Annotated in this window: 56 protein-coding genes (1 of these 56 running past the window's edge); 26 read left to right on the forward strand and 30 right to left on the reverse strand. The window is 38.8% G+C overall.

The genetic code is table 11. The features are described from left to right. Nucleotides 1–182: 182 nt before the first annotated feature. The 6 genes from IMO47_RS16705 to tauA all read right to left on the reverse strand — a co-directional run bounded on the left by IMO47_RS16705 (nt 183) and on the right by tauA (nt 8,778). Complete coding sequence (locus IMO47_RS16705; protein WP_196077567.1) at nt 183–2,306, reverse strand: AAA family ATPase; 2,124 nt, start codon at nt 2,304–2,306, stop codon at nt 183–185. Nucleotides 2,307–2,901: 595 nt separating this feature from the next. Beyond that, the gene (locus tag IMO47_RS16710) at nt 2,902–4,803 is read right to left on the reverse strand and encodes a 5'-nucleotidase C-terminal domain-containing protein (protein ID WP_196077568.1); all 1,902 of its coding nucleotides are present in this window, start codon (nt 4,801–4,803) and stop codon (nt 2,902–2,904) included. Nucleotides 4,804–5,112: 309 nt separating this feature from the next. Then, entirely contained in the window at nt 5,113–5,976 is an 864-nt protein-coding gene (tauD, locus tag IMO47_RS16715) for a taurine dioxygenase (protein ID WP_196077569.1), read from the reverse strand. 130 nt (nt 5,977–6,106) lie between these two features. Further along, nucleotides 6,107–6,946: a taurine ABC transporter permease TauC gene (gene tauC, locus IMO47_RS16720; protein WP_196077570.1), complete on the reverse strand. Its 840-nt coding sequence runs from the start codon at nt 6,944–6,946 to the stop codon at nt 6,107–6,109. Nucleotides 6,947–6,948: 2 nt separating this feature from the next. Continuing rightward, a complete protein-coding gene (gene tauB, locus IMO47_RS16725) occupies nt 6,949–7,770 on the reverse strand; it encodes a taurine ABC transporter ATP-binding subunit (RefSeq protein ID WP_196077571.1) in 822 nt (273 codons plus the stop codon). 18 nt (nt 7,771–7,788) lie between these two features. Further along, entirely contained in the window at nt 7,789–8,778 is a 990-nt protein-coding gene (tauA, locus tag IMO47_RS16730) for a taurine ABC transporter substrate-binding protein (RefSeq protein ID WP_196077572.1), read from the reverse strand. A 357-nt stretch (nt 8,779–9,135) separates the two neighbouring features. On the opposite strand from tauA, the gene IMO47_RS16735 reads away from it, so the two are divergent. Beyond that, entirely contained in the window at nt 9,136–10,143 is a 1,008-nt protein-coding gene (locus IMO47_RS16735) for a putative solute-binding protein (RefSeq protein WP_196077573.1), read from the forward strand. Between the two features lie 80 nt (nt 10,144–10,223). On the opposite strand, the gene IMO47_RS16740 is transcribed toward IMO47_RS16735, so the two are convergent. Beyond that, the gene (locus IMO47_RS16740; protein ID WP_196077574.1) at nt 10,224–10,490 is read right to left on the reverse strand and encodes a hypothetical protein; all 267 of its coding nucleotides are present in this window, start codon (nt 10,488–10,490) and stop codon (nt 10,224–10,226) included. An 830-nt stretch (nt 10,491–11,320) separates the two neighbouring features. Here IMO47_RS16740 and grpE point away from each other — a divergent pair. From grpE to IMO47_RS16770, 6 genes are all read left to right on the forward strand, one after another. Further along, nucleotides 11,321–11,860 (forward strand): nucleotide exchange factor GrpE, encoded by a 540-nt coding sequence (gene grpE / locus IMO47_RS16745; protein WP_196077710.1) that lies wholly within the window; start codon nt 11,321–11,323, stop codon nt 11,858–11,860. A gap of 165 nt (nt 11,861–12,025) precedes the next feature. Beyond that, complete coding sequence (dnaK, locus tag IMO47_RS16750) at nt 12,026–13,969, forward strand: molecular chaperone DnaK (RefSeq protein WP_196077703.1); 1,944 nt, start codon at nt 12,026–12,028, stop codon at nt 13,967–13,969. Between the two features lie 47 nt (nt 13,970–14,016). Beyond that, the gene (locus IMO47_RS16755) at nt 14,017–14,418 is read left to right on the forward strand and encodes a MerR family transcriptional regulator (RefSeq protein WP_242052693.1); all 402 of its coding nucleotides are present in this window, start codon (nt 14,017–14,019) and stop codon (nt 14,416–14,418) included. Nucleotides 14,419–14,468: 50 nt separating this feature from the next. After that, nucleotides 14,469–14,765 carry an antibiotic biosynthesis monooxygenase gene (locus IMO47_RS16760; protein WP_196077704.1) on the forward strand — a complete coding sequence of 99 codons (297 nt, stop codon included), beginning with the start codon at nt 14,469–14,471 and terminating at the stop codon, nt 14,763–14,765. Nucleotides 14,766–14,868: 103 nt separating this feature from the next. After that, a complete protein-coding gene (locus IMO47_RS16765) occupies nt 14,869–15,285 on the forward strand; it encodes a hypothetical protein (RefSeq protein ID WP_196077705.1) in 417 nt (138 codons plus the stop codon). Between the two features lie 2 nt (nt 15,286–15,287). Further along, nucleotides 15,288–15,800: a hypothetical protein gene (locus IMO47_RS16770; protein ID WP_196077706.1), complete on the forward strand. Its 513-nt coding sequence runs from the start codon at nt 15,288–15,290 to the stop codon at nt 15,798–15,800. A 10-nt stretch (nt 15,801–15,810) separates the two neighbouring features. Here the strand turns inward: IMO47_RS16770 and IMO47_RS16775 are convergent, their stop codons facing one another. Then, on the reverse strand, nt 15,811–16,293 hold the full coding sequence (locus IMO47_RS16775; protein ID WP_227552311.1) for a hypothetical protein: 483 nt from the start codon (nt 16,291–16,293) through the stop codon (nt 15,811–15,813). Nucleotides 16,294–16,476: 183 nt separating this feature from the next. Here IMO47_RS16775 and IMO47_RS16780 point away from each other — a divergent pair, with 183 nt between their 5' ends. Then, a complete protein-coding gene (locus tag IMO47_RS16780; RefSeq protein WP_196077708.1) occupies nt 16,477–17,397 on the forward strand; it encodes a matrixin family metalloprotease in 921 nt (306 codons plus the stop codon). Between the two features lie 112 nt (nt 17,398–17,509). After that, nucleotides 17,510–17,893, forward strand: coding sequence for a hypothetical protein (locus tag IMO47_RS16785; RefSeq protein WP_196077709.1), 384 nt, complete (start codon nt 17,510–17,512; stop codon nt 17,891–17,893). A 71-nt stretch (nt 17,894–17,964) separates the two neighbouring features. Here IMO47_RS16785 and IMO47_RS16790 read toward each other — a convergent pair whose 3' ends face one another. The 5 genes from IMO47_RS16790 to IMO47_RS16810 form a co-directional block, all read right to left on the reverse strand. Next, nucleotides 17,965–19,254 carry a lytic murein transglycosylase gene (locus tag IMO47_RS16790; protein WP_198426929.1) on the reverse strand — a complete coding sequence of 430 codons (1,290 nt, stop codon included), beginning with the start codon at nt 19,252–19,254 and terminating at the stop codon, nt 17,965–17,967. A 593-nt stretch (nt 19,255–19,847) separates the two neighbouring features. Beyond that, nucleotides 19,848–20,969: a 5-(carboxyamino)imidazole ribonucleotide synthase gene (locus tag IMO47_RS16795; protein ID WP_196075927.1), complete on the reverse strand. Its 1,122-nt coding sequence runs from the start codon at nt 20,967–20,969 to the stop codon at nt 19,848–19,850. Between the two features lie 15 nt (nt 20,970–20,984). Next, the gene (purE, locus tag IMO47_RS16800; RefSeq protein ID WP_004718991.1) at nt 20,985–21,497 is read right to left on the reverse strand and encodes a 5-(carboxyamino)imidazole ribonucleotide mutase; all 513 of its coding nucleotides are present in this window, start codon (nt 21,495–21,497) and stop codon (nt 20,985–20,987) included. Nucleotides 21,498–21,792: 295 nt separating this feature from the next. After that, nucleotides 21,793–22,137 carry a DMT family protein gene (locus IMO47_RS16805; RefSeq protein ID WP_196075926.1) on the reverse strand — a complete coding sequence of 115 codons (345 nt, stop codon included), beginning with the start codon at nt 22,135–22,137 and terminating at the stop codon, nt 21,793–21,795. A gap of 54 nt (nt 22,138–22,191) precedes the next feature. Further along, nucleotides 22,192–22,578 carry a hypothetical protein gene (locus tag IMO47_RS16810; protein WP_196075925.1) on the reverse strand — a complete coding sequence of 129 codons (387 nt, stop codon included), beginning with the start codon at nt 22,576–22,578 and terminating at the stop codon, nt 22,192–22,194. A gap of 224 nt (nt 22,579–22,802) precedes the next feature. Between IMO47_RS16810 and mpl the strand changes: the two genes are divergently transcribed. Next, on the forward strand, nt 22,803–24,170 hold the full coding sequence (gene mpl / locus IMO47_RS16815) for a UDP-N-acetylmuramate:L-alanyl-gamma-D-glutamyl-meso-diaminopimelate ligase (RefSeq protein WP_196075924.1): 1,368 nt from the start codon (nt 22,803–22,805) through the stop codon (nt 24,168–24,170). A gap of 42 nt (nt 24,171–24,212) precedes the next feature. Here mpl and IMO47_RS16820 read toward each other — a convergent pair whose 3' ends face one another. The 3 genes from IMO47_RS16820 to IMO47_RS16830 are packed head-to-tail and all read right to left on the reverse strand — an operon-like array spanning nt 24,213 to nt 25,273. Beyond that, nucleotides 24,213–24,587 (reverse strand): hypothetical protein, encoded by a 375-nt coding sequence (locus IMO47_RS16820; RefSeq protein ID WP_196075923.1) that lies wholly within the window; start codon nt 24,585–24,587, stop codon nt 24,213–24,215. Nucleotides 24,588–24,647: 60 nt separating this feature from the next. Continuing rightward, nucleotides 24,648–24,932 (reverse strand): GNAT family N-acetyltransferase, encoded by a 285-nt coding sequence (locus IMO47_RS16825; protein WP_196075922.1) that lies wholly within the window; start codon nt 24,930–24,932, stop codon nt 24,648–24,650. A gap of 53 nt (nt 24,933–24,985) precedes the next feature. Continuing rightward, nucleotides 24,986–25,273 (reverse strand): GNAT family N-acetyltransferase, encoded by a 288-nt coding sequence (locus IMO47_RS16830; RefSeq protein ID WP_196075921.1) that lies wholly within the window; start codon nt 25,271–25,273, stop codon nt 24,986–24,988. A gap of 174 nt (nt 25,274–25,447) precedes the next feature. On the opposite strand from IMO47_RS16830, the gene IMO47_RS16835 reads away from it, so the two are divergent. Next, complete coding sequence (locus IMO47_RS16835) at nt 25,448–26,656, forward strand: sugar transporter (protein WP_196075920.1); 1,209 nt, start codon at nt 25,448–25,450, stop codon at nt 26,654–26,656. Nucleotides 26,657–26,762: 106 nt separating this feature from the next. Here IMO47_RS16835 and IMO47_RS19915 read toward each other — a convergent pair whose 3' ends face one another. Further along, nucleotides 26,763–26,888: a hypothetical protein gene (locus IMO47_RS19915; protein WP_265092643.1), complete on the reverse strand. Its 126-nt coding sequence runs from the start codon at nt 26,886–26,888 to the stop codon at nt 26,763–26,765. Here IMO47_RS19915 and IMO47_RS16840 point away from each other — a divergent pair. Both IMO47_RS16840 and IMO47_RS16845 read left to right on the forward strand, forming a co-directional pair. Continuing rightward, the gene (locus tag IMO47_RS16840) at nt 26,887–27,255 is read left to right on the forward strand and encodes an isochorismatase family protein (protein ID WP_196075919.1); all 369 of its coding nucleotides are present in this window, start codon (nt 26,887–26,889) and stop codon (nt 27,253–27,255) included. The two genes, IMO47_RS19915 and IMO47_RS16840, sit on opposite strands and share 2 nt — an antisense overlap. Nucleotides 27,256–27,543: 288 nt before the next feature. Beyond that, nucleotides 27,544–28,509, forward strand: a complete 966-nt coding sequence (locus IMO47_RS16845) for a TerC family protein (protein WP_196075918.1) — start codon at nt 27,544–27,546, stop codon at nt 28,507–28,509. A gap of 89 nt (nt 28,510–28,598) precedes the next feature. Here the strand turns inward: IMO47_RS16845 and IMO47_RS16850 are convergent, their stop codons facing one another. Then, nucleotides 28,599–29,222 (reverse strand): nucleotidyltransferase family protein, encoded by a 624-nt coding sequence (locus IMO47_RS16850; RefSeq protein ID WP_196075917.1) that lies wholly within the window; start codon nt 29,220–29,222, stop codon nt 28,599–28,601. Nucleotides 29,223–29,439: 217 nt separating this feature from the next. Between IMO47_RS16850 and IMO47_RS16855 the strand changes: the two genes are divergently transcribed. Then, nucleotides 29,440–29,820, forward strand: coding sequence for a hypothetical protein (locus IMO47_RS16855; protein ID WP_196075916.1), 381 nt, complete (start codon nt 29,440–29,442; stop codon nt 29,818–29,820). Nucleotides 29,821–29,856: 36 nt separating this feature from the next. Next, nucleotides 29,857–31,017, forward strand: a complete 1,161-nt coding sequence (locus IMO47_RS16860; RefSeq protein ID WP_196075915.1) for a glutathionylspermidine synthase family protein — start codon at nt 29,857–29,859, stop codon at nt 31,015–31,017. Nucleotides 31,018–31,157: 140 nt separating this feature from the next. On the opposite strand, the gene IMO47_RS16865 is transcribed toward IMO47_RS16860, so the two are convergent. Further along, the gene (locus IMO47_RS16865) at nt 31,158–31,631 is read right to left on the reverse strand and encodes a hypothetical protein (protein ID WP_196075914.1); all 474 of its coding nucleotides are present in this window, start codon (nt 31,629–31,631) and stop codon (nt 31,158–31,160) included. A 220-nt stretch (nt 31,632–31,851) separates the two neighbouring features. Between IMO47_RS16865 and guaD the strand changes: the two genes are divergently transcribed. From guaD to IMO47_RS16880, 3 genes are all read left to right on the forward strand, one after another. Next, entirely contained in the window at nt 31,852–33,168 is a 1,317-nt protein-coding gene (guaD, locus tag IMO47_RS16870) for a guanine deaminase (protein WP_196075913.1), read from the forward strand. Nucleotides 33,169–33,746: 578 nt separating this feature from the next. Further along, nucleotides 33,747–34,274, forward strand: coding sequence for a hypoxanthine phosphoribosyltransferase (gene hpt, locus IMO47_RS16875; RefSeq protein WP_196075912.1), 528 nt, complete (start codon nt 33,747–33,749; stop codon nt 34,272–34,274). 199 nt (nt 34,275–34,473) lie between these two features. After that, nucleotides 34,474–34,725 (forward strand): GlsB/YeaQ/YmgE family stress response membrane protein, encoded by a 252-nt coding sequence (locus tag IMO47_RS16880; protein WP_196075911.1) that lies wholly within the window; start codon nt 34,474–34,476, stop codon nt 34,723–34,725. A 64-nt stretch (nt 34,726–34,789) separates the two neighbouring features. Here the strand turns inward: IMO47_RS16880 and IMO47_RS16885 are convergent, their stop codons facing one another. After that, nucleotides 34,790–35,491: a DsbC family protein gene (locus IMO47_RS16885; protein ID WP_196075910.1), complete on the reverse strand. Its 702-nt coding sequence runs from the start codon at nt 35,489–35,491 to the stop codon at nt 34,790–34,792. Nucleotides 35,492–35,607: 116 nt separating this feature from the next. Next, entirely contained in the window at nt 35,608–36,603 is a 996-nt protein-coding gene (dmeF, locus tag IMO47_RS16890; RefSeq protein WP_196075909.1) for a CDF family Co(II)/Ni(II) efflux transporter DmeF, read from the reverse strand. A gap of 87 nt (nt 36,604–36,690) precedes the next feature. On the opposite strand from dmeF, the gene IMO47_RS16895 reads away from it, so the two are divergent. Continuing rightward, entirely contained in the window at nt 36,691–36,957 is a 267-nt protein-coding gene (locus tag IMO47_RS16895; RefSeq protein WP_196075908.1) for a metal/formaldehyde-sensitive transcriptional repressor, read from the forward strand. A 161-nt stretch (nt 36,958–37,118) separates the two neighbouring features. Continuing rightward, nucleotides 37,119–38,297, forward strand: coding sequence for an MFS transporter (locus IMO47_RS16900; protein WP_196075907.1), 1,179 nt, complete (start codon nt 37,119–37,121; stop codon nt 38,295–38,297). Between the two features lie 27 nt (nt 38,298–38,324). Here IMO47_RS16900 and IMO47_RS16905 read toward each other — a convergent pair whose 3' ends face one another. From IMO47_RS16905 to rpmH, 6 genes are all read right to left on the reverse strand, one after another. After that, nucleotides 38,325–38,687, reverse strand: coding sequence for a NirD/YgiW/YdeI family stress tolerance protein (locus IMO47_RS16905; RefSeq protein WP_196075906.1), 363 nt, complete (start codon nt 38,685–38,687; stop codon nt 38,325–38,327). A 134-nt stretch (nt 38,688–38,821) separates the two neighbouring features. Next, nucleotides 38,822–40,186: a tRNA uridine-5-carboxymethylaminomethyl(34) synthesis GTPase MnmE gene (gene mnmE / locus IMO47_RS16910; RefSeq protein ID WP_196075905.1), complete on the reverse strand. Its 1,365-nt coding sequence runs from the start codon at nt 40,184–40,186 to the stop codon at nt 38,822–38,824. A gap of 91 nt (nt 40,187–40,277) precedes the next feature. Continuing rightward, entirely contained in the window at nt 40,278–42,014 is a 1,737-nt protein-coding gene (gene yidC / locus IMO47_RS16915; protein ID WP_196075904.1) for a membrane protein insertase YidC, read from the reverse strand. A gap of 5 nt (nt 42,015–42,019) precedes the next feature. Beyond that, the gene (gene yidD / locus IMO47_RS16920) at nt 42,020–42,340 is read right to left on the reverse strand and encodes a membrane protein insertion efficiency factor YidD (RefSeq protein WP_005034824.1); all 321 of its coding nucleotides are present in this window, start codon (nt 42,338–42,340) and stop codon (nt 42,020–42,022) included. A gap of 9 nt (nt 42,341–42,349) precedes the next feature. Next, nucleotides 42,350–42,742, reverse strand: coding sequence for a ribonuclease P protein component (gene rnpA, locus IMO47_RS16925; protein ID WP_004823984.1), 393 nt, complete (start codon nt 42,740–42,742; stop codon nt 42,350–42,352). 33 nt (nt 42,743–42,775) lie between these two features. After that, on the reverse strand, nt 42,776–42,910 hold the full coding sequence (gene rpmH, locus IMO47_RS16930; protein WP_000831329.1) for a 50S ribosomal protein L34: 135 nt from the start codon (nt 42,908–42,910) through the stop codon (nt 42,776–42,778). A gap of 699 nt (nt 42,911–43,609) precedes the next feature. On the opposite strand from rpmH, the gene dnaA reads away from it, so the two are divergent. The 4 genes from dnaA to gyrB all read left to right on the forward strand — a co-directional run bounded on the left by dnaA (nt 43,610) and on the right by gyrB (nt 49,892). Beyond that, nucleotides 43,610–45,004: a chromosomal replication initiator protein DnaA gene (gene dnaA / locus IMO47_RS16935; RefSeq protein WP_196075962.1), complete on the forward strand. Its 1,395-nt coding sequence runs from the start codon at nt 43,610–43,612 to the stop codon at nt 45,002–45,004. A 110-nt stretch (nt 45,005–45,114) separates the two neighbouring features. After that, the gene (gene dnaN, locus IMO47_RS16940; RefSeq protein ID WP_196075963.1) at nt 45,115–46,263 is read left to right on the forward strand and encodes a DNA polymerase III subunit beta; all 1,149 of its coding nucleotides are present in this window, start codon (nt 45,115–45,117) and stop codon (nt 46,261–46,263) included. A 25-nt stretch (nt 46,264–46,288) separates the two neighbouring features. Beyond that, the gene (gene recF / locus IMO47_RS16945) at nt 46,289–47,371 is read left to right on the forward strand and encodes a DNA replication/repair protein RecF (protein WP_196075964.1); all 1,083 of its coding nucleotides are present in this window, start codon (nt 46,289–46,291) and stop codon (nt 47,369–47,371) included. Nucleotides 47,372–47,423: 52 nt separating this feature from the next. Beyond that, the gene (gyrB, locus tag IMO47_RS16950) at nt 47,424–49,892 is read left to right on the forward strand and encodes a DNA topoisomerase (ATP-hydrolyzing) subunit B (RefSeq protein ID WP_196075965.1); all 2,469 of its coding nucleotides are present in this window, start codon (nt 47,424–47,426) and stop codon (nt 49,890–49,892) included. Nucleotides 49,893–50,062: 170 nt separating this feature from the next. Here the strand turns inward: gyrB and IMO47_RS16955 are convergent, their stop codons facing one another. Continuing rightward, nucleotides 50,063–51,070, reverse strand: coding sequence for a putative solute-binding protein (locus IMO47_RS16955; RefSeq protein WP_196075966.1), 1,008 nt, complete (start codon nt 51,068–51,070; stop codon nt 50,063–50,065). Between the two features lie 959 nt (nt 51,071–52,029). Further along, on the reverse strand, nt 52,030–53,964 hold the full coding sequence (locus tag IMO47_RS16960) for an ATP-binding cassette domain-containing protein (RefSeq protein ID WP_196075967.1): 1,935 nt from the start codon (nt 53,962–53,964) through the stop codon (nt 52,030–52,032). A gap of 425 nt (nt 53,965–54,389) precedes the next feature. Here IMO47_RS16960 and IMO47_RS16965 point away from each other — a divergent pair, with 425 nt between their 5' ends. Continuing rightward, a complete protein-coding gene (locus IMO47_RS16965) occupies nt 54,390–55,397 on the forward strand; it encodes a putative solute-binding protein (RefSeq protein WP_196075968.1) in 1,008 nt (335 codons plus the stop codon). Nucleotides 55,398–55,466: 69 nt separating this feature from the next. On the opposite strand, the gene tyrS is transcribed toward IMO47_RS16965, so the two are convergent. Continuing rightward, entirely contained in the window at nt 55,467–56,681 is a 1,215-nt protein-coding gene (tyrS, locus tag IMO47_RS16970; protein WP_196075969.1) for a tyrosine--tRNA ligase, read from the reverse strand. Between the two features lie 82 nt (nt 56,682–56,763). Between tyrS and IMO47_RS16975 the strand changes: the two genes are divergently transcribed. Further along, on the forward strand, nt 56,764–57,671 hold the 5' portion of the coding sequence (locus IMO47_RS16975) for an anhydro-N-acetylmuramic acid kinase (RefSeq protein ID WP_196075970.1). Its footprint extends 220 nt past the window's final position; 908 of the gene's 1,128 nt are visible here — the first part of the coding sequence; it begins with the start codon at nt 56,764–56,766; its stop codon lies off the right edge, out of view.

A 57,671-nucleotide genomic window follows, 5' to 3' on the forward strand; every position in this document is an offset into this window, starting at 1 on the left:
TCTTTGTGCTCGGATGGGTGTTTTTTCCTCAAATCTACCCTTTTTTTGGCTTTTTTATCTATTTTTTAAGCATTCTTCTCTATTTTTTGCAAATTTAATCTATTTGGTTGCTGTGTTTTCCATACGCAAATCAGAAAATCTCGGCTTATCCTTGCAATCGTATTTTAAAAAGAAAAACCGCATCAGTTTGATGCGGTAAATCCTATACTTTGTGTGTTTTTATATTTGACCGCCATTTCATCGGCAAGATGTTGCACAATTGCGTCCACATTTTCAAAAGGATGAAAACAAGACTGTCGTACAATCACCGCAAAGTCACCGGCACTTAAACGGTCTAGCGCATTTAACTTCGCCTTGATCACGGATTCATCAACAACGAGCTTCAGTTGCGCACAGACACTTTCCAGTAAAGCCAAGCGTTGAGCATAATTTAAGAAATCAAAATGCATCTTAAAGTCAAAACGGCGCATGGCTGCTTGATCCAATTCATCAAAGCGATTGGTTGTTGCAACCATAATGCCATTGAAGCTTTCCATCTGAACCAAAAACTCGTTGACTTGCGATACTTCCCAAGAACGTGTTGCTTGACGACGGTCTTGTAGCAAGGCATCTACTTCATCCAACAGCAAAACAGCCTGCATCTCTTCCGCTTCCTGAAAAGCTTTCGCAAGATTCTGCTCTGTTTCACCCACCCACGCTGAAATTAAATCCGAGCCACGCTTAATCAGCAATGGTCGATTGATGCTTTCGGAAAGCCATCTTGCAAATGCCGTCTTGCCTGTTCCTGATGCACCATACAAGCATAACCGTCCAAAACCGTGTTGCTGTATCCCTGTTGCGATTTCAGCAAGATTTGACTTACAGTTGATATAGGTCAAATCATAGAATTTTGGTAATGCATTGCAATCCTGCAACTTGATACGTTGATGTCCTTGTGCGCCCAGTGTATTGGAAATCAGTTTAGCCATACTTTCCTGCACCACTAAATTTTCATTTTCCACCTGTGCAGCTTTTGCAACACGATAACTTCGACGCAAAATTGCAGGCGATAGCTGTTCCAAATTGGCGAAAGCTTGTTGATACATCATGTTGAGATCATTACCGCAATGCTGTTGTATAAAACTACTCCGTTGCTGTTTAGGGGGCACTTTAATTTCTAGTACCATATCAAAACGACGTATAAACGCAGGATCAAGTTGTTCAGAGTTTGAAATCCAAATCGTGGGTGTGCGATTTTGTTCTAATATCCGATTTACCCAAGCCTTACGACTTTGTGCTGTGCTTTTCATGCCTACGCCATTTTCAGTGTCATTAAAAACATCTTCCACTTCATCAAACATCAATAAAGCAGATTGGCTGTCAAAAATGCATTGTGCTGCACGATAAGCACATAAACGCCCTGTCGCTGAAATCGCATCGCCATCTTCATCTTCACAAGAGATTTCAAAAAGCTGCACGCCCATTTCTTGTGCCAAAGTTTTACATAGCTGTGTTTTTCCTGTACCAGAACTCCCGTACAGAAAAATATTCACACCCTGTTGTTTACTCAATTTCACTTGCTTTAGATATGCCATCAGCAAGGTCAATTCAGAGGCTAAATGCGGATAGTCCTGAAGTGTTAATTCAGCAGCTTGGCTTTTATTAATGGTACCAACAAAAAGATCCATCACATCATTGGTTTTAACCAATAATTTATCGGCCAATTGGTTAGAGACCAGATTCAATTTTCCACGTAAGTAATTGCGATAGTGCTGCTGCACACTGATCAAGCCACTACGATGTAAACGCCCTTGTACTGACAGCGCCTGACGGATCTCATCATAAGGCAAATCCAAAACGACGGCTAAAGCACGAATCGTTTTAGATGCAGTGAGTTCACCAATCGTATCGGCAATATCATCTAAAAGCTGCTCACTGTTGAGCATTACCACAAAACCTAAAATCGTACTTTCAACATCATTTAAATCCAGTAATTGCTGGATTAATTTCAGGTTATATTGCAGTTCATCACTAAATTGAAAAGCCTTCGATAAGTTTTGCTGCTGAATGCTTTTATGCAATTGATTGAGTTCTTGATATGCTGCTTGCTCATTAAATTGATCTGCCAGTAATGTCTCTGAAAAACCCAGTTTTTTGGCAATCCATTGATGACTGAAACAATGATCAGAAATAAATTCTTTTGCACCGCCCAACTCCAGCAAAAATCGAAAAGCCCAAAGTTTTACAATCGGGGAAATTTCAGCAAAATCTGCGACCTCAACCTGTTGCTTGGTTTGCGCAAAAGGTTGATTGATATATTCGTTCATATATTCACTTTTTTCTTTTCATGTCCGGGTTTGGCTTTGTGCAATCTGCATTTTTACAAGCAAAGCGAACCCGAAGAACATGTATATTCTTTAAATAAGGTATTCTTTTCGTTTAATTTAAACGATTAAAATGTATGGGGTCTATTGAAAGCCCAAAATGAGAAATACGTTAAACAGCATGATTGTTCTCCCGGATATTGAATTTAAATGTAGATTCAAATTACATTTCAAACGCATGTTTAAAATGTACTGGGTTTAATCAAGATATTATGGTTATCCTGCAACCAGTCAGTGGTCGGCTACAATCTTGTCAAATGGCAACGATACAAGATCAAATAAAGTCAGTGAAAGAAAAATTAATGTCATCATTGTGGTTATTTAAGCCATCATGGCTAAATTTTGGCTCATTTTAATGTTAGGCAGATATTTTTGCAATTATTTATTCACGCTTTTCTTCATCATTTGATTTTGGAGTAATCCATTTTTTACATGAGATGATTTAAAAAATTTTCAATTTTCATGTTCTCTCACTGCTTTATCAAAACACAACATATAAAAAATCCCGCCTAAGCAGGATTTTTTATTTTCTTTGAACTTACTTGGCTTTATCGACAAATAGCTGAGTACTGTATTCAGTGGTTGCTAATTTATTAATTTTCTTTTGACCCTCTTGACCAGCCAAAGCTTGGGCATATTTGAGGAAAGCTTCTGCATAATCCAAGCCGACATCTAAACGACGTTCCCCCGTAATGGTTTTTAAAGTCGTATAGTAATCCCCGCCATTCGCAAGAAAATCTATGGTGATTACTTTATAAGTTTTGGTCAGATCAAGATTTTCATATTGTCCAGATGCATTCCGCACCTGTATTTGGCTAAGACGTTGGCCTTTGTCTTTTGTAAAATCAACATTCCAGCGTAAACCACCTGTATACGGATAACTTCCCGTATTATTCTGGGCAATCACACCATCTATTGCATCTTCCAATGTTGCTTTAACTTCAGCACCCGACAAATCTAAACGCAACAATGTATTTTTAAACGGCAAGACGTTGTAAATTTTACCCACCGTTACATCGCCTAAAGCCACATCTTCACGAACACCGCCGCCATTTTGGAATGAAATATCTGCACCAAAAAACGTTTTGCCTTGCTGTAAAAATGCTTCGGCAATAATTTGTTGAATATCCCCGCCATGTTGATCCACATGGGTATTTTTATTACACACGTCTCCTAATGTTGAGCGATTTACATCCCGTTGTGTACCTGGTACACGGCGCGAGCACAAGTTATCTGTTGCCTGTCCTACAATTTTCTGAGCAAAGCTTTTCTTTTGCTCCTGATAAGGTTTTAAAACATCTAGCGTTTTTTGTAATGGTGTAACTACAGTAAACGGTGCATTGTCTGTTTTAAATTGGGCGAGTATTGCTTGTTTTTCAGTTTCGGTGACTGCTTTTGCATCTTTCGCTGTACGGGTAAAATTATTGCCAATTAAAACATGGGGTGTACCACTACAGCTTTCAACATTGCCATTCTTGTCGAACTTAACATTGAGATCCCCAACTATATAACTGTATTGCCAAGCTTGAGCAACACAGACCAGTTGACCATCTTTATTGCGTAGCTGAGTCGGATAAGCGCCTTCAGGCGTCATTCCGTATTTTTTAAGACCGTCTGGACCCAGTAAAGTATGTGAGTCTCCACCAATAATCACATCAACATCTGTCAGTGATTTTGCCAATTGTTGATCAAGGTCATATCCCACATGGGTCTGTAGGATAATATTTTTGATCCCTTGTGCCTTATATTGATTAATTTCTTTCTGTGCTGTTTCAATTTCATCTGCAAACAGTGTATCCGCATTCGGTTGAGAAGAGTTTTTGGTTTTCTTGGCTACGGTTAAACCAATGACCGCAAATTTAACGCCATCTTTTTCAAAGACCTGTGATTTCAAAATACGATTGGTCTTATACAAAGGAGACGATGCACCAAAACTCACATTGGCAGTCAGGACTTGGGTCTTTTCTTTACACGTACCTTGATCCAAGAAACCGATAAATTTTTTCAAGCCATCATCTTTAGAGTCAAACTCATGATTCCCTGGGGTAAAGGTATCAAAACAAACGGTATTCATTGCATCCGCATCTGCTTTACCGTCAGTGAGGTTATAGTACAAATCTCCTGTGATCGCATCACCGGCATGGATTTTAAAAGCGTTTTTCTTTTCTGCTGCAAGTTGATTTATTAAACTGGCGACACGTGCAAAACCACCGCTTGTGACACTAAATTCTTGTTCTCCAGTCCCCACATTGGTTTTAAATTTAATACTTTCTTCATCTAAATGTGAATGGTGGTCATTAATATGTAGGATATTTAACTCTAATGGTTTTGCTTCTACAGGCTGATCAACATTTGAATGATCATTGTCATCATTACAGGCTACCAGCAAGCTTGAAAGCATACTCAGCAAAAATATTTGCTTTTTCTTATTAATCAACATGATATTTCCAACAAGCAATAAATTATTCTTGCTTAGTATGTTGATTATTTGTTTAATTTTGATGAATAATTAAACATTTTTCTCATAAAAAACCGACATTGAAATCTTGAATTTTAAAATGACTTAATGTCTTTAATCAGAAAATTCTGCACAAATCTCAATGTATCTTCTCAAGTTTTAAACAACTGTCTTATATTTATCGGAAAAACACTTATGTAAGCTTTTGAGTTCTATTGATTTTAAATTTACCAGGTTCATACGCAAAAAAACCAATCAAATTTGATTGGTTTTTTAGAAAAATTGAAAAGATTAATCTGCTCGATAAAAAGGTCGATCACCCATCAATGTTGCCCGATTCATGACACGATGCTGTGGACGGTAATCATCCACTGCATAGTGGAATGTACAGCGGTTATCCCAAAATGCAACATCATTGGCTTGCCAAGACCAACGCACCACAAACTCAGGTTTTTGAATATGTTCAAATAACATTTTCAAAACTGCATCACTTTCTTTAGCTTCTAACTCATTGATTCGTGTTGTAAACCCTTCACTCACGAATAAGGCTTGACGACCTGTAACGGGATGGGTACGAATCACAGGATGACTGATGGGCGGATGCTTTTTCTTGGCAGCTTCTAACTTTTCCAACTCTGCTGGATCTCCCCCGAAGCGATCAACCGGAAATGAACGTGCAATATCATGTGTTGCGGTCAAACCCGAGAGCATGTTTTGCATCGGTCGAGACAAGGCTTCAAAAGCTGCTGTACCACTTGACCAGAGTGTATCGCCACCCCACGCGGGAACTTTCTTTGCACTCAAAATTGCGCCCATTGCTGGCTCTTCAAGAAAGGTGACATCGGTATGCCACAATGCATTGTCCCGCAAATCATTTAATTCAGTATCCAAAACCATAATTTCTGGTTGTTCTGGGATATTTGGATAAATTGGATGAATATGCAACTGGCCAAACTGTCGGGCAAAAGCAGCATGTTGCTGAGCCGTCATCGGCTGATTTCTAAAGAAAATAACCTGATGTTTTAACAATGCTGTTTCGATCAATATCTTTTCTTCAGGTGTCAAAGGTTGATTAAAATTAATCCCTTCAATCAAAGCACCAATGGTCGGATTCAATGGTGTAATTTTAAAAGTATTTGATACAACAGCGTTCATTTCTTCCTCGATCATCTCACGATGTTTTAAAGGCAAATCATTATTCAAACTAAAAATACAATAACCAATTTGGGGATGATTGAGCTTTTATCAATCTCGCCAAAATCCCTCAGGATTTAAGTCAAAGCATTTATTGAACTTGCTTATCCCACGGGACCAGTTTCTTTTGTAAACGACGCAATCCAATCTCCAAAGCGAAGGCAATCACAGCAATAATCAAAATTCCCACAATCACCACATCTGTTGCCAAAAGTTGTGATGATGATTGCACCATAAAACCTAAGCCTTCGGAAGCACCGACCAACTCCGCAGCAACCAAGGTTGACCATCCCACACCAAGTCCTATACGAATACCCGTTAATATGCTGGGTAAAGCACTCGGTAAAACCACGTGTTTAATTATTTGCAGTGGTGTTGCGCCCAGAGACTGTGCTGCGCGAATTTTTGCTTGATCAACGGAGCGAACCCCTGTCGACGTTGCAATGACAATCGGTGCAAAAATCGCAAGATAGATCAGTAAAACTTTGGACAGTTCGCCAATCCCACACCAAATCACGATCAAAGGCAAATAAGCCAAAGGAGGAATGGGGCGATAAAACTCAATAATTGGATCAACGACACCACGTATCACTTTATTTCGACCGATCGCAATGCCTACAGGAATAGCCGTAATTACAGCCGCAATTAAAGCTGTACCGATACGGCCTAAACTTGCGCCAATATGACTCCATAAACTGATGCTCATGTAGCCGTTGGCAATCAAATCCTGTAAACGGTCCAATACCGCAACTGGTGATGGCAAAAATAAAGCATCAATCCAACCTAAGGCAGTGACTAACCACCAAATTGCAAGCAATGCAACAATTGTCATGCTACTGATCAAGGTAATATTCACTTCACGTGGAACACTACTTTGCTTGGGCTGAGCTTGAGTGGAGGTCATTAATTTAGGGTCTAATTGTGCTGTCATAATTACACCTTTTCCCCTTGGACGGGCGCACCTTGAACTGTACCCCTTGAGTCTTGATGATTTTGAATAAATACCCGACTCAACACATGTTCTCGTGTTTCAATAAATTTTGGATCAGATTTGATGCTTCGTGCGGACTCACCGCCGGCATATCTTTTTGCAAAATCCAGTGTTAAACGCTCGACTATTCGTCCCGGATTGGGCGCCAAAATAATCAGATCTGTAGCAAGAAAAACAGCTTCTTCAATATCGTGGGTAATTAAGAAAGTTGGCTTTGCCGTACTTTTCCAGACATCCAACAATAGACACTGCATTTGTTCGCGTATGAAAGCATCCAAAGCACCGAAGGGTTCATCCATCAATAAAATTTTAGGATCTGAGGCCAAAGCACGTGCTAAGCCTACCCGTTGTCGCTGACCGCCTGAAAGCTCCCAAATATGCCGTTGCCCAAATCCTTCTAAATTAACCAGTTTAAGTAATTCTTGTGCACGTTTTTGGCGCGTTCGTTTATCAATACCCGCCAACTCCAAACCGAAAGCAATATTGTCCTCGACATTCTGCCAAGGCAGCAAAACATCATCTTGAAATACCACACCACGATCACGACTCGGTGCAAGGATGGCTTCACCATCAAGCTTGATACTTCCCATCTGTGGACGTGTAAAACCTGCAATCAGGTTCAATAAGGTGGTTTTACCACTTCCTGATGCACCTAAAGCAACCATAAGCTGCTCTGAGCCCAATTGAAATGACAGATCTTGCAGTACCGGTTGCTCAGCACCTGGGTACTGTGCTTGTACATGTTCTACAGTCAATACAGCCATGATGATTACTTCCGATTTCTATTTCGACGCGTTGATAAAACGTGTATTGATAAATTGTTGATAATTTGGTGAAACTTTCTTAACCAAACCCTGTGCCTTCAAAAAGTTGACTGCATTGGCAATATTTTGTGTGGTTCGCCCACCTAAATACTGGGGGCTTAATTGCGCTTGGCGATCAGGATAGTCTGCGCCTGCTAGAAGCATGGGAACATCTTGTGCATCAACACCGGTGATTTTGGCAATTTTTTGTACTTCAGCAGAGTTTGCAGTCCAATGGCGCTTATTTCGGTTATAGGCATCATAATAATTCAGGGTCACCGAGGAAAATTTGCTGAGTACTTCAGGGTGCTTTTGTGCAAAATCCTTGCGTGCCACCCAAACTTCAAAGGTCGGCGAGCCCCATTGTCCAACCTGCCCTGCATCGGTCATCACCTTGCCGGTTTTTTTAATATTGGCAAGTGCTGGAGACCAAACAAAAGCGGCATCAATATCTCCCCGACGCCATGCTGCATTAATTTCAGCAGGCTTTAGGTTCAACAACCGTATTTGATTGGTTTTAATATTCCAGTGTTGTAATGCACCCAACAAACTGTAGTGCGAAGTGGAAGCAAATGGTGTCGCCACTTTTTTTCCGATCAAATCTTGCGGGCGGTGGATACCTGAACCATTTCTGACCACCAAGGCTTCTGCACTTTTTAAATCTGTTGAAATCAAAAACACATCGATTGGCAAATTATTGGCAACAGCAGCCCCTAAAGGGCTAGATCCAATCAAAGCAATGTCTACTGAGCCTGAAGCCAGTGCAGTTAAAACTTCAGCACCACTGTTAAATAAGCGCCAATCCAGTTTTTCTCCGATTACCTTGTCATAGACGCCATCAGCCTGAGCAACTTTGGCAGGCTCTATATTGGTTTGATAGCCAATCACGATTGGACGTGCATTTACCCAACCACTAGAGCTGAACACAGCTAAAGATGAGCAAAGTAAAACAAGTTGCTGAAATTTCATGATCAAAATAGGCTGACAATTCACGGAAAAAGAAGGAAAGCGACTTCATGTTACGATTTTTGTATATTATTAAAAAATATGTTTTTTAGATTTGCTTATTCACTTTCTTCATTAAGCACATTCATTTTTTTATTTTTAGTCTGCATTTGAGTAAAACTAGAGAATTTTTACTTAATCACATCAACTTGAAAAAATATAAAATAAATCTCAATAAAATAATAAAGTGAAAATTAAATCACATTAAATAAGCCATTCAATGGTTTATTCATCGGAAATAGAGTAAAAACTCTATTTTTATCCAAGCAAAATTACTATATTGATTATAAATAAAGCACTTTTTAGCTATAAGGATATAACATGAAAAAGGGATTTATTGCTTTTACAACACTCGCATTACTTGGATTTTCAAGTATGTCTCAAGCAAAACAGGATGTTTGTGTATTTGATTTATTAGGAAAAGCGGGTGAATCCTATAAAATGATGGAAGAATGGGCACTCGCTGCAAAAGCATGGAATACCGATATCCAGCTGATTGCTTATCAAAATGAAGAACTCGCTGAACGTGATTTCCAAAGTGGCAAATGCGATGCTGTTTTTTTAACTGCAATGCGGGCACGCCAATTTAATAAATTTGCTGGTTCTATTGATGCGCTTGGTGGAGTTCCAAACAATGCAATTGCCTTGAAAGCAATTAATTTTGTACTGGATAAAAGAAATACTCAACGACTCAAGTCAACAATCAATGCTGTGGAATATGAAGTGGGTGGAATCGCTCAAATCGGTCCTGCTTATATTTTTGTGAATGATAGAGCGATTAATACCATCGAAAAAGGAAAAGGTAAAAAATTCGCCGTACTGTCCTATGATAAAGCCCAGATTGCCGCAGTAAAACGTGTTGGAGCAATTCCAGTGTTATCCGATATTTCAGATTTTATTGTAAAGTTTAATCAGGGCAAAGTGGATATGGTAGGCGCACCTGCTTATGCCTTTAAACCTTTAGAACTTTCAAAAGGTTTAGGTTCAAATGGTGCAATGTTTAACTTTCCCGTACTCAATGTCACAGCCGATTTAATTTTCAATACCAGTAAATTTTCTCCAGGTTTCGGAAATCTATCCAGAGAATGGTTTCTTAAAAAAATGCCCAAACAATTTGAGATGGTCAAAAAGCAAGAGGAAACGATTCCAAATAAATATCGTCTCAATTTAAGCAAAGAGGATAAAGAGCGCTATCAAAAACTACTTCGCGATACACGCTTAGAATTGACCAAACAAGGGGTTTATGACCCCACCATGATGTCTGTACTTAAGCGGGCACGTTGTACTGTAGATCGGACCAACTTTGAATGTTCACTCGCAGGTGAATAAATATTGATCCGATTTTGTTAAGTATCAAAATCAGGCGATGGAGGCATCCAAAAAGTCGCCTGATTTTTTTATATCAGCACTTATTGAGCTGAAGGTTGTTCACCTAACGTTGGATCCTGGGTTGCTTGGGCTGGTTGTGATTGCTGAATTGTTGCATCTCCCTCTACAGCAGTCCCCTGTTGAGCAGGATCAACTGTTGCTGTTTGTGCAGATTGCTGCTGATCTGCTGACGCCATTGGTGCTGACTGTGTAGTTTCAGGCGCGTGTGTGGTTTCATTTGAAGTACATGCTGTACTCATCACTGCAACACCTGCCAATAACATAAAAATGAGACCTGATTTTTTCATCATTAATTCCTTTATCATCACTCGATTGAAAAACGACAATGCAGTCCGCATCATCGTGCTGACTATGATTGCCATTTTTTCAGCAAAGTTCGTTGCAGCTTGGTAAGACTTTTAACGTGTTGCCGTATAAGTTCTGCAAAGTTTATTAAATCAATGACTTATTTTGAATGAGTTTTATTTTTAATTTAAACATTTCATTTATCTCATTTTTTATATTTGACTCTTGCTCATGAGATAAAAAGCCGAGGTAAAGAAAAAATATTTTTACTGTAAAAGTCTCGTATTGTTTACATTGTTAATGCTTTTTAAAAGCAAAAAAAAAAGCTTATCCAAGAAGATTGGATAAGCTATGAAAAACATATTCAAATAATAAAAAAAGAAACTACAGCCATAGAATCTAAGGTGCATAATAAAGAAACTGAATAATTTTCGCAAAGCCTTATTTTCAATAACTTTAATCGGTTTTATATATTAATTTATAATTTTTATCTATTCATTCAATTTTAATTTTTGAATTTAATGGTCATTTTTCACAATTTCAGAATAGAGACAAAAACCATGATTCAATTTTTTTGTGTAAAAATAATTGTGTATTTGCTGAATATTCACACAATAAATTAAGATTTATATCTAGTTCAGTTAAGCTTTTGAGTTTTTTTGCTGAATTTCATTAAATAATATCCAATCTTGCTTGAATTTTATTAGCTCGCCCACATTTCATATTCATTGACGAATTAAACGACCATGGCAGTTCAAAAATGAACACAGTGCAAAACTGCTGCCGATAAGGACTGTACATGTTTAAGAACCCATTTAAACGGAGTAAATCAATGGCAACTGAGCAAAATCAAGAAGCCCAAGATCTTCAAAACGAGCAAGCAGAACAGCAAACTCAGACTGAAAATGAACAGGTTGAAGTTACCGTTGAAGCTTTACAAGCTCAAATCAGCAATCTAGAAGAGAGTTTAAAACTGGAAAAAGCCCGTACGGCAAATGCAGTATATGAAGCACAAAAAAGTGTTGAACGTATTCAGCGCGATGCTGAAAAACATAAAGAGACGGTATTAGAAAAGTTTGCAAAAGAATTACTAGATTCTGTAGACAATCTTGAACGTGCCATTCAGGCAGGTGGTGATGAAGAAACACCTGTACTTGAAGGTGTAAAACTCACATTAAAATCTCTTCTTACCACGCTAGAAAAATTTGGTGTTGTTGAAGCAGATACGACCAAGGGCTTCAATGCGGATCTACATCAAGCCGTTGGCATCGATCCAAATGCAACTGCCAACCAAATTGGTACCGTTCTGCAAAAAGGTTACACCTTGAATGGTCGACTACTTCGTCCTGCAATGGTAATGGTGGGTCAATAAACTTAATAAGGCGAGCTTTTTGAAAATATTTTCATGAATTTTCTCAAATAATGACTTGAAAATTTTTGAATGGCTCTCATATCGGATAACAAGAAAATCCTTTTAACTCCTCTTCAAACAAAGGGGAAATAAAAGGAGTTCAAAAGAATTTAGAGGAATAGATTTATGGCTAAAATTATTGGTATTGACTTAGGTACAACAAACTCATGTGTTGCTGTACTTGAAGGCGATAAAGTTAAAGTAATTGAAAATGCTGAAGGCGCGCGTACAACACCTTCTATCGTTGCATATAAAGATGGCGAAATTCTTGTGGGTCAATCTGCTAAACGTCAAGCAGTCACCAACCCTAAAAACACATTATTCGCGATCAAACGTTTGATTGGTCGTAAATATGAAGATCAAGCGGTACAAAAAGATATCGGTATTGCACCATTCAAAATCATCAAAGCAGACAATGGCGATGCTTGGGTAGAAGTGAATGATAAAAAACTAGCACCTCAACAAATCTCAGCAGAAATTTTGAAAAAAATGAAAAAAACTGCGGAAGATTATTTAGGTGAGACTGTCACTGAAGCCGTGATTACCGTTCCTGCTTACTTCAATGATGCTCAACGTCAAGCCACTAAAGATGCAGGTAAAATTGCAGGTTTAGAAGTTAAACGTATCATTAACGAGCCGACAGCTGCTGCGCTTGCTTTCGGTTTAGAGAAAAAAGAAGGCGATCGTAAAGTTGCAGTATATGACCTTGGTGGTGGTACATTCGACGTATCAATCATTGAAATTGCTGACTTGGATGGCGACCAACAAATTGAAGTATTGTCTACCAACGGTGATACATTCTTAGGTGGTGAAGACTTTGATAATGCATTGATCGACTATTTGGTTGAAGAGTTCAAAAAAGAACAAAACTTCAACTTGAAACAAGATCCTCTTGCATTGCAACGTTTAAAAGAAGCTGCTGAAAAAGCTAAAATTGAGCTTTCTTCATCAAATTCTACTGAAATTAACTTGCCATACATCACTGCGGATGCAACAGGTCCTAAACACTTGGTGATGAACGTAACACGTGCGAAATTAGAAGGTCTAGTTGCTGACTTGGTTGCTCGTACGATTGAGCCGTGTAAAATTGCGCTTAAAGATGCAGGTCTTTCGACTTCTGATATCTCTGACGTGATTTTGGTTGGTGGTCAATCTCGTATGCCAATGGTTCAACAGAAAGTACAAGAGTTCTTTGGTAAAGAACCTCGTAAAGATGTGAACCCAGATGAAGCTGTTGCAATCGGTGCGGCAATTCAAGGTGCGGTATTGTCGGGTGATAAAACTGACGTACTTTTACTTGACGTAACGCCGTTAACCCTGGGTATTGAAACAATGGGTGGCGTTTTAACACCAATCATTGAGAAAAACACCACGATTCCTGCGAAGAAATCTCAAGTGTTCTCTACAGCAGCAGATAACCAACCTGCAGTAGACATTTCAGTTTACCAAGGTGAACGTAAAATGGCTCAACAAAACAAATTGTTGGGTAACTTCCAATTAGGCGACATTCCACCTGCTCCACGTGGCGTGCCACAAATTGAAGTATCATTTGATATTAACGCTGATGGTATCTTGAAAGTATCTGCAAAAGATAAGAGCACTGGTAAAGAGCAATCCATCCAGATTAAAGCAAACTCAGGTTTGTCTGATGCTGAAATCGAAGCAATGATCAAAGATGCTGAAGCAAATGCTGAAGAAGATCGTAAGTTTGAAGAGCTTGCAAAAGCACGTAATGAAGCTGATGCTTTAGTTGCTTCTGCAAACAAAGCAGTTAAAGATCTTGGCGAGCAAGTCACTGCTGATGAAAAAACTGCAATTGAAACAGCAGTTTCTGAATTAGAAGTCACTGCAAAAGAAAATGATGTTGAAGCAATCAAAGCGAAAACTGAAGCTTTACAAAACATCATTATGCCGATCACTCAACGTGCTTATGAAGCCACTCAAGGTCAAGGTGGAGCTCAAGGCTTTGACCCGAACCAATTCGGCGGTGAGGCTGGTCAACAACAGCAAAAAGCTGATGATGGCGTGGTCGATGCTGAATTTACAGAAGTGAAAGATGACAAAAAATAATTTTTCACTTTAATCGAAAACCGCTCAAGAGATTGAGCGGTTTTTTTATGATGACAGATAATGTTTTAACATATGGGGTTTGTGTTTTGCTCATCTCTGATATTTCTAAAAAAACCGGTTTATCGATCCATACACTACGTTACTATGAACAAATTGGATTGCTGAAAAACATTCATCGTAACCCGTCAGGACAACGAATATATACTTCCCTTGATCTGGAATGGCTGGAATGGATCAAACGCTTAAAATCAACGGGAATGCCTTTAGAAAAAATTCAAGATTTTGCCGAATTTCGTCTGCAAGGAGAACATACCTTAAAACAAAGACAGCAGCTTCTGATTGAGCATTCCATTCAATTAAATCATGAAATTCAAAGACTTCAACAAGAGCAAAGTATTGTGGACTATAAAATCAAAATTTATGCTGAAAAAATGCTTGAGCTAGAGTGAACTCGAGCAGTTAAGCTTTTTACTTCCTACTTTAAATCGGAGTAAAACACATGTTCCATTCAGGCTTTTACATCACCGCAGAGCTAAGAATAATAGATGAAAATAACATCTTAGAAACCCGTGACGCCTTGCAAGCATTATGTGCGAAAACCCTTCTACAAGAACCAGGATGCACCATGTTCCAGCTGCATCAATGTCGTCAAGATCCGAGACGCTTGCTGCTTTGGGAACGCTTTGATTCAGAACACGCCTATCAAGCTCATTTTAAGCAGACGTATACCCAAGAATACTTGGCACGGAATTTAACTGAAGTCGTGCAGCACTTCATTACGGATTGCGTGGTATAACACTGAATGCATACATAAGCACATTGTGATTTTTCAAGATGATGAATTGCCAATCTTCATTAAATCTTTTATCTTAATTATCACAATAATAATGGATCAAACAATGAAAAACTCTCCTGCTGTTTCACCCACTGTTTATTATAGTTTGATCCTTGCACAGTTTATTTTGCCGATTATTGCAGCAATCATAGACATATACTGTACCGAACCCGAGTTAGTACTACTTGATAAAACACTCTATCAGGACCCCACAACTTGGGAATTGGCAGTGATGTCTATTGCTGGCTTAATGATACTCATCATTACTTTTGGCTTATGTTTAAAAAAAGAATGGGCTAGAAAAGCGTATCTCTACAGTTTTTTTCCAACATTCCTGCTTTATTTCATGCCTTATATGCACTGGATTTACATGACCAGTTATGCCGCGATTTTTAATGATCTTGCCTTCGTGTGTTCCGGGATCTTATTGATGATTTTAGTGACGCCTTCACTGTATCGACCTATTTTTGAACACGATTGATCATGTATAAAGTCCTCTACATAAGCTTTGCTTTATACATCTTCCTAGAAATTCTATGCCATAGTTTTGCTCTTCTTGCACGCAAGATTGTCAGTCGCTCAGATGCGCAAAAGCTCAACCACCCTTTGCATCTTCAATTTATCCAACAAAGCTTTTATCGCATTATGTTATTGCTCAGCATTGTATTGATGAGCCATTTTTATTCTGACATTGCCTTTTTTGAGCAGAACGATTGGATACGCCTAACATTCAGCACCTTGATTATTTTAATGATTCTATTGGTCTTTTGGTGGCTAAATGCTTTTATTGTGCGGCAAGTGATTTTAAAACAACAAGCTACTGTCAAAGCTGTATTTAAACAGAAAATCAGCTATATCATGTTACATCCTTTACAATTCAAAGACTTATATATCACCACAGATTACTTAAGCACATCCGTCTGGATAAACCGGCTTCTAAGTCTAGTGGCATTTATTCTGCTCTTTGTTGATATTCAAGTCTTGTTTGGCGTATAAGAAAAACAGATCAAACCATTGAACCTTCCATCACTAATCCCAAACTCAATTGTATGATCGTAAATAAACCTTTCATCAATAAAAATAATCCTGCAAATATACAGATAAACATAATGAGTCGTTGTTTTTTAGTGAGACTTTCTCTGATTTGTAAATTGTATTGCTGATCAGATACTTTCGTTATCGGTAAATGATCCATCATTTTCTGGGCAATTTGATTTTCCAACGGATTGAATGATGAACCGTCAACAATCGTTAAATTGTAATTTCCAGCCTCCAGCTCACAGTAAAACATCAAACTTGAACCGCGTGTAAAACCATTTTTATGCGGTCGTCCAAGACTGGATGTCAATTTAACTTTCTCTTTTGAATCGATATTGACGATTTCAGGATGAATAAAAGCCATAGCTGCGAGTTTAAATAATGGTCCTTCCTGCCAAATTGAATAACCACCTGTACGAATGACGCTAAAATTTTTAGACTTTTGCGTCAAGGGGATTTCTAGCAATAACTTTGCTCGGAAGAGTTTTACCAAGCAATATATAACATTCCCCCAACAGCAAATGCCCGCTATTAAAAAAATCCAGCCTAAAATCAACATTACATTCATCAGTCTTTGCGATTGTGTAGTTTTCAGATAAATTATCAATAACAAAAATTATTTTTTCAATCAAACATGCGTTTTTGGATTATTGTCAGCACCATTATTTTTACGGCATATTTTTCGATTCAACGCATGATGTATCCGCAACTCAATCATAACTCAGCGATTGACCGGATTACGCATCCTTTAGATACACGTTTACGTTATCGCATTGGCGAAGTTGATCCCCGCTTCCAACTCAGCAAAGCACAGGTAAAAAATTTATCACAAAAAGCCGCGGACATATGGCACTTGGGTACCATACAAAGCTTATTTGTTTATGACGATCAGGCAAAGCTGACCATTAATCTGATTTATGACGAGCGCCAGGCTGAGTCCAGTGCCAGAACTCAAGCCTTACGTATTTTAGAAAATACCCAGCAATATTCTCAAAATGAAAAGCAAAAAATTCAGCAACTTCATCTTGAATTAAATCAAGCCAATCAACAACTAGACTCTCAAAAAAACAGTTATCAACGCAAAGTTGAACAATATAATCAACTGATCAATGCGCTTAATCAATCCAGGCAAAATTTAAATGCTTCTGCAAGATTTGAATTAGACCAACAAAAAAATCAGCTGATTATTGAACAGCATCAATTAAAGCAACAATTAGACATTTATAATCAAAAAGTCGATACCTTAAACCGTCAAATTGAACAGCTTAACTCAGTGAATCATCAGTATAATCAATCCGTTGATCAATTTAATACACGTTTCCAGCCTCGCCAGTTCGATAAAGGCGTATTTGATGGTAAAAGCATTAATATTTATGAATTTGAATCAGATGCCGACCTTACAGTAACGATTGCACATGAGTTGGGGCACACTTTAGGACTTGCACATAACAATGATCCTAAAGCACTGATGTATCCGATGATGAAAGAACAAGATTTGAAAAATTTTAGATTAACTCAGACGGATTTAGCCATGCTAAACTCAAGACAACGATAAGCAATTTTTAATGATGAACTATCAGCATTTAAATCCATAATTTCCTTATGTATTTAAATTATTTTTTTCAAATTCATGTTATTGTGAAGTTATGACGCAATGAATTGAGGAGATGACTGTGAGCTATTATCATATTATTTTAGAAGTAAATGATCATATCAGCACGATTGAGCAAACTCGTGATATTGAAATTTATGACATCACTGAACTTCAGCCATATCTTCATTCCATTTTATTGCCTTACTTCAATGAGCAAATTATTGAACTGGAAGATGAAAATGTTGAGTTTGCAGATATTTTGCATCTTGAAATCAAACAAACCTTACTTCCAATCCAGCATTTGATTGAAGAAGAACAGAAACAATTGCCCAGTGATACAGATGTGACCATAACAGCCCATGAAATTTTTAATGATCGAGATCTCACTCAGGACGTTACTGCCGTGATTTTAGATGTGTTGGAAGCTGTGAAAATCGATCAATCTGCGATTGAATAAATTCAGTAAAGGAAAAAGTCTGCTATTGCAGACCTTTTTATTATATTCGCTGTCCTGAATATTCCATATTTTTACTGCATCATACTCTTTGCAGCCTCGTTTCTAAACGCTTTTAAGATCTGCTGCCCAGCTCGACCTGTTGGATTCAATCCCAATTTGAGCTGTTCTTGTTGAATGGCCTGGCGCGTTTTATCGCCAATCAGACCATCTGCATCTCCAATCGCATAGCCTTTCTTCAATAAATAGTTTTGAATTTCACGGCGTTCGGCACGAGATGTTCCAGCATCTTCTGTTGGCCAAGCCGTTTGAAAACCGCCTTTACCCTGTAAACGATCGGATAAATGGGCAATTGCAAGTGCATAACTTTCAGCAGCATTATAGGAGTAAATTGCATCAAAGTTTTTAAACACCAAGAATGCAGGACCATTTGCACCCGCAGGCATCATTAAACCTGCTTGAGAGCCTTCAGACAAATTTCCTTGAATGATCGGTGTACCGTCGACACGGATAAAACCACGATTGACCCAAGAACTGAGTGATTTTTTATTGCGACGACTTTCCCCGGATACCGATGCGCCCGCAGGAATTTTTACCTCAAAGCCCCAAGGCATGCCAGTTTGCCATCCACGTTTTTTCAAAAAATTAGCTGTTGAAGCTAAGGCATCAGAAGTACTTGAAACCAGATCACGACGTCCATCACCATCAAAATCCACAGCCAACTCTTCATAGGTTGAAGGCATGAATTGAGTATGACCGAATGCACCGGCCCATGAACCTTTCAGTTGATCTTCACGTAAATCTCCACGTTGTAAAATACGCATCGTGGCAAAGAACTCGCCTCTAAAATAGCTTTGTCGACGCCCTTCACAACTCAATGTTCCTAAGGCTTGCAATAATGGATATTTCCCAGAAATATCTCCAAAATTACTTTCCACACCCCAGACAGCTACTACTGTTTCTGCGGGAACGCCATAAGCAGCCGCAACACGATTAAGAACATCTCGATGCTGACTCAGCATCTGACGTCCTTTTTCAACACGTTCTTCATCGACTAAACCTGAAAGATAATCCCAAATCGGAGTAGAAAACTCAGGCTGATAGTCTAATTTACTGATGACGGAATAATCAGGCGTTAAATTTTGTGTATAACGATCATAGGTTGAACCACTTACACCAGAGCTCACGGCTTGTGAACGTAAATTTGCAATACAGCTTTGAAAATTAGAATTAGGCGTATAGTCGGTATTCTGAGTTGTTGTCACTGGTGAGCTAGACACCGTCTGACCATTCATAATCAATTCAGCATTGGCATGTGATGCCGCGAATAAAACAGATCCACAAATCAAAGTTAAATGGCGCATAATATCCACAAAAATAGTTTTAAATTTAAATTATCTGAATACCATAACAGCCTGTGAATAAAATGACAGATGTAAAAACGTAAATTTTGAATTCATTTTCCCATTTTAAATTCTCCAATTTTGAATTTAAATAAAGTTATCCACATCGTGCTGTTTAAATTCATTTTATGGATTTAAACCAAACCGCATTTTTTGAATTCAAATGATTCTATTTTTTTATCCACAATATATTTCTCAAATCTAGCCAAACAATTTATCCACATGGTTTGTCTTAAATTCAAATTCCCATAAACTTTAAATTTAAAGTTTTAAATTCAAAATTATTTAACAGCATGTCTTCGACTTTTTCTGTGGATAAATCCTGAATAATACTATTGCGTATGGAATAATAAATTGCTTTGAATTCAAAAAATATCCTTTTTTTATAAGATTAAAAATGCTTTTTTTAACTCACTTATTGTTTTTATACACAGTTTTTCGATCTGAATTGAAAGCAGAATATCCAACAAATAAAGGCAATGTCATCATACAAAACATCGTCAAACAAAAAAGCAGCCAATACTTTGACTGCTTTTCTATATCCAGTACGAAACTTAGATGCTCATGTCTTCAGTTAAAGACAGCGGGTTTGGTAGAATTTTTGCTAACTGACGGCATAGTGTCGTTAATTCAGCAGAATCATTTGGCATCAACGTGATATGTCCAATTTTACGACCTTCACGCTCAGACTTGTTATAAAGATGCACATGAGCACCTTCTAGTGCCAAAACCTCTTCCAAGGGTGGATATCGACCTATGATATTGACCATCACCGTTGGACGTACAACTTCTGTTGAGCCTAATGGCAAACCTGCAACAGCTCGAATATGATTTTCAAATTGCGAGCATACTGCACCTTCAATCGACCAATGCCCAGAGTTGTGCACACGTGGTGCCATCTCATTGGCGTACAGGCCTTTTTCAGTGACAAACAGCTCCAAAGTCAAAACACCCACATAATTCAAATGATTCAAAAGGCGAGTGATATAATCTTGTGCAACAGGTTGTAAATCTGAACTATTTGGCGCAGGGACGATCGAATGTGAAAGAATGCCATTGTGATGATGATTTTCAGCCAATGGCCATGTTTTTACATCTCCATCAATACCGCGTACTGCGATAATTGAAACTTCACGAGAGAAAGTGACAAAGCTTTCAGCAATTAAACAACCTGCTGGACCAAGCTCCGTCCAAGCTTGGTTGATTTGATCTTCTGAGCGTAATACAAACTGTCCTTTGCCATCATAACCGCCTGTCGCCGTTTTCAAGACGATCGGAAGCCCTAATTCAGCCACTGCAAGTTTGAGGCTATCCAGAGAATCTACCGCTTTATACGGCGCAACGGGAATCTCTAACTCATCAAATAACGCTTTTTCTGAAAGACGATGTTGAGCAATGGCTAAAGCTTGACGTGGTGGATGCAAGTCTTTTTGTTTGGTCAATACATCCACATCGATCAAAGGCGTATTCTCAAACTCAAGACTAAATACCTCAGCACTTGCAATAAAGTCCTGCAAGCCATTTTCAGCTTTTGATGAAAAAACTCGCCCCAATACCGCTGATGGGCAATCTGTATTGGCTTCAAGAAAAGTACATTGAATATTTAACGGTAGCGCGGCTTGCGCCATCATACGGCCGAGTTGACCACCACCAAAAATACCGATGGTTTTATTCATAACCTGTGTCCCGTTTTAAGCTTGACCCGGAATGTTTTTGCTAGCCACTTTATCAGTTTGTGCCGCACGGAAATCTGCAACATTTTTTGCAATTTCTGGACGTGTTAAACCTAGAATCTGCGCTGCCATAATTGCGGCATTGGTTGCACCAGCAGGACCAATCGCCAGCGTACCTACGGCAATCCCAGCAGGCATTTGTACAATAGACAGCAATGAATCTACACCGTTTAAAATCGAAGATTTCACGGGCACACCCAGTACAGGCAGATCTGTTTTGGCTGCACACATACCTGGTAAATGTGCAGCACCGCCTGCACCCGCAATAATCACTTGAATACCGCGTTCACGTGCTGTCTCAGCATATTCAAATAAGCGGTCTGGCGTACGGTGCGCAGAAACAACTTCGGCTTCAAAAGGAACACCAAGCTGTTTGAGCATATTGGCAGTGTTTTCGAGAGTTGCCCAATCTGATTGAGAACCCATGATAATTCCAACTAGAGGAGCGTCTTGTACAGCGGCCGCATTCATTGCATATATTCCGTAAACGAATGTAAGGAAGTTTAAATACTGGTGACCAGTCTTTAAATGAATATCAAGAAGCTCGCTATTATAGACTGATTTTTCATCTCACGAAAATTTAACAGACGTCGTAGGCAATATTTTTTTAATTTAAGCATCCTAACAGCTTGGATTTAAGTGCGATATCGGACTTGAACCCCTAAACAGCACAACAATCAAATATGACAGTTCACTTGTCTGATTAAAAAAATAATGATGAATTCTTTGATCGAATCACCACTACTTTTGATTTTTTGATTTGATTTTACTGACTTCTAAAGACAAAGAATACACATCCCAACAGACATAGTCCTGCCCAGAGATAGTCCAATTTAAAAGGCTGTTTAAATAAAAAAATCATAAATGGAACAAAAACGAGGAGTGTGACGACTTCTTGGGTAATTTTCATTTGTCCCAGTGACCAACCATGTTGAGCCAGAAGACGAGTTGCAGGAATCATAAAACTGTATTCAAGTAATGCGATGCCCCAACCCAATAAGATGGCTTGCCATAAAGGTGCTTCATGGAGGAACTTTAAATGACCATACCACGCCAAGGTCATAAAACAATTGGAAATAATCAGCAATAAGAAGGGAAGTGATAAAGCCATATTGATACCAATTAAATTATCAAGATATATTTTGGACCATTCAATGTCTGAACATTAAACTGCTGAAGCGACTTTTTTACGTTTTTTGAAATAATAAATGAGCGAGCCTATTTCCAAAGAACCAAACAACAACAGCGTATCCAATAACTGTTCCCATAACGATTGGTCATCATAAAATGAGCTCAATATGCCTACTAGAACAACCCAAATAACATGAAAAATTAGTCCATTTTTTAATTTATGATCTTTTGAGTCTTTTGTGTTGAGATATCCCATCCAAATGATCGCAAAATATTGGAACAAGATTAAAATTATAGCTACGATGATTAAAGGCAGGGATATTATTTTTGCAATACCTGCTATCAATGCAGAAATAATAAGCCAAAAAATAAAATAAGCGATATTTTTAACTAATAGAAAAATAAAATCATGTATGTCCATTTTTTATGGATAATTTAGAATGTTCAATCAATATTAGCATTGATAAAAAAATTAAAATACTCATTGAAGGCTCATTATTTTCAATAAAAAAACATCTTTAAAATCGTAACAAGAAAAACTATCTTTTCGCTTTAACCCTTGCTATCGTTGCTTTCAAATCAAATGAATCGGCTACACCACAACTACAAAGTGATGGGTCTATAAAAGCACTGGAGTTAAAACGAATGCATCTGCATATTTTGGGTATTTGCGGCACCTTTATGGGCTCATTGGCGTTATTGGCACGTGATTTAGGTCATAAGGTTACGGGTTCAGATGCAAATGTTTATCCGCCGATGTCTACTCAGCTTGAAAATGCAGGAATCACCTTAATGCAAGGCTATGACCGTAGCCATTTACAGCCACATCCCGACCTTGTGATTGTAGGAAATGCCATGAAACGCGGTATTGATGCTGTCGAATATATGCTGAATGAAGGTTTGGCATATATTTCAGGACCACAATTCCTTGCTGACCATGTATTACAGGGTAAACATGTGTTAGGCGTTGCAGGTACACATGGTAAAACCACAACCACAACCATGTTGGCATGGGTACTGGATCAAGCAGGATTAAATCCAGGCTTTTTAATTGGTGGCGTGCCTTTAGGTTTTAGTGAAAGTGCACGTTTAGGCGGTGGAAAATACTTCTGCGTCGAAGCCGATGAATACGATTCCGCGTTCTTCGATAAACGCTCTAAATTCGTACACTATCATCCCAAAACTGCGGTTTTAAATAATCTTGAATTTGACCATGCCGATATTTTCGATGACCTGGCTGCGATTCAAAAACAATTCCATCATTTAGTAAGAACCATTCCAGGTGAAGGGCGTATTATTGCACCGATCACTGAAACCAATATTGACGAAGTTTTGCAAATGGGTTGCTGGACACCTGTGGTGCGGACTTCCTTGGACGTCAACGATAGTGCTGAAGTCTATGCTGAACAACTCTCTGCGGATGGTTCACATTTTAAAGTCCTTCAACACGGCGTGGTCAAAGGCGAAGTTAAATGGAATATGACAGGACAGCATAGTGTTGCCAATGCCTTAGCCACCATTGCGGCTGCGGAGCATGTAGGTGTAGACATTGCAACAGCTTGTGAAGCCTTGTCAAATTTTGGTGGAGTGAAACGACGAATGGAATTGCTCGATACTGTAAAAGGTATTGAGGTATACGATGATTTTGCCCATCACCCAACAGCCATTGATACGACCTTAGAAGGTGCACGCAAACGCTTGGGCGAGCGTAAACTATGGGCAGTGATTGAACCACGTTCCAATACCATGCGTATGGGCAGCCATAAAGATGGTTTGGCACATTCTGCACGTTTGGCAGATGAAGTTATTTGGTACCAACCAGAGGGCTTGGACTGGGATTTACAGCCTGTGATTGACGCAGCCACAAATCAAGCGGTTGTGGCGCGTACATTGGATGAGATTATCAATACCATTCGCACTGAAGCAGGCGAGGGTGATGCCGTGGTGATCATGTCGAACGGTGGTTTTGGTGGATTACATCAAAAATTAATTGCTGCGTTAAAAGCAAAATAAGCCTTCTTGAAATGAAAAAACCACACAATGTGGTTTTTTCATTTAGTCTGTTGTTGCTGTTTTCTCTAAAGATTTAAAATCTTTAAGTTTGACCCAACCTTCAACCAAATCATCTTCTATATGTTGGTTTGGATCATTAAACACCACATAAACCCACGCTTGCTTTGCATGATCTTTGTAGACTGAATATGCTGTAACATTATCATTTTGAATGACGAAGGTATCGTTCATTTTACAAAAATTTTTAGGTGCTGAATAAAAATAAATACGATGTTTCGATTGAGCCACTAATTGCCAGCGCGGGTTGATCTCCTGCTCTTTTTGATAAGCGCGTAAGTTTAATTCAAAACAGCTTGCTGCATAACTCAGTATAGGGCTGATCAATAATAATGAAGCGATCAGAATTTTTTTTAACATGTTGAAGTATCTAACTCAATTTTAACAATCCAACCCATGGAGGACATTAAATATATCTATCTATGCTTTGACATCCGCAAAGCTTTTTTCACGTTTAAACATCACATCTACATATGAGCATGTTGGCACAATCTTTAACTGTTTTTCACGTGCAAATCTGACCAAAGTATCTAATAAAAGACGTGCCACGCCCTGACCGCGTAAAGAATCATCAACCCAAGTGTGATTTGCAATAATCTGCTGCTTACCACTCCAGACATAGCTGATTTCAGCAATACGTTGTCCCTGTGAATTATCTAAGAAAAACTCACCCTTTTGTTGATTATCGATATGTTGGAATTGCATCTATTATTTCTCATTGATGATTTGTGACACAATTCCACTTTAACAAAGCCGCCTTAAGATTTCAAAACATCATGTATCGATTGATCTTTATCAAATACAGACTTTGAAAAAGGGCATAGAGGGATAATTTTCACATTTTTTGTACGTGCCATATCCACCACTTGATCCAATAATTTACGCCCTACACTTTGACCACGTAACTCATCTTCTACGAGTGTGTGATCAATAATCAACATATTTTCACCTGCCCACGTATAGGCCATTTCAGCCAAATGGTGACCGTCTTCACCAATATAAAACTCACCTTTTTTTCCATCATCTTTGTGTCTAATTTCTAACATTTTATTTACTCTTTATATACATACGAATCTAAAAGCACATTCAAAATGCCATAAGTTTATTGGGTTTATTGTTAAGTTTTGTCCGACAATCCTGATTTTTATGTATCAAAACTTAAGCTTAACTTTATGCAAAAATCAGCCTAAAATTTAGCGCTAATCTTTGAAAATATGATCATGTCCAGTTCATCTCCCCAAATACCTTCACCCCAATCTGCCCCCAGTGAAACCCAGCAATGGATCAGTGTAATCAGTCTTGCCTTTGCAGCTTTTATCTTCAATACCACAGAATTCGTGCCTGTAGCTTTACTGAGTGATATTGGTAAAAGTTTTAGTATGCAAGCCACAGATGTCGGTATCATGATTACGCTGTATGCATGGGTGGTTGCACCGATTTCTCTACCCATCATGTTGCTCACTAAAAATATTGAAAGACGTTTTTTACTGATTGGCTTATTTATGGTTTTCGTTGCCAGTCATGCCTTGTCTTATTTTGCATGGAGTTTTGATGTACTGCTTGCCAGCCGAATCGGTATTGCATTTTCACATGCGCTGTTTTGGTCGATCACTGCATCACTTGCTGTTCGTGTCGCTCCCAAAGGCAAGGCGTTTCAAGCTTTAGGTCTATTGGCCACAGGTACAGCACTGGCGATGGTCTTAGGTATTCCATTTGGCAGAATGGTTGGAGAATCCTATGGTTGGCGTAATACTTTTGGTTTGATCGCCATTGGTGCAACAATTGTTTGCCTGATCTTAGCCAAAACCTTGCCACGCTTGCCGAGTGTTAACTCTGGTTCTTTAAGCAGCTTAAAAGTATTTCTAAAACGTCCAAGTTTGATGATGGTATTTGCCCTTACTGTAATTGTGATCACAGCACAGTTTACGGCTTATAGTTATATCGAACCGTTTGCCTTAAATGTCGCACATTTTAGCTCAACACAAACCACAACATTATTGCTCATCTACGGTGCAGCAGGCTTTTTTGGCTCGTATTTATTTGGAAAATTCGCTAAAAAATATCCCAGATTGCCGATCCCGCTCAGTAGTCTGGTCCTGGCAATATCTATGTTGTTACTTACGACACTAAGCATAGATTTTATCAGTTTTAGCGTATTGAGTTTGTTCTGGGGAATGGCAATTATTTGTTTTAGTCTAGCCCAACAGGCCAAAGCCTTAAATTTAGCCGCTGATGCAACTGACGTGGCAATGGCGATTTATTCTGGACTTTACAATGTTGGTATCGGCGGTGGAGCATTACTGGGCGGTTTAGTCACTGCCAGTTATGGACTCAATCATATTGGTGTGGTGGGCGGTATCATTGCCGTATTAGGCACACTGCTGGCTTTAGTACTGGTACAACGTAAAGATTTTATTCAAAAAGCGTAAATTTACAAATTTTAAAGTGACATCTCAACTCAGAAACTTTAATTTAATCAAAGCTATTTAGTTATTATATGATGATCCATGCAAATGATCTTTTTGATTAGATTATTCACCACCACACTGCATCGGCAGTGTGTTTTTTTGCATTTAAAATAAATTGTAAAACCAACCCTGCCAAATGTGCGGGGTTATTTTTTGGCTCCGTGATTTGACACATCGTTACGGAGAAACTCATGTCAGCCCCTCAAAACAAACAAGCCTTGATTGTATTGGATATGCAAAATGGTTTATTTCACGCTCCACAGCCCCCATTTGAAGCTCATCAATTATTGCAAAACATCAATCAACTGATTGATTATGCTCATCTAAAGCAGATTCCTGTATTTGCAATCCGTCATGTTGGAAGTGACCACACTCCCTTGGCATCCACTAGCCCTCTGACTCAATTCATTGCAGAATTAAACATTGATCTTGATCTTGATCAGGTGTTGGAAAAAACTCGCCCAAATTGTTTTTTTCAAACTAATTTAGAACAACGATTGAAGTCATTGAATATACAAGAGCTGATTGTTTGCGGTTTAAAAACTGAATTTTGTATATAATTTAAGCTACATAAAAACACATTCAAAATTTGCACATTTCAAATAAATGTGCGATTCTCTGCGCATATAGGAATTTTTATTTCTTACACAGTTTATTGAACAAGGGGAGTAGCCTCCTCCAATCAGAATATCGTCATTACGCTTTGACAAGCCGGTATCTGAGCATTTTAGCCCATGTTATAAACGCTAAAATGTAGGCAAGACCTTGATCATGTTGATACAGATGTTTAATCATCTGGCAACAGGTCAAGGTTTTTTTATGCCTGATTGCCAGATTCGGAGGAATTGATGGAATCTATAGGCAACCCATGGCTGTATTTAGCGTTCTTCGCTATCGTCATCGTGATGTTACTGATTGACTTTTTAGGCTTTAAGCAAAAAGAAGGTCAAGAAGTTAAAATTAAAACTGCTGCCTACTGGAGTATGGCGTGGGTCAGTGTCGCTGCTTTATTTGGTGGTGGTCTATGGCTGTATTTACAGCAAACTGCGGGTGTTACCGTGGCCAATACTAAAACCATGGAATACTTTGCAGGTTATCTCTTAGAAAAATCTTTGGCGATCGACAATGTTTTTGTTTGGTTGATGATTTTTGCTGCATTTGCGATACCACAAGGCTTACAGCGTAAAATTTTACTCTATGGTGTATTAGGCGCCATTATTTTAAGGACTATATTTATCTTTATTGGTGCTTGGTTCGTTCAAGAGTTTTCTTGGGTACTGTATATCTTTGGTACTTTCCTGGTTTATACAGGGTTTAAATTCCTGAAAGGTCAAGATGAAGAAGAAACCAATATCGAAGATATGGCGATTCTTAAATGGTTGCGTAAACACATGCGAATTACGCCTAAGCTGGAAGGCGCTAAATTCTTTGTCCGTCAAAATGGTGTACTGTGGGCAACACCGTTATTTCTGGTATTAATTTTAGTTGAAGCATCTGATGTCATCTTTGCTGTGGATTCAATCCCCGCAATTTTTGCGGTCACCAGTGATCCATTTATTGTACTCACAGCGAATTTGATGGCTATTTTAGGCTTGCGTGCCATGTTCTTCCTGTTGTCTGGCGCTGCGTCTAAGATGCATTATCTACCTTATGGCTTAGGGATTATCTTATTGTTCATTGGCTTTAAAATGTTAATGCTGGATGTATTCCATATGCCAATTTGGATTTCTTTGGGGTTCATTGTTATTGTCTTGGCCATTACTGCTTGGCTATCGATTCGCCATAACAAAAAGCATCAGGAAATGAGTTTATAAACGAATAAAGCGAAGCCTTCCTCTCGGGAGGCTTTATTATTTTAAAGCAGCGCATAACAAGCAAGGATTGTATTTTTACTGCATCAGGATCATTGGGTGTCATGGACTGAAATACATTCTGTATGGTTCTCTCCTTGATCTTTAAGTGGTTCATCTACAATCACGAGTTTATGCCATCTTTGCAGAAAGCGTTTAGACTGGATTCGTTGTAAGAATGTGGCATAACTGACTAAACGAGCATTCCATCTTAACTTTAACTCAAACAAATCATTGAGCCCAAAAGGTGCAATCAGTTCTAATTGATCATGTTCTTTGAGACGAACAGCAATGGCTGTTGAGGTTTCAACCCAAACAGACAAAGCATCGAATAATGAAGCATATTGACTGATCACATTCCCATCATCGGTTTTGTACCATAGATGAACATAGGCTTGATTAACCACATCCCAATCATTGCCTGGGAATTTCTGTTTTAATTGTTGGCTTAAATGCTGCTGTTGACTCCCTGAATAATCCTTTACATCGTAAAAAACCACATCAATCTCAGTTTTATCCAGACAATAAACCTGATCGTGTAAATTTGACCATACCATATTGCGGATAACCCCTGCACTCAAATAAGACTCTGCATGTATTTCTCGCAAATACTGTAATCTCATCATCAGTTGAGGGGAGCTATAAATCATCCTTCCAAGTTGTTTTGCGTAATTCATGACGCTCTCTGTTCAACTCTATTCCGCAATCACTTGTTGTCTAAATGGTTTGAATATCGATTTATTTTCAAACTATTACACAGATAAAAAGCAATTTTATAGACCACAGACTGTACATTCAACATACATCCTCATATCATACAGCGCATAAAACAATTTCTTTTTATCATGTTATAAAGCAAATAGATAAAAAATACTCGATGATCTAAGGCTAATCATGCGTTCAAAAAAAATCAGTCTGGTTGTAGTCCCTCTTTTAATCACGGCATGTAGCAACAACAATAAACCCCTTGTTCAAGATGTTTATAATAGCCAGTATGACTGTTCTTATGATTGGAATACGGACTTGTGTGAAGAAGAAACAACAGGCAGTTCCTCCAGCAGCCATTCTTCAGGTGGGTACTATGGCGGTGCTCGCTATATCGGTCCACAATATTACGAAGGCAATCGCAAAGTAAATTATTTAGGACGTAAAGTTGAACCGTCTACAAATCTAAGTGTTGGACACCCGCAGATCTCTCAAGTCACCAAAAGTAATAGCAAATCTTCGCCCGTACGTGGTGGTTTTGGTCGCAGTGGATTCTCCTTTGGGGGTTAATCTTATGTTCTACGCAGCCTGATGATTTAAAATCTTATGAAAAGAAAATGCTTCCAAGCTCGTCCAAATTGGCAACAAGAACACGAAAAAATTGGCTTCGATTATTATAATTTACCTTCTCTTGATGGCTCAATTTACTGGTCTGAGGGCGTCGCTTATGAATTTACTTTAAAGCAAATTGAACAACTTGAAGATGCCGCCAATGAGTTGCACCAAATGTGTATGCAAGTTGCAGGAGAAATGATTCAAAAAGGGAATTACCCAGCTTATTTTCAAATTCCACAGGCAGCCATTCCACTGATTGAACATTCATGGCACCACCATGCACCCATGCTCTATGGTCGCTTTGACTTTGCCTATGATGGTCATCAAATCAAAATGCTGGAATACAATGCAGATACGCCAACAGGTCTACTCGAAGCCTCCGTCGCTCAATGGCATTGGATTGAACAAGTTGAAAATATTCCGCACCGTGATCAATTCAACAGCATCCACGAAGATCTGATTAAACGCTGGAAAACTATTTTCCCACGTGGTTCGCATATTCATTTCGCTGCTTGTCAAGAAGCAGGGCGTGAGGATTGGGGAAACCTCGAATATTTAATGGATACTGCATTTCAAGCAGGGCATCGAGTGTCCGAACTTTCGATGGAAAATATCGGATGGGATGGACAAAACTTTGTGGATTTGAATGATCAACCGATTGATCAGCTATTTAAACTTTATCCTTGGGAATGGGTTTGGGAAGAAAATTTTTCTCAATATTTAAAACCATCAACCCAATGGGTCGAACCTTGTTGGAAAATGCTACTGTCAAATAAAGCAATTTTGGTCGAACTTTGGAAAAAGTTTCCACACCATCCTTATTTACTTGAATCACATGCCTTTAATACCAATGTTTCGTTACAAGGCAAATGGGTGAAAAAGCCAATTCTCGCCAGAGAAGGTGCCAATATCCGTGTGCTAGAAGATAACATTGATCAGGGCGCTGCTTCAGGAAGCTTCTACTTTGATGATTATGATAAATACGGTTATATTGCGCAAAAATGGGTCAATACCCCATTATATGACGGTAAACTTCCGACACTAGGTCTTTGGATGGTTGGACATAGTTGTGCAGGTATGTCGATTCGAGAAGATGAATTTGACATCATTGGGAATGATGCCCATTTTGCAGCACATTATTTTGTAGAATAATTTTAAACTGACCAGTATCCAGTACAACATTGTCATTATTTTGGCAATTAAACACTGAACAATCTCTAAATGTCATATGGAGCATGTGGGCTAAGGGATTTATCCAGACAGACAAATCCCTTTTACAGCAGTGCTTATGGTTAAATTGTATGATCAGCAACACGTTTCATGTATTGATTTAAACGTATAAAAAATACAATCTGCAAAAAAATCGTAAAGGCAGAAACACACCATTCATACCACATTTCAAAAGCAGTATTTTCAAGATTAAAAAATTGATAAATGCCAAGCAGAATCAAACCAAAGGCAATTCCGGCAACAGTGGTCTGTAGCAGGATAGGGAATGAAAGCGCAGTGACTCGATTCATAAAATGTACCCCATGATCGCCACCGTTTGCGGCATAGCAACGTTGAATGCCGACAAACATAATGATCAGCGTCAATACGCCTTCTAAACCAATCACGCGAGCATCATAATAAGGTGAAAACATACCATAGTAATAAACTGCACTGACCACTAAAGCGGCGATCAAATAATAATTCTTGTAATGGCGTTTTTCTAAAGTATCTTCTGCAAGTTCATGCGCCAAGGCTCTGGTATTCCAAAAATACATAAATATTATTTTCTCTTATTTCCATCATTTGCCGACACTGTACCTATTCTTAGATTAAAGATAAAGCCACAAATTCAAATAATGGTCTGATGCTTTTCATTTTTTCACAATCTCCTGCATGAATTCCATTTTCGACACACTGGAAAATAGAACTGCTTACAGCAGCTTCAATAAATTTCAGGTACAATCAATCGAAAAAAAGATAAATTGCAGGTTTTACATGTCTTCTGTTGTGCAGAAAACGGCGATTCGCGGACGTTTTTTAGATATTCAAAATAGCGTTTCCCAAGCCACTCAAATTTTAGACCAAACTCGTTATATCGAAGATGGGTTATTGATTACCGAACAAGGTAAAATTATTTGGTTTGGTGATTGGGAAACAGGGCTGTCGCAACGAACCGATGATATGCGCATTGATCATTATCCTGACCAATTGATTGTGCCGGGTTTTATCGATACTCATATTCATTTTCCACAAACAGAAATGGTGGGTGCCTATGGTGAACAATTATTAGAATGGCTCAACACCTATACTTTTCCAACAGAAATTCAATTCGCGGATAAAAACTACGCAGATAAAATCGCACAGTTTTTTGTTCATGAATTACTAAAAAATGGCACAACGACAGCACTGGTATTCTGTACTGTACATCCGCAGTCTGTGGATGCTTTATTTGAAGCTGCTGAACGCCACCAAATGCGTTTAATTGCGGGTAAAGTGATGATGGATCGGCATGCACCAGAGGCGCTGACCGATACTGCTGAAAGTGCGTATGCTGACTCAAAAGCACTGATTGAAAAGTGGCATGGTAAAGGTCGTAATCTGTATGCCATTACGCCACGCTTTGCACCGACATCAACACCGGAGCAGTTGGCAAAAGCGGGGCAATTAAAGGCAGAATATCCCGATGTATATGTGCATACACATTTAAGCGAAAATAAAAATGAAATTGCTTGGGTCAAAGAATTATTCCCTGAGCAACAGGGATATTTAGATGTCTATCATCATTATGGGCTGACAGGGGAGCGTTCTGTTTTTGCCCATTGTGTTCATTTAGAAGAACAAGAATGGGATTGTATGCACGCAACTGATTCTGCAATCGCATTCTGTCCAACCTCCAACTTATTTTTGGGGAGTGGCTTATTTCCATTAAAAAAATCATGGGAAAAACAAGTCAAGGTCGGTCTTGGAACCGATATAGGCGCAGGTACCGCATTTTGCCACTTACAAACACTCAACGAAGCCTACAAAGTTCAACAACTGCAGGGCGATAAACTTTCAGCCATGGAATCGCTTTATCATGCAACGCTTGGCGGCGCAAAAGCGCTGCATTTAGATGATCGATTAGGCAATTTCAATGTAGGCAAAGAAGCTGACTTTGTTGTGCTGAATCTAAAAGCAACAGCATTACAGCAACTACGCCAAGAGCGAGCAAAGAATATTGAAGATGCGCTATTTGCCTTGTTTACCATGGGAGATGACCGCAATATTCAAGCCACCTATATTTATGGACAAAAAGTCTATGAGCAAGTCTGAAAAAAAACCTAAACCATCACCATCCAAGAAAAAGCTGATTTTGATTGGTGGTGTTTTTATTGTATGTGCACTGTTATTAAAACGTGATGCACACTAGGGGCTGTGAACATTTCATAAATGGCTTGCGTTGTAGGTTAAAATTAAGCAGGCAAGGCATGAAATGAAGAGAATAGCGAGACTATTTTTAAGTTTCATAACGTAGCCTGAGATAATTTTAGCCACAACCCTGAGCAAGAACAAAGCACTGCTTTGTTTGCAGCGCAAGGCGCAGCGGGTAACTAGCGTGTTTTTTTTCGCTTCTTGGTTACCTTGCGAAACGATGTTTCTCATCATTGAGAATGACTAAATTTCGTATTTCGCGCCTAGAATCGCCTAAAAAACACACCTAGTCGCAAACATAGACGAATTGTCCACAGACCCTAGATATTGAGCTTCAAATTTAGGCATTTACATTTTCAAATCGCAAAAAGGATGCATCTTCACCTGATATGTTTTAAAATTATGCCATCTTTTAGGGTGTTGCTAGTCAACACCTTTTTTAATTTTAGAATTTGGTGTTTAAGTTTTAGGTATTTCCCATGACTGTTGAAATGAAAGTAATGATTTCTGCTGAAGAAATTCATGCAAAAGTTCAAGAACTTGGTAAAAAAATTGATGCACATTATGCCAATAGTGATAAAGAACTGGTTTTGATTGGCCTACTGCGCGGTTCCGTGATTTTTATGGCGGATTTATGCCGTGCCATTACTAAAACTCACGAGCTCGATTTTATGACGGTTTCAAGCTATGGTGGCAATACGACATCCTCTCGAGACGTCAGAATCCTAAAAGATTTAGACGGAGAAATTCGCGGAAAAGATATCTTGGTGGTGGAAGATATTATCGATTCAGGCAATACCTTGAGCAAAGTTCTAGAAATATTAAGTACACGTCAACCGAATTCAATTGAACTGTGCACGTTGGTCAGCAAACCTTCTCGCCGTGAAATCGACTTAGACGTGAAATTTCTAGGCTTTGAAGTGGAAGATAAGTTCATTGTGGGTTATGGCTTAGATTATGATCAAAAATACCGTCATATTCCATTTATTGGAGAAATTGGTCTATAAGATCATCTTCGCTCAGTCCATTTTACCTAAACTGATTTAAGCGACTACGGTCGCTTTTTTTATGACTTCTCCAAAACCATAGAACAAAAATGCAACAACTTGTAGCAAATCCAATCTTTTACTTCCTGTAAAAATATTTGAATATTAATTTAATTCGATGCAGTAACTCACGACAAAATAAAGAAAAAGGAGAAAGATTATGATGTCATTGATTAGTGCCATTGTGATTGGTTTTATTGCAGGTCTGATTGCTCGAGCAATCCATCCTGGTGATGATAAAGCAGGTTTTATTGTGACTACAGCTTTGGGGATTGTGGGTTCTTTGGTCGCAACCTACGGCGGTCAGTTGCTGGGACTCTACCCGAAAGGCGCATCTGCAGGTTTTATTGCCTCAGTGGTGGGTGCAATTATCGTATTGTTTATCTACAACATGATTGCCAAACGAACTTAAAGTTTTTGTTTTGAGATAAGCACCCGGATCCGGGTGCTTTTTTATTGCCCTTAAACTTAACGTTTTATAATCCAAATTTCTGCCATAACTTCTCAATTTCTTCAGCAGGGTAGGCACCCATTGCTTTATAACCATTTGAAAAAACAATTGCTGGCGTACCTTGTAGCGCTAATTTTTTGCCTAATTCTAAATTTCGCTCAATCGGGGTTGGACAATTTGCTGGCGCAGTGGGTTTTATCCCATTTTGAATCAAATTTTTCCATGCATATTCACGATTAGCCGAACACCACACTTGTTTAGAAGGTAAAATAGATTGCACTTTGATCGGATAGATAAAAGTATAAATCGTGACATCATTGAGTTTGGCTAAATTCCCTTCAAGTGTTTTGCAATAGGGGCAATTGGGGTCAGAAAAGATGGCTAGCTGGCGTTTTCCATTCCCCCGTACTGTTTTTACTGCATCATTGAAAGGAAGACTTTTAAAATCAACCATATTTTTTTCAACAACGAGATCTTTGGTTAAATTATGTTGATCTTTTAAACGAATCATAGCGCCAACAAATATATGTTGCGCCTCTTCATTGATATACACGATTTGATTATCTAGCGTGCCACTATATAGACCTTGCATTTCAGTGGGCTTTAAATGCTCAATGTTGACATTGGGATAGTTTTGGCTGAGTTTTGATTTCACTGTTTCAATACTGGCAAAGCTAATCCCACAAAAAACAAAACTTAAACTCAACGCAATGATGTGCTTTAACATAAATCAAAAAATTCACAATATATTGTCAGCTATTAAAACACAGTTGCCTGGTGAGCTTGTTTGAAAACTGTGATTCACCAAAATGTGAGTAAAATATGCTCGACTCAAATTCAAAGTTATATTGAGTCGGTGAATGTAAGTCCCAGTGATGAAGTTTCACGTGGAACCGAGCTGAAAATCGCTATTTGATTAATTTCGACAGAAATATGGACCAATTGTTTATGGATTGCCATTGCTTCTCGAATGTGATCCGCATTTAAATTTTGATCAGCCGTTTCAAGTGCTAAAATGACTGAAAATTTGCCTTTCCCCACCTTCCATACATGAAGATCAGTTATTCTCACGTCTGCTTTAAGCGCTGTGATGACTTCACGGATTTCATCCACTACAACATGATCCATTTCAGCATCCAGTAAAGTTTTTCCCGTTTCTTTAATAAGACCAAATGACCAACGCCCGACTAAAACTGCACCTATAATTCCTAAAGAGGCATCCAAAAAATCCCAACCCAAATATTTACCTGCACATAGTGCAATAATTGCCAAAACAGAAGTCAGTGCATCTGCTACGACATGCATAAAAGCCGCTTTTTGATTTAAATCATGTCCATGATGTTCATCATGATCATGTGAATGATGGTGATGGTGATGGTGATGGTGATGGTCATCATGCAGTAAGCATGCACAGATTAAATTGACCAATAATCCCAAAATAGCAATGAGAATTGCTTCATTATAATGAATCTGAACAGGCTCAAATAATCGTTGAATCGATTGAAAAGCCATAAATAAAGCCACAACCATGAGTAAAATTGCACTGCTATAACCCGCTAGAATTTCTATTTTCCATGTACCAAAACTAAAACGTAAATCTTGAGCATAATGACGAGCAGCTCGATAAGCGGCATAAGCCAAACCGAGTGCCAACATGTGTGAACTCATATGCCAACCATCGGCAAGTAATGCCATTGAATTAAAAATCCAACCTCCCATAATTTCAAACAACATCATCAAACCTGTCAAAATGGTTGCCCATAAAATTTTCTTTTGTGCCAATGGATTACCTTCATCAAACTGATGAGTGTGTTCACGTTGAATGATTTTAAATTGCATGTGGGCATGATCCTATATACTCCCTATGAGTATATTATTTTATTTTCAAATATACTATAAGGGAGTATATTTTTAGCGGATCAGTTTATGAGTCATATTCATCAAGATAAAAAAGTCCTTAATCGTGTCAAACGTTTAAAAGGACAGCTGAATGCCATTGAAGAAGCATTGAATGATCGAAGTAGCTCGTGTATTTCCGTTCTCCAACAGGTCGCGGCAGTGAAAGGGGCGGTCAATGGTTTAATGAATGAGTTAATTGAGCAACATCTGACTGAGCATGTGATTCAGGATCCTGAAGCTGTTGATGCAGATGAATTACAAGAATTTTTAAAATTACTTAAACGCTATTCATAAACGAATTTATCTATTGAAGATCAGATCAACTGTTGAAGTTTTAATTGACCCTCTGCGGATTAAGTTCTAAGCTTTTCTCAATATATGATTTCTCTACTGCCGAACCTGCTATCTTTTCGGCATTTATTCGCAAGATTATTTGCACATTAAGTTCTAGATCTATGAATCAGCAATCATGGCGTCCATTTTTAATGGTGAGTCTTTCCTTATGTATTGGCACAATCGGTACTGCACTTGCAAGCCCGTTATATCCAATATATCAAGCACTCTGGCATCTGCTTCCAAGCCAAATCACTTATATCTTTGTGGCATATATGTTTGGTTGTTTAACCACATTGCTGTTTTTAGGACGCATGAGCAATAGCTTTGGGTTTATTCGAACCTTACAAATCGGTTTATTATGCGCGGTTATTGGTCTGACTTTCTCTGTGTTTGCCAGCAATAGCTATTATCTTGGCTTTGGTCGTTTTATCATCGGAATCGCTTCTGGGTTAATCAGTACTTCTGCAATGTTGGGTTTAATCTATACCATTCCCGATTCCCACAAGCAAAATGCAGCTCAATTAAGCTCGATTATTACAGTCATTGGCTTTGGGCTTGGTCCCTTTATTGGTGGTCTGATTGCACAGTTTTCAGCCCGTCCACTGATTACCCCTTACTTACCTGTCATTGTTGCAGCACTACTGAGTCTGTTCAGTTTATTTCGGATTAAAACTGTTCAATTTGAAAAACAACCTTTTTCAATTGCTCCTCATCTACAATTACCAGACGTACAATTTAAAAGTTTATTTTATATCACCAGTTTTAGTGCATTCTGCGCTTTCGGATCATTCAGTTTATTTGCATCTTTAGCACCTTCCTTTATACGTGATGTTATTCCCTGGCACGGTCCTTTGGTCAGTGGCGCAACCATTGCCAGTATTTTAATGGTTTCCGCGATCGCTCAATTCACTGCCAAATCAATGAACATGCACAAAGCCCTCAATATTGGACTGATTTTATTCATCAGTAGTTATTTAGTTTTGTCAGTCTGTTTACTGATGCATTTAAGTTTTTTATTTTTTATCAGTGTGATACTGGTAGGCATGGGACATGGACTCAGTTTATTGAGTGCTTTTGCATTGGTTCACCAGATGACCCAAATCGAAAATCGCGCTGCCGTGGTTTCGACCTATTTGTTTATTGCTTATTTTGGTACGATTGTGCCGATTATTTCCGCAGGATACCTATCGGATCATTTTGGTTTAATGATCGGTGTTTTAAGCTTCTGTGCAGGCGTCGGTGCATTATGCCTCTACTTGTTGATCCAACATTTAAAAACAATACCCCATAAAAGCTAGGCGCTTAACGCCTATCCCTTAAATCAATTATGGAACGATATCAATTTTCACCACTTCGATATCGGTTGGTTTATAACGATGTGTATCTACTTCACCCACGATTTTTACTTTAGTCCCTGGTTTCAGTTTTTTTAAATCAATCAGATCATCATCTACTTCGATTCCGATTGTTCCCGTACTGTCTTTTAATTCATAATGTTCATGCTTAATTTGACGCACAATCGAACCCGTTAAAGTCACGGCAGTTTCGTCACTGGCGCGTAATGCTTGTTTAATAGTGAGGTTATTTTTCGCTGCTTCTTGAATAATCACATGATCTGCCTTACTCGCCCAGACATTTGAAGTGATGGCTAATACTGCAAGTGAAAGCAATAAAGGAGTTTTTTTCATCATACACCCTTTTAAATATGTTATTGATCTTACAGTAAACAATTCAAACTCAGATGTAAAATCAGCTTACAAAAGCACAACTTTTCATTAAAAAAGCTGACACTCAGTCAGCTTTTAAGTGTGCAATTTTAGGCTTATTTGCCAATACAGAATGACCCGAAGATAACCCCCAATAGATCATCAGCACTAAAGTCCCCTGTGATTTCGCCTAAAGCGTTTTGGGCAAGTCGTAATGATTCTGCCACCAACTCTCCTGCATGATATATCACAAGTTGCTCATGTGCCTCTGCCAGATAGCGCTGAGTGCGCTTCATTGCGTCTAAATGGCGAGTTCGTGCGATAAATGTGTCTTCCTCTGGCTGAAAACCTGCATGCGCTGTAATCGCATCTATGAGCGCTTGAACACCTACATCCTGTTTCGCAGAAACGGTGATGTGACGAAAACCTTGATAATCATTTAATTCAGCAGATTGATGGGTGAGATCACACTTATTGCCAATCAGTATCAAACGCTGATGATCTAAATGGTTTTCAAAGTAATTTTGTGCAAGTGTTAAAGGATTCTCACCTTGACTCAAATCATAAACCAAGAGCAATAAATCAGCTTGCTCAATTTCTTTAATTGCACGACGGATACCTTCTTTCTCGACGACATCGCCTGTTTCACGCAAACCTGCAGTGTCCGTTAAAGTAATCGGTAAACCATTTAAGCTAATTTTCTCATGCAATACATCACGTGTAGTCCCAGCAATGTCCGTTACAATGGCACGATCATTTCCTGCCAAGGCATTGAGCAAGGAAGATTTACCTGCATTGGGTTTGCCTGCAATCACCACTTGCAAACCTTCACGCAGTAGTTGTCCTTGACGAGCAGATTGCTGTACTGCGGACACTGAAGCTTGAACTTCTTCTAGCAGACTCAGTATTTTCCCATCTGCCAAAAAGTCAATTTCTTCCTCTGGAAAATCAATTGCAGCTTCAACATGCAAGCGTAAATGGATCAGTTTCTGCAACACAGTATTTACTTTGTTGGAAAACACGCCTTGTAGGGAACGTACTGCAGAGCGTGCCGCAGCTTGCGAGGTTGCATCAATCAAGTCAGCAATTGCTTCTGCTTGTACCAAATCCATTTTGCCATTTTCAAAGGCACGCATGGAAAACTCACCGGCTTTGGCTGCAGTTGCACCAAGCTCCAATAAACGTGTCAGTAGCGCGTTTTGAATCACAGGTCCGCCATGTCCCTGTAACTCCACCACATCTTCACCGGTAAAAGAATTTGGATTGGGAAAACAAATGGCTAAACCTTCATCCAAAATATCGCCTTGTGCATCAAAAAACTGACGAAAACCGGCAAAACGGGCTTTGGGAAGCTCCTTTAGTGTCAAAGCTTGCGCAATACTGTAAGCCTTTGGTCCAGAAAGACGAATCACACCTACACCACCACGTCCTGGTGGAGTCGCAATTGCGGCAATTGTGGTTTGGTTTACAGGGTTAGCCATCTACATTTACTCAAACTTTGACAATAAAAAAAATCCGCCTAAGATTACCATCTTAAGCGGACTTTTTCAGCTATTGCTTAATCGTTAAGGATTAAACAACTTCATTTTCAACTTTGGCTTTCGCAACACTTTTATTGATAAACCATTGTTGTAGGATCGTGATCGAGTTGTTCACAATCCAGTATAAAACCAAGCCGGCAGGGAAGAACAGCATAAATACTGTAAACATGATTGGCATGATTTTGAAGACTTTAGCCTGCATAGGATCAGTCGGTTGTGGGTTCAACATTTGTTGAACAAACATCGTCACCCCCATGATCAATGGAAGGATAAACCAAGGATCCATTGCCGATAAGTCTTGAATCCAAAGCATCCAAGGTGCGTGACGAAGCTCGACGGATTCCATCAATACCCAATACAATGCCAAGAAGATTGGCATTTGTAAAAGCAGGGGTAAACAACCCGCCAAAGGATTGACTTGCTCGCGTTTGTAAAGCGCCATCATTTCTTGAGAGAAACGCATACGGTCTTCACCAAACTCTTCTTTCATGCGCTGCATTTCTGGTGCAATCACACGCATTTTCGCCATAGAACGATAGCTCTTAGACGACAAAGGCCAAAGAATAAGTTTAACCAATACAGTCAATAAAATGATTGACCAACCCCAGTTACCCACTAGGTTATGGAAGAACTGTAAACCTGCAAATAATAATTTGGCAATTGGCCATAACCAACCATAGTCTACAGTTTGGTTTAAACCTACAGCTAAATCTTTCAATTCAGACTGGATTTTTGGACCAGAGTAGAAAGTTGCATCAATGCTCATGGCTTTACCCGCTGGAACATTAATGGTTGGTGAAGTAAATCCAATGATATTCATACCATCAGCTGATTTACGTGATTCCAATTTTGCCGTGTATTGCTGACCACCGAAGTGACCTGGCATCCAAGCACTTACAAAATAATGCTGAACAATTGCAACCCAACCACCTTTTGCTTCAGTGTTGAGTTTTTCATCCGTAAAATTCGCAAATTTTAGCTTGTTATAATGCTCATCTGGTGTACCCCAAGCGCCACCCAAATAGGTTCCAAGTGTGAAAATACCTTGAGAGGTTTTTCCTGGATCGTCTGAGTTATCACGCTTAATCTGACCAAACATTTGTCCTTGCCAATTTTGCGTACTACGGTTTACAACCTGATAGCTGACATCAATTGGGTATTGACCTTGTTTGAAGCTAAACGTTTTGATGATTTCAACACCATCCGCTGTTTTAAATACCATCGGAACAGTTAAGACTTGAGAAGATTTACCTTCTTTGTCTTGTGTGGCTTTAGCATCAGCAAGGGTATAAGCATTTTTTTCAAACGAATAGCTTGGGCGATCTGGTTTACTGTCTGGACCATTCAATCCAATTAAACCAGATTGCGCAACATAGGTACGTTTTGCATCACTTTCAAGCATAACAAAAGGCTGATCACTGTCTTTGCTCTTGTCATGATTCAGTAATTCAATACGAACGATATCACCACCTTTCGGGCTAATCCAAAGATGATAAAGATCAGTTTGTACTGAAATCAATTGTTGATTTGCTGTGGCTGGTGCAGCTGTATTTTGTTGTGCAGCAGCTATATTTGCTTGTGGAACATCGCTAGAAGCCGAATTTGCTTGACCTTTTGGCAAATCAGCAGACACATCATGCGCAACAACAGCCTGCGGAGTCGCAGCTTTTGTTGCATCATGACCATAGTCTTTTTGCCAAGCCAAAATAAGCAAATATGCGGTGACTAACATGGCCCCAAGGATTGCAAACCTGGCCCATTGTTGCATATCTATTACCCCAAGTGGTTAGAGTGATTTTGGTTCAATAAACGTTCACGCAAGGGTACAGGAACATGAAGCGTTTGAGAATCTATTTGCTGAAACGAAATAAAACGAATTGTTTTTTTTGGCACGGGATCATAACCATACCCGCCCCAAGGATGACAACGGCACACGCGTTTTGCAGCCAACCAGCTACCTTTCATTGCGCCGTGCGTATGGATTGCTTCTAACGAATATTGAGAACAAGTCGGAATATAACGACAACGGGGTCCAATGAGAGGACTAATCGCAATTTGATAGAAACGAATCAACCAATGCAATAAACGAATCATTGGTTTCCTCTATTTTTGAGGGGAAGATTGAGCTATTTTATGGTGCTTTTTAACGATGCGTTGCAATTTTAGCCAAGCAAATTGTAACTGCTGAAAAAGTTCAGCATTGGGTACTGCTTCTATACCGACTTTAGGCATGACCACAATATCCAACAGATCAATATTTTGCTGATTTAAGCGAAAACTTTCACGCGTTAAACGTTTTATTCGATTTCTTTCGTGCGCACGGCGCACTTTTTTCTTAGCAACAACAATACCCAAACGGCTTTTAGGCTGTTCGGTCACTTTTGCTAAGAATATAAAATGGGGTTGATGCACTTTAAAAAGCGCACCATCAAATACACCTTTGTAATCTGCAGCGCAGTGGATTCTCACCGCTGGACTGAAACTATAAAGAGACATAACACCCAAGTCGTGTATTAACTGTTTAACGAATTAAACAGTTAAGCTGTGACGACCTTTTGCACGACGGCGAGCTAATACTTGACGACCAGCCTTAGTAGCCATACGAGCACGGAAACCATGAACGCGCTTACGCTTTAATTCAGATGGTTGGAATGTACGTTTCATATCGAAACTCCAAAATTGATCTTTCTAAAGGTTCGCGATTGTATTGTGCATTCTTTATGCTGTCAATGAATATACACATATCTCTTCTATATTTGCTCATATTCGTTGCATTTTTACCCACATGAAATTTTAACTGTCTTTCAAGCCATAAAAACAACAAAAAAAGTATTCACAACATAACTCATTATTTTATAGTATAAATAAGAGTTACCAACAGATATATCCTCAAAGTTATCCATAACTCCATCCAGATTTAAATTTGTTTCCATATTTTTAAATTTAAAAACCTGCTAGTTTTGAATTTAAATTCATAACTTGAAGGTTATCCACAAAAACATGGCTTCTTATAAATAAATTCAAATTTAAAATTTAAATTTATTATTATTAGTGTTGATTATTTCTGTGGAAAACAGGTTTTTCCCAATAAATAATCAATATTTAAGTTGTGGGTATCTGTGTTTTTATTAATTTGATAGATTGTGGATAAGTTTATGTGATAATTTATCCACAGCATGTGGAAAACCTTATCCACAAGTGCTTTGAATTTAAATTTATTTACAGAAGGTTGCTTTTTTGAGCGAATTTGCTTGAATTGTTCATGACAGATGTGGATAACTTGGTTAGAATGGCGACCCCTTTATCTAGAGGGTAGGGGGATGTCGTGTTTTTTGAATTTAAAATGGAATAGAGGAGTTTCACATGCTTTGGACGGACTGCTTAACTCGCTTGCGACAAGAGCTCTCTGATAATGTCTTTGCCATGTGGATTCGTCCGTTGGTTGCAGAAGAAGTTGAAGATACTTTAAAACTGTATGCACCTAATCCATACTGGACACGCTACATTCAAGAACATCATCTAGAACTGATTTCAATCTTGGCGGAGCAATTATCTGAAGGTCGTGTACGTAAAGTTGAAATTTTGGTTGATTCACGTCCGGGTGCAATACTCTCTGCTGCTGAACAACCTGCAACAACCACTGCTGCTTTAGAACAACATACAAGCCCGACTGTTGCATCGCCAAAACTAAAAAAAGACAAAGAGCAAGATGTTGTTTCTGCAAAAAATGTCAAAAAGAGACAGCTTAACCCATTATTTAATTTCGCTTTATTTGTAGAAGGTCGCTCCAACCAAATGGCGGCTGAAACATGTCGTAAAGTTTTGACTCAGTTGGGCGAATCTCAGCATAATCCGCTATTTCTGTATGGTCCAACAGGTCTGGGTAAAACACATTTGATGCAAGCGGTTGGAAATGCTTTATTACAGGCGAAACCCAATGCGCGCGTGATGTATATGACTGCCGAAAGTTTTGTTCAAGACTTTGTCAGTTCTTTGCAGAAAGGTAAGGTTGAGGAATTTAAAAAGAATTGTCGTTCTTTGGACTTATTGTTGGTGGATGATATTCACCTATTGGCGGGTAAAGAAGCCAGTCTGGTTGAATTTTTCTATACATTCAATGCCTTATTAGATGAGTCTAAACAGATTATTTTAACTTCGGACCGTTATCCAAAAGAGTTGACCGAACTTGATCCTCGTTTAGTCTCACGTTTTTCTTGGGGATTGTCTGTTGGTGTAGAACCTCCTGATATCGAAACTCGCATCGAAATTTTGCTGAAAAAAGCTGAAAGTAGCGGTATTGATCTACCCCGAAATTGTGCATTATTTATTGCCCAACAAGTGGTTGCCAACGTTCGTGAGCTTGAAGGTGCCTTGAATAAAGTTGTAGCAATATCCCGATTTAAAGGTGCAGCGATTGATTTGGAAGTGGTTCGTGAATCACTGAAAGACGTTTTAGCCATTCGTGCACGGACCATCAGTACGGAAAACATTCAACGTGTAGTGAGTGAGTATTTCCGTATTCCCCTGAAAGAGCTGGTGGGTCCCAAAAGAACACGCATATACGCTCGACCGCGCCAATTGGCTATGGGCTTGGCTCGTGAATTAACGGGGGATAGCTTCCCGGAAATCGGTATGGCATTTGGTGGTCGTGATCACAGTACAGTCATGCATGCTTGTGAAAAAGTGCAGAGCTTGCGTGATGAAGATCCAATTTTTAATGAGGATTATAAAAACCTCATGCGCCTGTTACAAAGCTAAAATTTGTACAAATTTTACGCTTGCAATGCGGCATAAACTGCCGCATAGTACGTCATTAAAAAAATTTATTATCTGTCTTTTCTGTCAAATTTAGTTAGAGGATTTCCACCGTGCGTTTGAAAATCGCGAAAGAGAGCTTACTCAATGTTTTATCCCATGTGGTTGGAGCTGTTGAACGTCGCCATACTTTGAATATTCTTTCAAACGTGAAAATTCAAGCTACAAATCAGGCACTTACCATTACTGGTTCAGATTTGGAAGTGGAACTGGTTGCCAGCACAACTTTAGCAGAGGGCGCATGTCTACAAGCGGGTGTAACCACTGTTCCTGCGCGTAAATTGGTGGATATCTGTAAGTCTTTACCCACGGCAGCATTGATTGATTTACAGATTACTGAAGATCAGCGTTGTATTTTAAAATCAGGGAATAGCCGCTTTGTTTTGGGGACTTTGCCTGCTGAAGATTATCCACTATTGACCAATGAACATAGTCAAGGCACACAAGTTCAAGTGACTGAACGTGAATTGAAGCGTTTATTTGAAAAAACCTCTTTTGCAATGGCCGTGCAAGATGTGCGTTTTTACCTGACTGGAACATTATTGGAAATTGATGAAAATCAACTGCGTGCCGTGACCACCGATGGTCACCGTTTAGCGCTGTGTGAAACCTTGGCATCATCCACTGCAACGCAGTTGGTTCAAGCCATTGTTCCACGTAAAGCTGTAGGGGAATTACAACGTCTTCTCAGTATTGAAGATGAACAATTGACCTTATTGATCGGGCGTGAGCTGCTGAATGTAACCATTCAAACACCAAGCCGTGATAAAGAACAAGGTGATATTACTGTTCGTTTCACGACAAAATTAATCGATGGCAAGTTCCCAGACTACCGCCGTGTGATTCCACGTGGTGGCGATAAAGTGGTTCATATCCCGCATGATGTGTTTAAGCAATCATTACAACGGGTTGCGATTTTAAGTAATGAAAAATTACGTGGCGTATTTTTGAACTTTAATGCAGATTCTTTGCAATTGCGTGCAAACAACCCTGAGCAAGACGAGGCGATTGAAGATCTAGCGATTCAATATGCCAATGCACCTTTGGAAATGTCTTTCAATGCACAATATATTTTAGACGTATTGAGTGTGTTAGATGGTGAAGATGTTGCAATGACAATGTCTGAAGCAAATCAGTCTGTATTGGTTCAAGACCCAACACAATCCAATCAGACCTATGTTGTCATGCCAATGCGTGTTTAATTGATTTAATTTTAAATCATTTGTTATGCATATTACGCGTTTAAATATACAGCGTGTTCGTAATCTAAAAACGGTTGCCCTCCTTGAGTTGCAACCGTTTAATGTTTTTTATGGACAAAATGGATCCGGTAAAACCTCAATTTTAGAGGCGATTCATTTGTTGGCAACAGGACGTTCTTTTCGAACCCATATTCCAAAAAATTATATTCAAAATAATCAAGCTGACGCGATTGTATTTGCTCAGTCCCTGACTGAAAAGATTGGTATGCAGAAGCTGCAAAGTGGTGAGCAACTGATTAAGGTCAATGGCGACACTGTGGCAACCCAAGGGCAGCTTGCTAAAATTCTACCTTTGCAACTGATTGATCCACTAAGTACCGATATTATTGACCATGGAGCCAAGCCACGGCGTCAATTGCTCGATTGGTTGATGTTTCACGTGGAACCGGATTTTTATCATGCATGGCAATATTATTCGCGTGCTTTAAAACAACGCAATACATTGCTCAAATCACAACGCAATCTGTCTTTGCAAGATTTGGAACCGTGGAACAAAATGCTTGGCGATTATGGTGAAATGTTGCATTCTCAACGTGTTGAAATTGTTGATCGGTGGAAACAATATTTACAAGAAGATTTGGCACAGTTACTCCCTGATTTAAGCATTGAAATGGAATATAGTGCAGGGTTCCATGTGGAACATGGTTTAGCCAATGACCTTATTCAATATCATCAAAAAGATGTCGATCGCCGCTATACTGAATATGGTCCGCACCGTGCCGACATCCGACTGAAAACTCCAATGGGAGATGCTGATGTGGTACTGTCCAGAGGGCAAAAAAAGTTACTCATAATGGCGTTAAAACTCTCACAAATTGCCATGTTACATGCCTGTAATAAGGAAACTGTGGTATTATTAGATGATGTAACAGCAGAATTAGATTTAAGTGCACAACAACGTTTAATTGAGCGATTGAGCCAGCTTGGTAGTCAAGTTTTCATTACCACTTTAGACCATGAATCAGTAAAAAAGCATTTGCTTGATTTGTCTATTTCCTACCAGTTATTCAAGGTGGATCAAGGTCAGGTAAGTGTTGTTGCAATATGATTTTAGATTTTAGCCAATTTTGGAAAGACCTATTTTTCACTAGGGAGAAACCATGAGTTCAGAAGATCAAATCGCTTCTCAGACAGAACAAACCAATGAAAAGGCTTATGATTCCTCTAGTATCAAAGTATTACGTGGTCTAGATGCGGTTCGTAAACGTCCTGGTATGTATATTGGTGATACTGATGATGGTTCAGGTTTACACCATATGGTTTTCGAAGTCGTCGATAATGCGATTGATGAAGCCTTAGCAGGTCATTGTGATGAAATTTTGGTAACGATTCACGAAGATGAGTCGGTAAGTGTTGCCGATAATGGACGTGGTATTCCAACAGATATCCATCCAGAGGAAGGTGTATCTGCAGCAGAAGTGATTCTGACCATTCTTCACGCTGGCGGTAAGTTTGATGATAACAGCTATAAAGTTTCAGGTGGTTTGCATGGTGTTGGTGTTTCGGTTGTAAATGCACTCTCAAGCAAACTTGAATTAACGATTCATCGTGCTGGACATATTCACCAACAAGAATACAAACATGGCGATCCTGTATATCCATTGAAAGTGATCGGTGATATTGAAACGACAGGAACAACCGTGCGTTTCTGGCCAAGCGCAGAAACCTTCAGTCAAACGATTTTTAATGTTGATATTTTGGCGCGTCGTTTACGGGAGTTATCTTTCCTAAACGCTGGAGTACGTATTGTCCTTCGTGATGAACGTGTTGCTTTAGAACATGTCTTCGATTTTGAAGGGGGCTTATCTGAATTTGTAAAATACATCAATCAAGGTAAAACCCACCTCAATGAAATCTTCCATTTTACCACCCAGGCTGAAAATGGGATTGGTGTTGAAGTTGCTTTACAGTGGAATGATACTTATCAAGAAAATGTTCGTTGCTTTACCAACAATATTCCACAAAAAGATGGTGGAACGCATTTGGCTGGTTTTCGTGCAGCATTGACACGTGGCTTGAACAGCTACATGGAAAATGAAAACTTACTTAAAAAAGAGAAAGTTGCGGTCACGGGGGATGATGCTCGTGAAGGCTTAACAGCTATCGTTTCAGTGAAAGTGCCAGATCCTAAGTTTTCATCACAAACCAAGGAAAAATTGGTATCCAGTGAAGTGAAACCTGCGGTAGAGCAAGCCATGAATAAGGCTTTCTCCGAGTATCTGTTGGAGAATCCTCAGGCAGCAAAATCGATTGCCGGTAAGATCATTGATGCAGCACGAGCGCGTGATGCGGCTCGTAAAGCACGTGAAATGACCCGTCGTAAAAGCGCGCTTGATATTGCGGGTTTGCCAGGTAAATTGGCAGATTGCCAGGAAAAAGACCCTGCACTTTCTGAACTCTATTTGGTCGAGGGTGACTCTGCGGGCGGTTCTGCAAAGCAGGGGCGTAATCGTAAGATGCAAGCCATTCTTCCGCTAAAAGGTAAAATTCTCAATGTCGAACGTGCTCGATTCGATAAGATGATTTCATCTCAGGAAGTCGGGACATTGATTACTGCATTAGGGTGCGGTATTGGTCGTGAAGAATATAACCCCGACAAGTTACGTTATCATAAAATCATTATCATGACCGATGCGGACGTGGATGGTTCACATATTCGTACTTTATTGCTCACTTTCTTCTTCCGTCAAATGCCTGAGCTGGTAGAACGTGGTTATATCTACATTGCACAGCCTCCCTTGTATAAATTGAAGAAAGGCAAACAAGAACAATACATCAAAGACGATGAAGCGCTTGAAACCTATCTGATTTCAAATGCAATTGATGAATTGGAATTGCATGTAAGTGCTGATGCACCTGCTATTCGTGGTGTAGCACTGGAAAAAGTGATCGCAGATTATCAAACTTCACAAAAAAGCTTGAATCGTTTAACGCTACGTTATCCTGCGACTTTGCTTGATGGTTTGTTGAGTCTGGATGCATTCAAACTTGATCAACATCATGAGCAAGATTATGTGCAGCAATGGGCTGAAAAGCTTCAATCTACTATTGCAGCAATGCAGCCTAGTCTGCGTCCAGAATTGAGCTTGGAAGCATTTGATAAAGAAAATGCAGATGGAAGTAAAACGACAATTTATTTCCCACGCATCACCGTTTATGTACATAATTTGCCACACAGTTATTTATTAGATGCAGGTTTACTCGCATCGAGTGAATACAAACGTTTATTGCAAAATTCGAAGAGCTGGTTCAGTCTGTTAGAAGATGGCGCTTATTTGCAAAAAGGTGAGCGTAAAATTAATGTTTCGAACTTCCATCAGGTTTGGCAGCACATCTTAAGCGATTCACGTCGCGGCATGATGATTCAACGCTATAAAGGTTTGGGGGAGATGAATGCGGAACAACTTTGGGAAACCACAATGGATCCTGAAAACCGCAATATGCTCCAAGTAACCATTGATGATGCAATAGAAGCAGATCGTATGTTTGCATGTTTGATGGGGGATGATGTAGAACCACGTCGTGCTTTCATTGAAGAAAATGCACTCAATGCCGATATTGATGCTTAATTGATGATATGCATTGTAAAAAGGGAATAAACTTTGGTTTGTTCCCTTTTTTATTGTACCGATATTTATTTAAATAAATGATTTTTAAAATTTAAATCAAAAATAGGCGAAAAAAAACCAGTTCATAAAAACTGGTTTTTTTAGTTCAAACAAGTCGTTACTTAAATGTATTATTCACCGCCAAGTGTACATTCAAAGTTTGCTTTATCTACCGAACAACGTGCTTTCTTCAACACAGACATCATACCTGCATCATAAATACCTTGTTTGGTTAGCTCTAAGCGACCATCACGCATTAACTTTTGATATTTTAGTTTATCTTCAGCAGTTAAGTTCATTTTGTATTTTGCTGGAATGGTTGCTTCCAAGCGGTTGATCATTGCAAAACTTTTTGGCAGGTTTTTCACAAAATAATCACGAGATTTTTGACCAAAGCCAGCTGGGAATTTCTCAGGGCGAATCACAAAGTCAGCGGTTACTTGTAGTACCGGGAAGTTAAACATCGCCCCATTTGCACCTAAACCTTTTTGAATTTCAAGTGGTTTATAAGCATATGCAGGCGCACCAACCATATCAACCTGACCATTGTTGAATTTAGCAACAAAGTTGGTGATATCTGATGGTACTGCTTGTGCGCCTACACGCTGTACCAGTATTTTTTGAGCATTATCATAACTCAACACCGCAAATTTCTTACCTGCCGCTTTTTCAATTGAGTTGATGTTTTTATCACGTACGAAAATAAATGCTGAACCTAATGGGGCAATCCCTGCAACTTCGTATTTTTTACCACCTAAGGTTGTGGTCATTTTTGCTGCATTACGTGCATCTAAAGCAAAAGTAATGGCTTTTTGTGCAATCGCATTACTTGGTACACCACCAATTGAATCGATTGAACCTACAAATTTATTATACTGACGTGCTCGCATTGCGGTCATGAACACGCCATCACATTTACCTGCTTTAAAATCATTATCAGCAACAGCTTCGTCTTGTTTAGGGATAAGATTAATATCTGCACCCCAACTTTTTGCTGTCAGTGCCCATTCTTGAGCCATCTGAAATGATTCACCAGATTTACCCAATAAGTCGAATACACAAACATCAATAGCAGCTTGAGATGCTGAGCTCACTCCAAGCAAAGAAGTAGCGGCAATAGCGTATGCAATTTTTTTCATATTTTCGTCCTGATCTATTTGTTCATCTTGAGGAACTTTCCTTAAGCGCAATATTAATCAGCTTTGTTTGAAAAAAATAGAGTATTTACTCCATTTATTTTTATTTTTTTGATAATTATTGTGAACTAGTTGGTTCATTTTATTACATATCATTCATTTTCATAACTAAATCAATTTTTTAAGCAAGCGATAGTAGTTTTATTACAAATTGTTTGTATGTAACAAAATTGTGTAATTTTCACTATTTTTGCTCAACTTAATTTGTTTTTTAAATTAGAGGGACATTAAAAAAGGCGACGAATGGATAAATTTTATACTTGAATTGTGCTTTATTCTTGATCAAAATGTTGTTGATAAGCCTGTGGGTAATTCTGGGTTTAAAACGAATTTTGACTGCAGAATGTACAATTTTTAATTTTTAAATACGATAAAAAATCTTAAAAAATGCAGGATGAGCATAAAAAAACAGGGATTCAATCTGAGTTATCCACAATTATCTGATCGGAAGAGTTTAAATTTGAACAAAATTTAGTAGAAAATACTATGCTGAATGATTATTTAGTTATTTTAATATGTTCCACGATTGATTTTTTAATTATAAATAAAAGTTATGTATTTTTTTTAGAGATTTTAGAAAGTTTGAATCAAAAATTATTCAATAAAACAGACTGGATATTTTCCGTATCAAAAAAGGATCAGCTAGGGAGAAATGCTTTACTGAGGTTGAATCTGCATCAAGAACGCATTAAAAATGGTCTTGTACGTTGAAAATCAGAATAGAATAGTGAGGAGAAATAAAAAATTGGTGACTGTTGGTGTCGGTTGAGTAAATCATGAGAGATTTTGTCAAATGCTTATCACACTATTAAAATTTTTTTAATTATAAGTTTTTGATTTATTTGTTTTTTATAAATAAAGCTAGAGATGGGTAATCGCATCTCTAGCTAATTCAAAAAAGACTATTCGAAAGAGCTTTCCAATGTTTCAAGCTCCATCATGAGCTCTAACATTTGCTCTTCAGCTTGTTCTAGCTTTGTTTTGAGTTCTGTTTGTTCATTCATTAACTTGAGCAAATCATCCTTACGATTTGCTTCATAAAGTGCTGAATCTGCCAAAGCTTCCTCAATTTCAACAAGTCTAGGCTGAATTTTTCCGATTTGGCTTTCAATTTTCTCTATATTTTTACGAATCGGGCGACTTAGTTCACGTTGGCGTGCCGCTTCTTTACGCTGAGCTTCCTTATCAAGTTTGGAGATGCTGGTTTTGACAACAACTTGAGATTGAATAGGCGCACTTGGTTTTTGCCCATTTTTCATCATGTCGATACGTGCTTGACGTAACCATGCTGCATAATCTTGTAAATCACCATCAAATTCTTTACTTTGACCTGCATGAACTAAAATCAGTTCATCACATACGGAAGCGATCAATTGACGTTCATGTGAAACCAGTACCACAGCACCTTCAAAATCTTGTAGCGCCATAGTTAAAGCATGACGCATATCTAAATCTAAATGGTTGGTTGGTTCATCAAGGATAAGCACATTGGGACGTAACCAAACAATAAGTGCTAAAGCCAGACGGGCACGTTCACCTCCTGAAAAACTTTCACTTGGGGTGTCCATGCGTTCCCCGCTGAATCCAAAGCTACCTAAAAATGAACGTAGCGTCGCTTCGCTTATTTTTGGGTCTGCGATTCGTGCAAGTTGTAACATTGGACTTGCGTTACCGTCTAAAGCATCCATTTGATGCTGTGCAAAATATCCAATATTCAATAATTCAGAATCTTTACGAACACCTTGAAGGAGCGCTAAATCTCCGACTAGTGATTTAATCAGCGTCGATTTACCCGCACCATTCATACCCAATAAACCGATACGGCTGGTTGGCGTGATCTGTAAATTTACATTGGTCACAATCAATTTATCGCCATAACCAATATCTGCATGTTCCAATGTAAGTAAAGGTGAACTCATTTTGCTTGGTTCACGGAAACTAAACGTAAATGGATTGTCGACATGGGCAGGGGCAAGTTCCTGCATTCGTTCCAATTGTTTGATACGACTTTGTGCTTGTCGTGCTTTGGTCGCTTTGGCTTTAAAGCGGTCAATAAATTTTTGCAGATGTGCTTTGGCTTCTTGTTGTTTTTCAAAAGCCTGTTGCTGCTGTGCTAATCGTTCAGCACGTGTGGTTTCAAAGGTAGAATAATTACCTGTATATAAAGTCAGGATCTGATTTTCAATATGTAGAATATGATCCGTAATGGCATCTAAGAAGTCTCGGTCATGCGAAATTAAAACCAGTGTACCTTCATATGCTTTTAACCAATCTTCCAACCAAAGAATTGCATCCAAATCTAGATGGTTGGTCGGTTCATCGAGTAACAGTAAATCTGAACGACTCATCAATGTACGCGCCAGATTTAAGCGCATACGCCACCCACCTGAAAAGCTAGACACTAAAAGTTCGGATTGATGTTCAAAAAATCCTAATCCAGCCATGAGTTGGGATGCTTTGGAGGGAGCCGTATAGCCATGAATTTCGTCGAATCGGCTGTATAGATGTGCCAGCTCATCATTGCTTAAATTTTCTGGATGATTTAATTGATCTTGAATTTGCCAATATTCTTCATCGCCAGACAACACAAAATCAATCGCTTTCATATCTAAGGCTTTGATTTCTTGTGCCATATGAGCAACAGTCCAAATATTTGGTCGAGTCAAACTGCCACTGTCGGATTCAATCCCACCGAGTAATGCAGAGAATAGGGTGGATTTACCTGCGCCATTGACACCTGTTAAACCAATTTTCCAACCAGGGTGGAGTTGCATAGACGCTTTTTGAAATAAAATGCGTCCACCGCGACGAATTGAAAGTTGATCTAACTGAATCATAAGAAACTGACTGTTGCATATTGGATGCGATATATTAAAGGATAAATCCCAGAGTTCAAAAATTGTATTGAACAAAACCGATAACAAATTTGTTTTATGGTTACAAATAACAAAAAAAAGTGGAGTGAATCTGATCCATAAATTTTTTTGCGATGCTTTATCAACACCAGTGAAATTTTTATTTTTTAGTATGTTTTAATAATTTTTAAACATTATATATTTGATGTTAATAATTGAATTTTAAATTGTTTTATTTTGAAAACAATGCTAACCACAATTTTCCGATCAAAAAATGATAAAAATGATTGGTTTTTGTGTAGTATGTATCACATTATTATTTATTAAATGTGTATTGAGGCAATTTATTATGGATTGAATTGCTTACATAAATTTCAATTTGTCTGTAAATAAATATGGAAGTTTAGATGATGAATAGGGCTAAATATTTACTTCTTATTGTTTCTATTTTTCTGTCACCTTGGGCACAAGCCAGGCAAAATGTCTGTGTCTTTGATTTACTGGGAAAGGCAGGTGAGTCTTATAAATTGATGGAAGAATGGGCTTTGGCATCAAAAGCATGGGGTGCAGACGTCAATTTAACGGTATATCAGTCAGAAGAAATGGTAGATAAAAATTTTAAGACCAATAAATGTGATGCTGCTGCAATGACCACAATGCGCTCGCGTGAGTATAATAAATTTGGGGGTTCAATTGATGCTTTAGGCGGTGTACCAAATAATGCGATTGCACAAAAAGCCATTACTTTCGCCTTGGATAAGCGAAATGCAAAAAGATTGATCTCTGAAAAAAATGGCGTTAAATACGAACTGGCTGCTATTACACCTATTGGAATAGCCTATATTTTTGTCAGGGATCGTTCTATGAACACCTTGGAAAAAGGCAAAGGCAAAAAGTTTGCTTATCTTCATTATGACGTTGCACAAAAGATAGCAGTTGAACGTGTAGGATCAATCGGTGTGCCCTCAGATATTTTTAATTTTGTTAAAAAATTTAATGATGGCGAGGTAGATGCAATTGCTTCGCCTGCCTATGCCTATAAACCCTTAGAAATTTATAAAGGTTTAGCTACAAATGGAGCGATGTTTACGTACCCTGTAGTCAATGTCACAGCTGATTTAATTATCAAGCCAGATCAGTTTCCAGATGGATTCGGTATGAAGTCACGAGAATGGTCTGTAAAACAATTGACCAGTTCCTTTAAAAAAATAGAAAAGATGGAAGCTGAAATTCCTGCAAAATATAAATTAAATGTAACCAAGGATGATGCACTGCGTTATCAAAAATTGTTGAGAGATGGGCGTATTGAACTCACCAAGAGGGGAATCTACGACCCAATAATGATGTCTGTCCTGAAAAGAGCACGTTGTACCGTTGACCGTACCAATTTTGAATGTTCTCTTGCAGGAGAATAGTATTTAATGATTGTGACAAAAAAAGCCATCAATATTGATGGCTTTTATCGCAAATTTAACAGTGATTAATCAGTCAGTGAAAGTCACTTTGGCAATCGCTTTCTTGCTCGCTTGAATCACTAGCGTAACATTTTCTTTTACCGTAAAGCTGGCATCGACAACTTGCCAATCAACCTTAACGGCTCCACGTGAAACAGCATCTTTAGATTGTGCCGAATTTTTAGTTAAACCAGCAGCGCGCAAGATAGAAACAATCGAAATTTCTCCATTGTATTCTCCACGTGAAATTGTCACTTCAGGCGTACCTTCTGGCAATTCACCTTCGGTGATTAAGTTGCCCGCACCTTTATGTGCGTGTTCAGCAGCTTCAGCACCATGGAATCTTTCGACCAGCTCAAGTGCAAGAATTTTCTTGATCTCCTGAGGATTACGTCCTTCAGCCATTTCTTTGAGAAGAACTTCAATGTCATCCATAGACTTAAAGCTAAGCAATTCAAAATAGCGTTCAATCAAGCTGTCAGGCATAGAGAGCACTTTTTGGTACATTGCGCCTGGAGCATCAAATACACCAATATAATTGCCTAATGATTTAGACATCTTGTTGACACCGTCTAAACCTTCAAGAATAGGAACAGTGATACATACTTGAGCTTCTTGATCATAGCGTCCTTGCAGTGTACGCCCCATCAGCAGGTTAAATGTTTGGTCTGTTCCACCAAGTTCTACATCGGCTTCAAGCGCGATTGAATCATAACCTTGAACCAAAGGATACAAGAACTCATGAATCGCGATAGGCTGATGGCTGTTATAACGTTTTGTAAAGTCATCACGTTCTAACATACGTGCCACAGTCTGTTGCGAAGCCAATTGAATGAGATCAGCAGCAGTTTTTGTTGCAAACCATTCAGAGTTAAAACGAACTTTGGTTTTATTTGGATCAAGAATCTTAAATACTTGTTCTTGATACGTTTTTGAATTTTCAAGAACTTGTTCACGTGAAAGTGGAGGACGAGTTGCACTTTTACCTGTTGGATCACCAATCATGGCGGTATAGTCGCCAATCAAGAATGTGACATCATGTCCGAGATCTTGAAATACTTTTAATTTATTAATTAAAACCGTATGACCCAAATGTAAATCCGGTGCAGTTGGATCAAATCCCGCTTTAATTTTTAAAGGACGATTTTCTTTCAGTTTCTTCAGAAGATCTTCTTCAGAAATAATTTCGTGAGTGCCTCGGCGAATGAGGGCAAGTTGTTCTTCAGCCGGCAGGAAATTTGACATTACAAAAACCCAAATACTTCAGTTAGACTATTTGTGCGATATACTAACATTTTTTCAGCATAATGCAGGCGAAGAATATCTCATGACAACAATCTATATTGGCGTAATGACTGGAACCAGCATGGACGGCGTCGATTTTGTTGCAGCTTCATTTGATCCTTTACATGTTCATGCCACACTAACTGTCTCTTTTGATCCTGATTTAAGGGATGAATTGATGGCATTGACCTTACCCAACGATAATGAAATCGACCGAATGGGTAAGGCAGATGTGGCGCTTGCAACTATGATTGGAAATGGTATTAACCAGCTGATACAAGAAAATAACCTGGATCGAAGCCAAATCAAAGCAATTGGCTCACATGGGCAGACGATTCGACATCGTCCAGAGCATGGCTTTACCTTACAAATTGGTGATCCCAATATCATCACTGAAATTACTCAAATACCTGTAATTTCAGATTTTAGACGTCGAGATATGGCAGCAGGTGGACAAGGTGCACCATTGGTTCCTGCATTTCATCAGGCATTGTTCCAACACGAGAGCATTCATCGAGTGATTCTGAATTTGGGCGGGATTGCCAATGTCAGTATGCTGCCTGCGGGCGACCAACAAGGGGTTTATGGTTTTGATACGGGCCCTGCCAATATCCTGATGGATGCATGGTGCCATCGCTATACAGGGCAGCCTTATGATGAAAATGGTAACTGGGCAGCCTATGGTCAGCCGATCCGTTCTCTATTAGACCGTTTACAGTCACATGAGTATTTCTCTAAAGAACCACCTAAAAGTACGGGTCGTGAAGACTTCAATCTGGAGTGGCTGGATGAACAAATCTCAGATTGGCGTAATGGTTTAGAATATGATGAATTAGAAGATACCCCTGAAAATGTCCAAGCGACATTAATGAAACTGACCACGCGTGCAATTAAAAAAGCCATCTATCGTTCACCTTTAGATACTGGTGAGGTTTATGTTTGTGGGGGGGG

The sequence above is a fragment of the Acinetobacter sp. Res13-Abat-PEC15-P4-01 genome, from assembly GCF_015676285.1.
Lineage (GTDB): Bacteria > Pseudomonadota > Gammaproteobacteria > Pseudomonadales > Moraxellaceae > Acinetobacter > Acinetobacter nematophilus.

Bases quoted from the DNA above. Each gene is read 5' to 3' on its own strand.
- IMO47_RS16705 (WP_196077567.1), bottom strand. From the start codon at position 2,306: ATGAACGAATATATCAATCAACCTTTTGCGCAAACCAAGCAACAGGTT.
- IMO47_RS16710 (WP_196077568.1), bottom strand. From the start codon at position 4,803: ATGTTGATTAATAAGAAAAAGCAAATATTTTTGCTGAGTATGCTTTCA.
- tauD (WP_196077569.1), bottom strand. From the start codon at position 5,976: ATGAACGCTGTTGTATCAAATACTTTTAAAATTACACCATTGAATCCG.
- tauC (WP_196077570.1), bottom strand. From the start codon at position 6,946: ATGACAGCACAATTAGACCCTAAATTAATGACCTCCACTCAAGCTCAG.
- tauB (WP_196077571.1), bottom strand. From the start codon at position 7,770: ATGGCTGTATTGACTGTAGAACATGTACAAGCACAGTACCCAGGTGCT.
- tauA (WP_196077572.1), bottom strand. From the start codon at position 8,778: ATGAAATTTCAGCAACTTGTTTTACTTTGCTCATCTTTAGCTGTGTTC.
- IMO47_RS16735 (WP_196077573.1), top strand. From the start codon at position 9,136: ATGAAAAAGGGATTTATTGCTTTTACAACACTCGCATTACTTGGATTT.
- IMO47_RS16740 (WP_196077574.1), bottom strand. From the start codon at position 10,490: ATGAAAAAATCAGGTCTCATTTTTATGTTATTGGCAGGTGTTGCAGTG.
- grpE (WP_196077710.1), top strand. From the start codon at position 11,321: ATGGCAACTGAGCAAAATCAAGAAGCCCAAGATCTTCAAAACGAGCAA.
- dnaK (WP_196077703.1), top strand. From the start codon at position 12,026: ATGGCTAAAATTATTGGTATTGACTTAGGTACAACAAACTCATGTGTT.
- IMO47_RS16755 (WP_242052693.1), top strand. From the start codon at position 14,017: ATGATGACAGATAATGTTTTAACATATGGGGTTTGTGTTTTGCTCATC.
- IMO47_RS16760 (WP_196077704.1), top strand. From the start codon at position 14,469: ATGTTCCATTCAGGCTTTTACATCACCGCAGAGCTAAGAATAATAGAT.
- IMO47_RS16765 (WP_196077705.1), top strand. From the start codon at position 14,869: ATGAAAAACTCTCCTGCTGTTTCACCCACTGTTTATTATAGTTTGATC.
- IMO47_RS16770 (WP_196077706.1), top strand. From the start codon at position 15,288: ATGTATAAAGTCCTCTACATAAGCTTTGCTTTATACATCTTCCTAGAA.
- IMO47_RS16780 (WP_196077708.1), top strand. From the start codon at position 16,477: ATGCGTTTTTGGATTATTGTCAGCACCATTATTTTTACGGCATATTTT.
- IMO47_RS16785 (WP_196077709.1), top strand. From the start codon at position 17,510: ATGACTGTGAGCTATTATCATATTATTTTAGAAGTAAATGATCATATC.
- IMO47_RS16790 (WP_198426929.1), bottom strand. From the start codon at position 19,254: ATGCGCCATTTAACTTTGATTTGTGGATCTGTTTTATTCGCGGCATCA.
- IMO47_RS16795 (WP_196075927.1), bottom strand. From the start codon at position 20,969: ATGAATAAAACCATCGGTATTTTTGGTGGTGGTCAACTCGGCCGTATG.
- purE (WP_004718991.1), bottom strand. From the start codon at position 21,497: ATGAATGCGGCCGCTGTACAAGACGCTCCTCTAGTTGGAATTATCATG.
- IMO47_RS16805 (WP_196075926.1), bottom strand. From the start codon at position 22,137: ATGGCTTTATCACTTCCCTTCTTATTGCTGATTATTTCCAATTGTTTT.
- IMO47_RS16810 (WP_196075925.1), bottom strand. From the start codon at position 22,578: ATGGACATACATGATTTTATTTTTCTATTAGTTAAAAATATCGCTTAT.
- mpl (WP_196075924.1), top strand. From the start codon at position 22,803: ATGCATCTGCATATTTTGGGTATTTGCGGCACCTTTATGGGCTCATTG.
- IMO47_RS16820 (WP_196075923.1), bottom strand. From the start codon at position 24,587: ATGTTAAAAAAAATTCTGATCGCTTCATTATTATTGATCAGCCCTATA.
- IMO47_RS16825 (WP_196075922.1), bottom strand. From the start codon at position 24,932: ATGCAATTCCAACATATCGATAATCAACAAAAGGGTGAGTTTTTCTTA.
- IMO47_RS16830 (WP_196075921.1), bottom strand. From the start codon at position 25,273: ATGTTAGAAATTAGACACAAAGATGATGGAAAAAAAGGTGAGTTTTAT.
- IMO47_RS16835 (WP_196075920.1), top strand. From the start codon at position 25,448: ATGTCCAGTTCATCTCCCCAAATACCTTCACCCCAATCTGCCCCCAGT.
- IMO47_RS16840 (WP_196075919.1), top strand. From the start codon at position 26,887: ATGTCAGCCCCTCAAAACAAACAAGCCTTGATTGTATTGGATATGCAA.
- IMO47_RS19915 (WP_265092643.1), bottom strand. From the start codon at position 26,888: ATGAGTTTCTCCGTAACGATGTGTCAAATCACGGAGCCAAAAAATAAC.
- IMO47_RS16845 (WP_196075918.1), top strand. From the start codon at position 27,544: ATGGAATCTATAGGCAACCCATGGCTGTATTTAGCGTTCTTCGCTATC.
- IMO47_RS16850 (WP_196075917.1), bottom strand. From the start codon at position 29,222: ATGAATTACGCAAAACAACTTGGAAGGATGATTTATAGCTCCCCTCAA.
- IMO47_RS16855 (WP_196075916.1), top strand. From the start codon at position 29,440: ATGCGTTCAAAAAAAATCAGTCTGGTTGTAGTCCCTCTTTTAATCACG.
- IMO47_RS16860 (WP_196075915.1), top strand. From the start codon at position 29,857: ATGAAAAGAAAATGCTTCCAAGCTCGTCCAAATTGGCAACAAGAACAC.
- IMO47_RS16865 (WP_196075914.1), bottom strand. From the start codon at position 31,631: ATGTATTTTTGGAATACCAGAGCCTTGGCGCATGAACTTGCAGAAGAT.
- guaD (WP_196075913.1), top strand. From the start codon at position 31,852: ATGTCTTCTGTTGTGCAGAAAACGGCGATTCGCGGACGTTTTTTAGAT.
- hpt (WP_196075912.1), top strand. From the start codon at position 33,747: ATGACTGTTGAAATGAAAGTAATGATTTCTGCTGAAGAAATTCATGCA.
- IMO47_RS16880 (WP_196075911.1), top strand. From the start codon at position 34,474: ATGATGTCATTGATTAGTGCCATTGTGATTGGTTTTATTGCAGGTCTG.
- IMO47_RS16885 (WP_196075910.1), bottom strand. From the start codon at position 35,491: ATGTTAAAGCACATCATTGCGTTGAGTTTAAGTTTTGTTTTTTGTGGG.
- dmeF (WP_196075909.1), bottom strand. From the start codon at position 36,603: ATGCAATTTAAAATCATTCAACGTGAACACACTCATCAGTTTGATGAA.
- IMO47_RS16895 (WP_196075908.1), top strand. From the start codon at position 36,691: ATGAGTCATATTCATCAAGATAAAAAAGTCCTTAATCGTGTCAAACGT.
- IMO47_RS16900 (WP_196075907.1), top strand. From the start codon at position 37,119: ATGAATCAGCAATCATGGCGTCCATTTTTAATGGTGAGTCTTTCCTTA.
- IMO47_RS16905 (WP_196075906.1), bottom strand. From the start codon at position 38,687: ATGAAAAAAACTCCTTTATTGCTTTCACTTGCAGTATTAGCCATCACT.
- mnmE (WP_196075905.1), bottom strand. From the start codon at position 40,186: ATGGCTAACCCTGTAAACCAAACCACAATTGCCGCAATTGCGACTCCA.
- yidC (WP_196075904.1), bottom strand. From the start codon at position 42,014: ATGCAACAATGGGCCAGGTTTGCAATCCTTGGGGCCATGTTAGTCACC.
- yidD (WP_005034824.1), bottom strand. From the start codon at position 42,340: ATGATTCGTTTATTGCATTGGTTGATTCGTTTCTATCAAATTGCGATT.
- rnpA (WP_004823984.1), bottom strand. From the start codon at position 42,742: ATGTCTCTTTATAGTTTCAGTCCAGCGGTGAGAATCCACTGCGCTGCA.
- rpmH (WP_000831329.1), bottom strand. From the start codon at position 42,910: ATGAAACGTACATTCCAACCATCTGAATTAAAGCGTAAGCGCGTTCAT.
- dnaA (WP_196075962.1), top strand. From the start codon at position 43,610: ATGCTTTGGACGGACTGCTTAACTCGCTTGCGACAAGAGCTCTCTGAT.
- recF (WP_196075964.1), top strand. From the start codon at position 46,289: ATGCATATTACGCGTTTAAATATACAGCGTGTTCGTAATCTAAAAACG.
- gyrB (WP_196075965.1), top strand. From the start codon at position 47,424: ATGAGTTCAGAAGATCAAATCGCTTCTCAGACAGAACAAACCAATGAA.
- IMO47_RS16955 (WP_196075966.1), bottom strand. From the start codon at position 51,070: ATGAAAAAAATTGCATACGCTATTGCCGCTACTTCTTTGCTTGGAGTG.
- IMO47_RS16960 (WP_196075967.1), bottom strand. From the start codon at position 53,964: ATGATTCAGTTAGATCAACTTTCAATTCGTCGCGGTGGACGCATTTTA.
- IMO47_RS16965 (WP_196075968.1), top strand. From the start codon at position 54,390: ATGATGAATAGGGCTAAATATTTACTTCTTATTGTTTCTATTTTTCTG.
- tyrS (WP_196075969.1), bottom strand. From the start codon at position 56,681: ATGTCAAATTTCCTGCCGGCTGAAGAACAACTTGCCCTCATTCGCCGA.